38 protein-coding genes and 1 pseudogene (1 of these 39 only partly in view) are annotated in these 49,235 nt (G+C 73.7%); 15 read left to right on the top strand and 24 right to left on the bottom strand.

The window, feature by feature from the left end; all coding sequences use genetic code 11:
• Nucleotides 1-219, bottom strand: partial view of a citramalate synthase gene (gene cimA, locus ACIBTV_RS20875; protein WP_396707161.1) — the beginning only. It extends 1,362 nt beyond the left edge of the window; the window shows 219 of its 1,581 coding nt (coding positions 1-219); its start codon is at nucleotides 217-219; its stop codon lies beyond the left edge, outside the window.
• A gap of 327 nt (nucleotides 220-546) precedes the next feature.
• Here cimA and ACIBTV_RS20880 point away from each other — a divergent pair, with 327 nt between their 5' ends.
• Entirely contained in the window at nucleotides 547-1,005 is a 459-nt protein-coding gene (locus ACIBTV_RS20880) for a PRC-barrel domain-containing protein (RefSeq protein WP_396707163.1), read from the top strand.
• A gap of 51 nt (nucleotides 1,006-1,056) precedes the next feature.
• A complete protein-coding gene (locus ACIBTV_RS20885) occupies nucleotides 1,057-1,806 on the top strand; it encodes a tyrosine-protein phosphatase (RefSeq protein ID WP_396707165.1) in 750 nt (249 codons plus the stop codon).
• A gap of 74 nt (nucleotides 1,807-1,880) precedes the next feature.
• Here the strand turns inward: ACIBTV_RS20885 and ACIBTV_RS20890 are convergent, their stop codons facing one another.
• Nucleotides 1,881-2,978: a branched-chain amino acid aminotransferase gene (locus ACIBTV_RS20890; protein WP_396707167.1), complete on the bottom strand. Its 1,098-nt coding sequence runs from the start codon at nucleotides 2,976-2,978 to the stop codon at nucleotides 1,881-1,883.
• A 250-nt stretch (nucleotides 2,979-3,228) separates the two neighbouring features.
• A complete protein-coding gene (locus ACIBTV_RS20895; RefSeq protein ID WP_396707169.1) occupies nucleotides 3,229-4,260 on the bottom strand; it encodes a 3-isopropylmalate dehydrogenase in 1,032 nt (343 codons plus the stop codon).
• 219 nt (nucleotides 4,261-4,479) lie between these two features.
• Here ACIBTV_RS20895 and ACIBTV_RS20900 point away from each other — a divergent pair, with 219 nt between their 5' ends.
• Together ACIBTV_RS20900 and ACIBTV_RS20905 are read left to right on the top strand one after the other, a co-directional pair.
• On the top strand, nucleotides 4,480-5,325 hold the full coding sequence (locus tag ACIBTV_RS20900; RefSeq protein WP_396707171.1) for an FAD:protein FMN transferase: 846 nt from the start codon (nucleotides 4,480-4,482) through the stop codon (nucleotides 5,323-5,325).
• Nucleotides 5,326-5,629: 304 nt separating this feature from the next.
• Complete coding sequence (locus ACIBTV_RS20905; protein ID WP_091591199.1) at nucleotides 5,630-5,986, top strand: hypothetical protein; 357 nt, start codon at nucleotides 5,630-5,632, stop codon at nucleotides 5,984-5,986.
• Between the two features lie 81 nt (nucleotides 5,987-6,067).
• Here ACIBTV_RS20905 and serA read toward each other — a convergent pair whose 3' ends face one another.
• The 5 genes and pseudogenes from serA to ACIBTV_RS20930 form a co-directional block, all read right to left on the bottom strand.
• Nucleotides 6,068-7,666 (bottom strand): phosphoglycerate dehydrogenase, encoded by a 1,599-nt coding sequence (gene serA / locus ACIBTV_RS20910; protein ID WP_396707173.1) that lies wholly within the window; start codon nucleotides 7,664-7,666, stop codon nucleotides 6,068-6,070.
• A 335-nt stretch (nucleotides 7,667-8,001) separates the two neighbouring features.
• Complete coding sequence (ilvC, locus tag ACIBTV_RS20915; RefSeq protein WP_396707175.1) at nucleotides 8,002-9,015, bottom strand: ketol-acid reductoisomerase; 1,014 nt, start codon at nucleotides 9,013-9,015, stop codon at nucleotides 8,002-8,004.
• Between the two features lie 89 nt (nucleotides 9,016-9,104).
• The gene (ilvN, locus tag ACIBTV_RS20920; protein WP_091591207.1) at nucleotides 9,105-9,620 is read right to left on the bottom strand and encodes an acetolactate synthase small subunit; all 516 of its coding nucleotides are present in this window, start codon (nucleotides 9,618-9,620) and stop codon (nucleotides 9,105-9,107) included.
• Nucleotides 9,620-11,500 carry an acetolactate synthase large subunit gene (locus tag ACIBTV_RS20925; RefSeq protein WP_396707178.1) on the bottom strand — a complete coding sequence of 627 codons (1,881 nt, stop codon included), beginning with the start codon at nucleotides 11,498-11,500 and terminating at the stop codon, nucleotides 9,620-9,622. The genes ilvN and ACIBTV_RS20925 overlap by 1 nt, the downstream gene beginning before the upstream one ends.
• Nucleotides 11,501-11,879: 379 nt before the next feature.
• Nucleotides 11,880-14,169: pseudogene (locus tag ACIBTV_RS20930) on the bottom strand (putative bifunctional diguanylate cyclase/phosphodiesterase); the annotation flags it as partial.
• Between the two features lie 128 nt (nucleotides 14,170-14,297).
• On the opposite strand from ACIBTV_RS20930, the gene ilvD reads away from it, so the two are divergent.
• Nucleotides 14,298-16,145, top strand: a complete 1,848-nt coding sequence (gene ilvD, locus ACIBTV_RS20935) for a dihydroxy-acid dehydratase (protein ID WP_396707180.1) — start codon at nucleotides 14,298-14,300, stop codon at nucleotides 16,143-16,145.
• 74 nt (nucleotides 16,146-16,219) lie between these two features.
• Here the strand turns inward: ilvD and ACIBTV_RS20940 are convergent, their stop codons facing one another.
• Nucleotides 16,220-17,410, bottom strand: a complete 1,191-nt coding sequence (locus tag ACIBTV_RS20940; RefSeq protein ID WP_396707182.1) for an ROK family transcriptional regulator — start codon at nucleotides 17,408-17,410, stop codon at nucleotides 16,220-16,222.
• A gap of 195 nt (nucleotides 17,411-17,605) precedes the next feature.
• Between ACIBTV_RS20940 and ACIBTV_RS20945 the strand changes: the two genes are divergently transcribed.
• Genes ACIBTV_RS20945 through ACIBTV_RS20970 form a run of 6 tightly spaced genes read left to right on the top strand, consistent with a single transcriptional unit; the run spans nucleotide 17,606 to nucleotide 22,598 of the window.
• Nucleotides 17,606-18,334, top strand: a complete 729-nt coding sequence (locus ACIBTV_RS20945) for an amino acid ABC transporter ATP-binding protein (RefSeq protein ID WP_396707246.1) — start codon at nucleotides 17,606-17,608, stop codon at nucleotides 18,332-18,334.
• Nucleotides 18,335-18,351: 17 nt separating this feature from the next.
• Nucleotides 18,352-19,305 (top strand): glutamate ABC transporter substrate-binding protein, encoded by a 954-nt coding sequence (locus ACIBTV_RS20950; RefSeq protein ID WP_396707184.1) that lies wholly within the window; start codon nucleotides 18,352-18,354, stop codon nucleotides 19,303-19,305.
• 17 nt (nucleotides 19,306-19,322) lie between these two features.
• Nucleotides 19,323-19,967, top strand: a complete 645-nt coding sequence (locus tag ACIBTV_RS20955) for an amino acid ABC transporter permease (protein WP_396707186.1) — start codon at nucleotides 19,323-19,325, stop codon at nucleotides 19,965-19,967.
• Nucleotides 19,964-20,836 (top strand): amino acid ABC transporter permease, encoded by an 873-nt coding sequence (locus tag ACIBTV_RS20960; RefSeq protein ID WP_396707188.1) that lies wholly within the window; start codon nucleotides 19,964-19,966, stop codon nucleotides 20,834-20,836. Before ACIBTV_RS20955 ends, ACIBTV_RS20960 begins: the two co-directional genes overlap by 4 nt.
• Complete coding sequence (locus ACIBTV_RS20965) at nucleotides 20,833-21,855, top strand: asparaginase (RefSeq protein ID WP_396707190.1); 1,023 nt, start codon at nucleotides 20,833-20,835, stop codon at nucleotides 21,853-21,855. The genes ACIBTV_RS20960 and ACIBTV_RS20965 overlap by 4 nt, the downstream gene beginning before the upstream one ends.
• Nucleotides 21,855-22,598: a copper homeostasis protein CutC gene (locus tag ACIBTV_RS20970; RefSeq protein ID WP_396707192.1), complete on the top strand. Its 744-nt coding sequence runs from the start codon at nucleotides 21,855-21,857 to the stop codon at nucleotides 22,596-22,598. The genes ACIBTV_RS20965 and ACIBTV_RS20970 overlap by 1 nt, the downstream gene beginning before the upstream one ends.
• 45 nt (nucleotides 22,599-22,643) lie before the next feature.
• Here the strand turns inward: ACIBTV_RS20970 and ACIBTV_RS20975 are convergent, their stop codons facing one another.
• From ACIBTV_RS20975 to ACIBTV_RS20985, 3 genes are all read right to left on the bottom strand, one after another.
• A complete protein-coding gene (locus ACIBTV_RS20975) occupies nucleotides 22,644-24,320 on the bottom strand; it encodes a SulP family inorganic anion transporter (RefSeq protein ID WP_396707194.1) in 1,677 nt (558 codons plus the stop codon).
• A complete protein-coding gene (locus ACIBTV_RS20980) occupies nucleotides 24,317-24,655 on the bottom strand; it encodes an ArsR/SmtB family transcription factor (protein WP_396707196.1) in 339 nt (112 codons plus the stop codon). Before ACIBTV_RS20980 ends, ACIBTV_RS20975 begins: the two co-directional genes overlap by 4 nt.
• Nucleotides 24,656-24,763: 108 nt before the next feature.
• Complete coding sequence (locus ACIBTV_RS20985) at nucleotides 24,764-27,142, bottom strand: putative bifunctional diguanylate cyclase/phosphodiesterase (RefSeq protein ID WP_396707198.1); 2,379 nt, start codon at nucleotides 27,140-27,142, stop codon at nucleotides 24,764-24,766.
• Between the two features lie 218 nt (nucleotides 27,143-27,360).
• On the opposite strand from ACIBTV_RS20985, the gene ACIBTV_RS20990 reads away from it, so the two are divergent.
• Nucleotides 27,361-27,738 carry a PH domain-containing protein gene (locus ACIBTV_RS20990; protein ID WP_396707200.1) on the top strand — a complete coding sequence of 126 codons (378 nt, stop codon included), beginning with the start codon at nucleotides 27,361-27,363 and terminating at the stop codon, nucleotides 27,736-27,738.
• Between the two features lie 30 nt (nucleotides 27,739-27,768).
• Here ACIBTV_RS20990 and ACIBTV_RS20995 read toward each other — a convergent pair whose 3' ends face one another.
• A complete protein-coding gene (locus ACIBTV_RS20995; RefSeq protein ID WP_396707201.1) occupies nucleotides 27,769-28,695 on the bottom strand; it encodes a 2-hydroxyacid dehydrogenase in 927 nt (308 codons plus the stop codon).
• A 128-nt stretch (nucleotides 28,696-28,823) separates the two neighbouring features.
• On the opposite strand from ACIBTV_RS20995, the gene ACIBTV_RS21000 reads away from it, so the two are divergent.
• Nucleotides 28,824-29,999, top strand: coding sequence for a PQQ-dependent sugar dehydrogenase (locus tag ACIBTV_RS21000; protein ID WP_396707203.1), 1,176 nt, complete (start codon nucleotides 28,824-28,826; stop codon nucleotides 29,997-29,999).
• A gap of 91 nt (nucleotides 30,000-30,090) precedes the next feature.
• Nucleotides 30,091-31,674 carry a metallophosphoesterase gene (locus ACIBTV_RS21005; RefSeq protein ID WP_396707205.1) on the top strand — a complete coding sequence of 528 codons (1,584 nt, stop codon included), beginning with the start codon at nucleotides 30,091-30,093 and terminating at the stop codon, nucleotides 31,672-31,674.
• A 46-nt stretch (nucleotides 31,675-31,720) separates the two neighbouring features.
• Here the strand turns inward: ACIBTV_RS21005 and ACIBTV_RS21010 are convergent, their stop codons facing one another.
• The 7 genes from ACIBTV_RS21010 to ligA all read right to left on the bottom strand — a co-directional run bounded on the left by ACIBTV_RS21010 (nucleotide 31,721) and on the right by ligA (nucleotide 44,359).
• Nucleotides 31,721-34,078 (bottom strand): transketolase-like TK C-terminal-containing protein, encoded by a 2,358-nt coding sequence (locus ACIBTV_RS21010; protein WP_396707206.1) that lies wholly within the window; start codon nucleotides 34,076-34,078, stop codon nucleotides 31,721-31,723.
• Between the two features lie 155 nt (nucleotides 34,079-34,233).
• Nucleotides 34,234-35,733, bottom strand: a complete 1,500-nt coding sequence (gene gatB, locus ACIBTV_RS21015) for an Asp-tRNA(Asn)/Glu-tRNA(Gln) amidotransferase subunit GatB (protein WP_396707207.1) — start codon at nucleotides 35,731-35,733, stop codon at nucleotides 34,234-34,236.
• A gap of 114 nt (nucleotides 35,734-35,847) precedes the next feature.
• Nucleotides 35,848-36,999 (bottom strand): putative Ig domain-containing protein, encoded by a 1,152-nt coding sequence (locus ACIBTV_RS21020; protein WP_396707208.1) that lies wholly within the window; start codon nucleotides 36,997-36,999, stop codon nucleotides 35,848-35,850.
• Nucleotides 37,000-37,217: 218 nt separating this feature from the next.
• Nucleotides 37,218-38,693 carry an Asp-tRNA(Asn)/Glu-tRNA(Gln) amidotransferase subunit GatA gene (gatA, locus tag ACIBTV_RS21025; protein ID WP_396707210.1) on the bottom strand — a complete coding sequence of 492 codons (1,476 nt, stop codon included), beginning with the start codon at nucleotides 38,691-38,693 and terminating at the stop codon, nucleotides 37,218-37,220.
• A 49-nt stretch (nucleotides 38,694-38,742) separates the two neighbouring features.
• The gene (gatC, locus tag ACIBTV_RS21030) at nucleotides 38,743-39,048 is read right to left on the bottom strand and encodes an Asp-tRNA(Asn)/Glu-tRNA(Gln) amidotransferase subunit GatC (protein WP_091591245.1); all 306 of its coding nucleotides are present in this window, start codon (nucleotides 39,046-39,048) and stop codon (nucleotides 38,743-38,745) included.
• Nucleotides 39,049-39,172: 124 nt separating this feature from the next.
• Nucleotides 39,173-42,064, bottom strand: coding sequence for an EAL domain-containing protein (locus ACIBTV_RS21035; RefSeq protein WP_396707212.1), 2,892 nt, complete (start codon nucleotides 42,062-42,064; stop codon nucleotides 39,173-39,175).
• 159 nt (nucleotides 42,065-42,223) lie between these two features.
• Nucleotides 42,224-44,359 carry an NAD-dependent DNA ligase LigA gene (gene ligA / locus ACIBTV_RS21040; protein WP_396707214.1) on the bottom strand — a complete coding sequence of 712 codons (2,136 nt, stop codon included), beginning with the start codon at nucleotides 44,357-44,359 and terminating at the stop codon, nucleotides 42,224-42,226.
• A 195-nt stretch (nucleotides 44,360-44,554) separates the two neighbouring features.
• On the opposite strand from ligA, the gene ACIBTV_RS21045 reads away from it, so the two are divergent.
• Nucleotides 44,555-45,091, top strand: coding sequence for a type II toxin-antitoxin system PemK/MazF family toxin (locus tag ACIBTV_RS21045; protein WP_396707216.1), 537 nt, complete (start codon nucleotides 44,555-44,557; stop codon nucleotides 45,089-45,091).
• 120 nt (nucleotides 45,092-45,211) lie between these two features.
• On the opposite strand, the gene ACIBTV_RS21050 is transcribed toward ACIBTV_RS21045, so the two are convergent.
• The 4 genes from ACIBTV_RS21050 to mnmA form a co-directional block, all read right to left on the bottom strand.
• Entirely contained in the window at nucleotides 45,212-46,204 is a 993-nt protein-coding gene (locus tag ACIBTV_RS21050) for an ADP-ribosylglycohydrolase family protein (protein ID WP_396707217.1), read from the bottom strand.
• Between the two features lie 81 nt (nucleotides 46,205-46,285).
• Nucleotides 46,286-46,654, bottom strand: a complete 369-nt coding sequence (locus ACIBTV_RS21055) for a VOC family protein (protein WP_396707219.1) — start codon at nucleotides 46,652-46,654, stop codon at nucleotides 46,286-46,288.
• A gap of 37 nt (nucleotides 46,655-46,691) precedes the next feature.
• On the bottom strand, nucleotides 46,692-47,696 hold the full coding sequence (locus tag ACIBTV_RS21060) for a methionine synthase (RefSeq protein ID WP_396707221.1): 1,005 nt from the start codon (nucleotides 47,694-47,696) through the stop codon (nucleotides 46,692-46,694).
• A gap of 108 nt (nucleotides 47,697-47,804) precedes the next feature.
• On the bottom strand, nucleotides 47,805-48,878 hold the full coding sequence (gene mnmA / locus ACIBTV_RS21065) for a tRNA 2-thiouridine(34) synthase MnmA (RefSeq protein ID WP_396707223.1): 1,074 nt from the start codon (nucleotides 48,876-48,878) through the stop codon (nucleotides 47,805-47,807).
• Nucleotides 48,879-49,235 lie beyond the last annotated feature (357 nt).

Below are 49,235 nucleotides of genomic sequence, written 5' to 3' on the forward strand. Positions count from 1 at the left end.
GAACGCGACGAGCACCGCGTGCCGCAGGTCGAGTTCCTTGCGCGCCCGCTGGAAGAACTCCGTGTCCTTCGGCACCGCCCCCGGCCACCCGCCCTCGATGAAGCCCACCCCGAACTCGTCCAGCAGGCGCGCCACCGCCAGCTTGTCGACCACCGAGTAGGTGAGTCCTTCGCGCTGCGCGCCGTCGCGCAGCGTCGTGTCGTAGACCTGGAACCTCATGGCGTGCCTCTCTCTGCACGGACTGGGGGACGCGGGCGGGGCAGCGCCGGACGGACCACCGCGAGCAACAAAAAGACCCCCCGCGGATGCGGGAGGTCTGCGCGCTCGGCGGAGAGGAAGCCGGCGCGCTAGTTACCAATAAGCAGGGCGGTGCTGGTCACGATGATTACTCTGCCACCTCGCTCCGCTCTTTGGGAGAAACAATCCACATCCCGGGACGAGAAACCGCACTTTCCGACCGCCAGGTGTAGCGATCTCGACACCGGGTAGGACATGGGGCTGACAGGGCACCAACCCCCGATCAGTCGAGAAGAGGAGTGAAACGCCATGGAGCGGCTCGACCCTCGAACGACCCACGGGACGCCGGATCCGCTCGCGCCGGGCGGCCAGGGTGCTTTCCCGGGCGGCACGCCCGGCGGCACCTTCGACCCCTGGCGCTACCGGGACGACGCGGGCGTGGCCAGCGTCGACCTGGTGGGCTACAAGGTCGAGGCGGGTGACGGCGGCATCGGCAAGGTGGACCGGGCCAGCCACGAGGTCAACTCCAGTTACCTCGTGGTCGACACCGGTCCGTGGATCTTCGGCAAGAAGGTCATGATCCCTGCCGGCACCGTCAACCACGTCGACCACGACGAGCGGAAGGTCTACGTCGACCGGAGCAAGGACCAGATCAAGGCCGCGCCCGAGTTCGACGAGACCGCCGACACCGATCCGGCCTACCGGGACAAGCTCGGTGGCTACTACGGCGACACGTACGCGGCCATCCCGCCGGGTACCGCCAGGTGACGGTTCTCCCTGTTCGCCGGCCGGTGGGGCGTTGCCCCACCGGCCGGTACCGTGTCTGGCGTGGATGCCTCTGAAATCAACCGGCACATCCCGTTCTCCGCGACGTTCAACTTTCGCGACGTCGGTGGCTACACCGGCCACGCCGGCCGCGCCGTGCGCAGCGGCCGGCTCTACCGCTCCGACTCCCTGCACCGGCTCGACGAGACCGACCGGGCGGCGTTCACCGCCCTCGGCGTCCGCACGGTGATCGACCTGCGCCGCCCCTACGAGGTGGAGCGCGACGGCCGCGTCCCCGACTGGGACGGCCTGGCCTGGCGGCACATCCACCCTGAGCACGCCGAGTGGGACGAGACGCCGCACCAGCCCGGAACCGACCTGGCCCGCTACCTGGCCGACCGGTACGCCGACCTCGCGCAGACCGGGACCGCCGGGCTCGCCGAAGCGGTGGGGCTGATCGCCGACTCCACCAGCGCCCCGGTGGTGGTGCACTGCGTGGCGGGGAAGGACCGCACGGGCATCGTCTGCGCGCTCACGCTCGCGGTGCTCGGTGTGGCCGACGACGTGATCGCCGAGGACTACGCGCTGAGCAGCGGCGCCTCGCAGCGGTTCCACGACTGGGTCGTCGCCAGCACCCCGTCGGGTGTGGACGTGCCGCTGCCGTTCCTGGCCTCGCCGCCCGACGCGATGCGCCTCTTCCTGGCCGAGCTGAGGCTGGGGCACGGCTCGGTGGAGGGCTACCTGCGCCACGCCGGCGTCACCGACGCGCAGCTCGCCGGCCTCCGCGAGCACCTGTTGGCCTGACCGCCGGGCGCCGCCGAAAAAGCACCCGGCCCTCCCCTCCCGGGCGGGAGGAGAGGGCCGGGTGATCGGCGAACTCAGAGGACCCGCTGCACCCAGCCGTGCGGGTCGGGGGCGTTGCCCCGCTGGAGGTCGACCAGCCGCTGACGCAGCGCCATCGTGAACTGACCGGGCTCACCGCCACCGATGCGGAACTCGCCCTCCGGGTAGCGGACCTCACCGATCGGCGTGATGACCGCGGCGGTGCCGCAGGCGAAGACCTCGCGCAGCCGGCCGCTGGCCGCGTCGGCCCGCCATTCGTCGAACGTGACCGGACGCTCCTCCACCCGGTGTCCCGCCTCGACGGCCAGGGTCAGCACCGACTCGCGGGTGATGCCGGGCAGGATCGTGCCGGTCAGCGGTGGGGTCACCACGGTGCCGTCGTCGTAGACGAAGAACACGTTCATGCCGCCCAGCTCGTCGACGAAGCGGCGCTCCACCGCGTCGAGGAAGACCACCTGGTCGCAGCCGTGCTCGATCGCCTCGGCCTGCGCGGCCAGGGAGGCCGCGTAGTTGCCGCCGCACTTGGCCGCGCCGGTGCCCCCGGGCGCCGCCCGGGTGTAGTCGGGCGAGACCCAGACCTTCACCGGCGTGACCCCACCGGCGAAGTAGGCGCCGGCCGGCGAGGCGATCGCCACGTAGAGGTATTCGTTGGCCGGCCGGACCCCGAGGAAGACCTCGCTGGCGAACATGAAGGGCCGCAGGTAGAGGCTGCCGTCCGGGCCGGTGGGGATCCACTCCCGGTCGATCTCGATGAGCCGGTGCAGCGAGTCGACGAACGCGCCCTCCGGCAGCGCCGGCATCGCCATCCGCCGTGCCGAGGCGGCGAAGCGGGCCGCGTTGGCCTCCGGGCGGAACATCGTCACGCCGCCGTCGGCGGTGCGGTACGCCTTCAGCCCCTCGAAGATCTCCTGCGCGTAGTGCAGGACGGCGGCCGCCGGGTCCATCGGGATCGGGGCGCGCGCCTCGACCCGGGCGTCGTACCAGCCCTTGCCCTCCGCGTAGCGGATGGTCACCATGTGGTCGGTGAAGACCCGCCCGAATCCGGGGTTGGCCAGCAGTGCGGCCCGGTCCGCGGCGGATACCGGCGCGGGATTCGGACGGATCTCGAAGTCGAGCTTGTCACCACCGCTCATCGCGCTGACCTCCCTGCGGGACGGACGGCATGCGGGATCGCACGCCGACTTCACTGGTGCTCAAAAAACTTACCCCGAACGTTCGTTCAGCGGGTAGCGCCGCCCGGGCCGGCCGAGCACGCCGAACGGGCGGCGCCGCGGCGGGGCCGCGGTCGACCCGGGCGGCGCTCGGCGCGTACCGGAAGCCCCTCCGGTGGAGGCGGCGTGGCTCCGCCGGTCGCGGACCGTCGGGCGCGGGGACCCTCGGGCGTCAGCCGGCAGCGTAGCCGGCGAGCCGGTCGCCCACCTCGGCGGTCCGCACGGGTACGCCCGGCGCGCGGCCGGCCAGCTCGGCGGCGACCGCGTCGGTGACGCGGGCGGCGGCCTCGGCGTGCCCGAGTTGGTCGAGCAGGAGGGCGGCCGAGAGTACGGCGGCGACCGGATCGGCGACGCCCTGGCCGGCGATGTCCGGCGCCGAGCCGTGTACCGGCTCGAACATCGAGGGGTAGGCGCCCTCCGGGTTGATGCACCCGCTGGCCGCCAGACCGATGCCGCCCGTCACGGCCGCGGCGATGTCGGTGAGGATGTCACCGAAGAGGTTGTCGGTGACCACGACGTCGTAGCGCTGCGGCTGGGTGACCAGGAACATGGCGGCCGCGTCGACGTGCTGGTATTCGGTGGTCACGTCGGGGTGTTCGGCGGCGACGGCCTCGAAGGTGCGGGACCAGAGCGAGCCGGCGTGGGTCAGCACGTTGGTCTTGTGCACCAGCGTGACCTTGCGGCGCTCCCGGCGGCGCGCCCGGGCGAACGCGTCACGGATCACCCGCTCCACGCCGTGCCGGGTGTTGAGGCTCTCCTCGGTGGCGATCTCGGCCGGGGTGTCCCTGTGCAGGGAGCCACCGGCGCCGGCGTAGAGCCCCTCGGTGCCCTCCCGCACCACCACCAGGTCGACCTCGCCCGGCTTGACGCTGCCGAGCGGCCCGGCCGTCCCCGGCCAGAGCCGCGACGGGCGGAGGTTGACGTACTGGTCGAAGGCGAACCGGAGCTTGAGCAGCAGGCCGCGCTCCAGCACGCCCGGCGGCACGGTCGGGTCGCCGACGGCGCCCAGCAGGATCGCGTCGTGCCCGGCCAGCTCGGCCAGGACGGAGTCGGGCAGCACCTCTCCGGTACGGTGCCAGCGGGCCGCGCCGAGGTCGTACTCGGTGGCCTCCACGCCCGGGAGCACGGCTTCGAGGACCTTGCGGGCCTGCGCGACCACCTCGGGACCGATACCGTCCCCGGCCACCACCGCGATCCGTGCCACGCCTCTGCTCCTCTGCTCGCCGTTCGCACCACGGTACGCCGCCGTCCCGCCTCCCGGTACGGACCGTCCAGAATGTGGGAGCACCCGATGCACAGCACCCTCCCAGGTGACATTCATGGTGCGGTCATCTTCGCTGCCTAGCCTCGTGATGAGCGGGTCACGGGACCCGTGTCGGCGGCCGCGACGGGGCGACCGCCCGTCGCGAGGAGGCGATCTCCAGTGCGTATCGACGAGCAGCCGCGTACGCGATGGCCCGAGCTGTCCGGTTTCCGGCACCGCCGCCCCGACCTGCGGCTCGGTCTCCGCACCCAGCGCATCGACCGGGCCGGCGCGGCGATCGCGGACCGGATCGCCGTGCAGCACACCGTCCACGCCGGTGTCGTCGAGTACACGCTGCTGCTCAACGCGCCCGGCTGGCTGGGCCGCCGGGCCGTCGGTGAGGCGCTCCGCGACGCGGTCGCCGAGCTGCGGGCCATCGACCTGACCTACGGCCCGACCCGCCCGGAGAGCCTGGTCTCCCGGCTGCGGCGGGAGGAGATCAGCCCCGAGTCGTACCCGCCGCTGGCCGACCTGGTGGACCGCTGTGTCGCCATGCGCGCGGCCACCGACGGATGGTTCGACGCCTGGGCCGTGCCCGGCGGGTTCGACCCGGGTGGTCTGCTCGGCGGCTGGGCCGTCGAACGCGCCGCCGCCCGGCTGCGCGCCAACGGGGTCCACGACTACGCGGTGCTCGCCGGCGCCGACCTGGTGGTCCGCGGTCACGCACCGCACGGCGGCCCGTGGCGGGTGGCCGTGCACCACCCCACCGAACGCGACCGGCCGCCACTGGTGCTGGAGATGACCGAGGGCGCGGTCGGCACCTCCGGGGTGACCGGACGGCAGGGGCACGTCATCGACCCGCACACCGGGCAGCCGGCCGACCAACTGGTCGCCGCGACGGTGATCGGCCCCGACCTCGCGGTCGCCGACGCGTACGCCACCGCGCTCTACGCGGCCGGACCGACGGGCCTGGCGTGGTTCCGGGGCGGGTCGGAGTATCGGGCGCTCTTCGTCGACCGCCGCTGAGCGGGAGGGGCCGCGCGATCGGCCCCCACGTCCGCGGCAACGGCCGTGGGGGCCGGTCAGCGACGAGTGCGCGTGGCTCGCGCAATCGAGGGGTGCGGGCCGGGCGGGCCGGGCGTCGACCGCGCCACCCGAAGACGGGTCGACGGTGCTCGGCCGGTGACCGCACCGGTACGCTAGCGAATCGACGCAACTCGACGCAAGAGTCTCCACAGCGGACCGTCCCGGCTGGAGACTGCCATCTCGTCGGTTGGCCTGCGGCGGGGCAGTTTCGACATGGTGAACGTTGGATGGCACGCTGTCCGCCGTGAGTTTCGATCTGAGCGTGTGGGCTCTGGCCGACGGGGCGACACCGGACGACGTCCGCGCAGCGGTGCAGCGATGCCGTCAGGGGCAGCACCTCGACCGCCACCCGGACCCCCGGGTCGTCCGGTTCTACCGGGCGATCACGTCCGCCTACCCGGACCGGCACCCGGGCCCGAACACGCCGTGGGCGGTCGCCCCGCTGCACACGGCCAACGACCACATCGAGCTGAACCTGCATCCGACCTGCGAGGACCAGGTGCTGCTCGACATCGAGCGACTGGCCGGCGAGAACGGGCTGATGCTCTACGACGCCCAGGACGGCTCGGTCTATCCGCCGCCGGCCCGGATGCCCGGCTGATCGGCCGGCGCCCGACACACGGCCCCGGCACGACGAAGGGGCCCGGCGAGTCGCCGGGCCCCCCGTCGTGCTGCCGTCAGGTCACTCGTCGCGCAGGTCCGCGGCGCTGGCCGCGGTGGCGCCGATCGAGTCGGCGGCCGAGGTGAGCAGGTCCGCGCCGAGCGCCTGGTCGACGGTGAGCGTCATCAGCGTCTCGCCGCCGGCCTCCCGGCGGGCGACCTGCATGGCGGCGATGTTGATGCCCGCCTCGCCGAGCAGGGTGCCGACCGTGCCGACCACACCGGGCCGGTCGACGTAGCGGAGGAAGAGCAGGATGCCCTCCGCACCGATCTCCACGTCGAACCCGTCGACCTCGGTGAGCTTGATGACGTCCCGCGCGCCGCTGCTGGTCACCGTGCCGGAGACACTGACCGTGCGTCCGTCCGGAAGGGCGCCGCGGACGGTGACCAGCGTCGGCTGGTCGACCGTGTCGGCGAGCGTGGCCAGGGTGACCTCGACGCCGCGCTCGGCCGCGAGGTGCGGCGCGTTGACGTAGGTGACCTGCTCCTCGACCACCGAGCTGAACAGGCCCTTGGTGGCGGCGAGCTTGAGCACCGACACGTCGTGGCTGACGATCTCGCCCCGGACCTCGACGGTCACGCTGGCGGCGACCCCGCCGGCCACCGCGGTGAACGCCCGGCCCAGCTTCTCGGCCAGCGGCAGCAGCGGTCGGACGTCCTCGGCGACCACACCGCCGGCCTGCACGTTCACCGCGTCCGGGACGAACTCGCCCTGCAGCGCGAGCTTCACGCTCTTCGCCACGGCCAGGCCGGCCTTGTCCTGCGCCTCGTTGGTGGAGGCGCCCAGGTGCGGGGTGGCCACCACGTTGTCGAAGGCGAACAGCGGCGAGGAGGTGCACGGCTCCTTGGCGTACACGTCGACGCCGGCGCCGGCGACCCGGCCCTCGGCGATCGCGTCCGCCAGGGCCTGCTCGTCCACGAGGCCACCGCGGGCGGCGTTGACGATGCGTACGCCCGGCTTGACGACCGCCAGCTCCTTCTCGCCGATCAGGCCGACCGTCTCCGGGGTCTTCGGCAGGTGGATGGAGATGAAGTCGCTCTCCCGCAGCAGCTCCTCCAGGCCGACCAGGCGGACGCCGAGCTGAGCGGCGCGGGCGGGCTGGATGTAGGGGTCGTACGCGATGAGCCGGGTGCCGAAGGCCGCGATCCGCTGGGCGAAGAGGACGCCGATGCGGCCGAGACCCACGACGCCGACGGTCTTGCCCTGGATCTCGACGCCGGTGTACTTGGACCGCTTCCACTCCCCCGCCTTCAGCGCGGCGCTGGCGCTGGCGGTGTTGCGGGCGACGGCCAGCAGCAGCGCGACGGCCTGCTCGGCGGCGGAGACGATGTTGGAGGTGGGGGCGTTGACGACCATGACGCCCCGCGCGGTGGCGGCCGGCACCTCGACGTTGTCCAGACCCACGCCGGCGCGGGCGACCACCTTGAGCCGCGGGGCCGCGGCGATGGCCTCGGCGTCGATCTGGGTGGCACTGCGCACGATGACGGCGTCGGCCTCGGCGAGGGCGGAGAGCAGGGCTGGACGGTCGGTGCCGTCGACGTGCCGGACGTCGAAGTCGTGCGCGAGCACCTCGATGGCGGCGGGGGCGAGTTCTTCGGCGATCAGTACGACAGGATTCATCGGTCCTCGTAGCTGTAGTCGAAAGCGGTCGGCCGGGCAGTCGGACGCCGCGATGCGCCCCGCGCCGAACCGGGTCATGGCCGTCAGGTGCCGGCTACGCACCTATCGCGATCGTAGGGGGCGGGTTGCCCGACGTGTTCCGGACCGTGGGGTGAGTGCCCTCACACACCGTGTCGACTGACGGTCATCCGCCGTTCATCCGGTGACCACCGTCCCGACCGGGCGGCCCGGAACGCACGGTGGCCCGGGCCGCGCGCCGGGGAGGGCGCGGGCCCGGGCCACCGGTGGACCACCGGACGTGCCGGTGGTCGGTGCCGTGGTCGCGGACGAAGCCGTCAGGCGGTCTCGGTGATCGGGCGGTCGACCCAGCTCATCATGCCGCGCAGCTTCCGGCCGGTCTCCTCGATGGGGTGCGCCGCGCCCTCGGCCCGCCACTTGGTGAAGTTCGGCCGGCCCGCGTCGTCCTCGGCGATCCACTCGCGGGCGAACTCGCCCGACTGGACCTCGCTGAGGATCTTGCGCATCTCCTCCTTGACCCGGCCGTCGATGACGCGCGGGCCGCGGGAGAGGTCGCCGTACTCGGCGGTGTCGGAGACGCTGTAGCGCATCCGCTCGATGCCGCCCTCGTACATGAGGTCGACGATGAGCTTCAGCTCGTGCAGGCACTCGAAGTAGGCGATCTCCGGCGCGTAGCCCGCCTCGGTGAGCACCTCGAAGCCGGTCTGCACCAGCGCCGCCGCGCCGCCGCAGAGCACCGCCTGCTCGCCGAAGAGGTCGGTCTCGGTCTCCTCGGTGAAGGTGGTCCGGATCGCGCCGGCGCGGGTGCCGCCGATGCCCTTGGCGTACGACAGCGCCAGCGCGAAGGCGTTGCCGGACGCGTCCTGCTCGACCGCGACGAGCACCGGCACGCCCTTGCCGTCGACGTACTGGCGACGGACCAGGTGGCCCGGGCCCTTCGGGGCGACCATCGCGACGTCCACCTCGGCGGGCGGCGTGATGAAGCCGTAGCGGATGTTGAAACCGTGGCCGAAGAAGAGCGCCTTGCCCGGGGCCAGGTTCGGCGCGATCGCCTCGGCGTAGAGGGTGCGCTGGACGGTGTCCGGGGCCAGCACCATGATCACGTCGGCCTCGGCCGCCGCCTCGGCCGGCGTCAGCACCCGCAGGCCCTGCTCCTCGGCCTTCGGCCGGCTCTTCGAGCCGACCGGGAGGCCGATCACCACGTCGACGCCGGAGTCGCGCAGCGACAGCGCGTGCGCGTGGCCCTGGCTGCCGTAGCCGATGACCGCGACCTTCTTGGCCTGGATCAGGCCCAGGTCGGCGTCGTCGTCGTAGTACACCTCAACGCTCATGAAACTTCCCTTTCGTACGACGGCCGGGACGGCCCGTCGTGGTCTGTGCGGTTGGGTCGCCGGGGCCCGTCCGGGCCGCCGACGGTCGGTCAGGCGGCCCGCAGGGCGGGGCCGGCGGTGATCGAACGCGAGCCGCGCCCGATCGCCACCAGCCCGGACTGGACCATCTCCTTGATGCCGAAGGGTTCGAGGTCGCGCAGCAGCGCGTCCAGCTTGTCCGGCGTGCCGGTGGCCTCGATGGTCAGCGTGTCCGGCGCCACGTCGACCACCCGGGCGCGGAACAGGTTCACCGTCTCCAGCACCTGGGCGCGGGCGGACCGGTCGGCGCGGACCTTCACGAGGAGCAGCTCGCGGGCGACCGAGACCTGTGGGTCCAGCTCCACGATCTTGAGCACGTTGACCAGCTTGTTGAGCTGCTTGGTGACCTGCTCCAGCGGGGACGACTCGGCGTTGACCACGATGGTGATCCGGGAGACGTCCGGGTTCTCCGTCTCGCCGACGGCCAGGCTGTCGATGTTGAACCCGCGCCGGGAGAACAGCCCGGACACCCGGGCCAGGACGCCCGGCTTGTTCTCCACCAGCACGCTCAGCGTGTGCATCGTCATTACAGCTCATCCTCGTCGAAGGCCGGGCGGACGCCACGGGCGAACATGATCTCGTCGTTGCTGGTGCCGGCGGCGACCATCGGCCACACCATGGCGTCCTTGCCGACCACGAAGTCGATGACCACCGGCGCGTCGTTGATCTCCATGGCGGCCGCGATCGTCTTGTCAACGTCGGCGGCGTTCTCGCAGCGCAGGCCGACGCAGCCGAGCGCCTCGGCGAGCTTCACGAAGTCCGGGATGCGGTGCTTGTGGGTGCCCAGCTCGGTGTTCGAGTAGCGCTCGTTGTAGAAGAGCGTCTGCCACTGCCGGACCATCCCGAGGTTGCCGTTGTTGATCACGGCGATCTTGACCGGGATGCCCTCCAGCGCGCAGGTGGCCAGCTCCTGGTTGGTCATCTGGAAGCAGCCGTCACCGTCGACCGCCCAGACCACCGTGTCCGGCTTGCCGACCTTGGCGCCCATCGCCGCCGGCACCGCGTAGCCCATCGTGCCGAGGCCACCGGAGTTGAGCCAGGTGTACGGCTTCTCGTACGAGATGAACTGGGAGGCCCACATCTGGTGCTGGCCCACACCGGCCACGTAGATCGCGTCCGGGCCGACGATCTCACCGAGCCGCTGGATCACGTACTGCGGGGAGAGCGTGCCGTCGGCCGGCTCCTCGTAGCCCAGCGGGTAGCGCTTGCGCAGGTCGTCGAGCTGCGTCCACCAGTCACCGAGGTCGGCGGCGGGCCCGGCGGCCCGCTCCGCGGTGACCGCCGCGATCAGCTCGTCGATGACGTGCCGGGCGTCGCCGACGATCGGCACGTCCGCGTGGCGGTTCTTGCCGATCTCGGCCGGGTCGATGTCGGCGTGCACCACCGTCGCGTCGGGGGCGAACGAGTCCAGCCGGCCGGTGACCCGGTCGTCGAAGCGCGCGCCCAGCGCGACGATGAGGTCCGCCTTCTGCAGCCCGTAGACCGCGGCGACCGTCCCGTGCATGCCGGGCATGCCCAGGTGCTGCTCGTGCGAGTCGGGGAACGCCCCCAGCGCCATCAACGTGGTGACCACCGGGATGCCGGTCAGCTCGGCGAGCTGCCGCAGCCCCTCCGTGGCGCCGGCCTTCAGCACACCGCCACCGACGTAGAGCACCGGGCGGCGGGCCGTGGTCATCAGCCGGGCCGCCTCGCGGATCTGCTTGCCGTGCGGGTGCAGGGTCGGCCGGTAGCCGGGCAGGTCGAGCGTCGGCGGCCAACTGAACGTGGTCGGCGCCTGGAGGACGTCCTTGGGGATGTCGACCAGCACCGGGCCGGGCCGACCGGTGCTCGCCAGATGGAACGCCTCGGCCAGCACCTGCGGGATCTCCTCGGCGCTCTGCACCAGGAAGTTGTGCTTGGTGATCGGCAGGGTGATGCCCTGGATGTCCGCCTCCTGGAAGGCGTCCGTGCCGATCGAGGGCCGCGCCACCTGGCCGGTGATCGCCACCATGGGCACCGAGTCCATGTACGCGTCGGCGATCGGCGTGACCAGGTTGGTCGCGCCCGGCCCGGAGGTGGCGATGCACACGCCGACCCGACCGGTCGCCTGCGCGTAGCCGGTCGCCGCGTGCCCGGCGCCCTGCTCGTGCCGGACCAGGATGTGCCGCACGCTGGAGTCGTAGAGCGGGTCGTAGGCGGGCAGGATCGCCCCACCGGGAATGCCGAAGACCACGTCGACGCCGAGCGCCTCGAGGGACCGCACGAGCGAGCCGGCACCGGAGACCTCGACGGGGGCGGGGGTCCGTACGGCCGGGGCGGACGGGGTGGCGGCGGCCCGGGCGGGCTGGTCGGCGTCGAGCGCCGGCGCGGCGGCGGCGCGGGCCCGCCGGGCGGAGTGGGCGAGGGTCTCTGGCGTGGGTCTCGTCATTGCGGTTCAGGCCTTCGGCTGGAGTGTGTGCGACTGCTGGTTGCGGGTGGGACGCGAGCGAGCCCGTCCCGATCTGGTCCGACGGCAATAAAAACGGCCCTCGTGCAGATGCACGGGGCCAGCGCACTCTCGATCAGGGAGAGTGCGCTCAGGTAAGTACTCGCAGCGACCGGTTCGACGACATGGGCTCAAGCCTGACGCATCTCACGCGATGAGTCAACTGATCCCACATGTTGGTTCACGGAACTCGGCGAGTCGTCCCGCGACGCGCCCTCCGCAGCCGAGTTGACCTGCGCGGACTCGTCGTGCGAGCGGCGCTGGACGGGCACCGGGAGCGGCCCGACACTCGGCGGGAGATCCCGGAGCGGCGGGTCCGACGGCCGGCTGCCGGACACCGCCGGCCGGGGGTCGGACAGGGAGGCGCCGGAGTCGGACCCGGCGGGCCGGTTGCCGGGCGCCGCCGGCCGGGCGCCGGGCGACGTGGCCGCCTCCAGCATCGCCTCCAGGTGCTCGGCCGGCACGCCCCAGCCGAAGAGCGCGCCCTGACCGAACCGGCAGCCGGCGGCCACCACCGCGGCCAGTTCGGTGGGGGTGGTGACGCCCTCGGCGATGACCTCCAGACCGAGCTGGTGACCGAGGCGCATCACGATGTCGACCATCGGCGCGAACGCCGGACCGTCGCGGTCCACCGGCCGGACCGGCTCGTGCTCCGCGACCAGGCTGTGGTCGATCTTCAGGATGTCGATCGGCAGCCGACGCAGCTGCCCCAGCGACGAGTAGCCGGCACCGAAGTCGTCCAGCGCGATCCGTACGCCGGTCAACCGCAGGGCGGCCAGCCGGCGGATCAGCTCGTCGAGGTCGGTGGCGACGGCGTGCTCGGTGACCTCCAGCACCAGCCGCTGCGGCGGCACGTGGTGCGCGCGCAGCGCGTCGGCGACCAGCACGACGTACTCCGGGGCGTGCAGCTCGCGCGGCGAGACGTTCACCGAGACCCACACGTCGTGCCCGTCGGCGAGCCAGCGGGAGAGCTGGTAGCAGGCCTGGTGAAGCACCCACGCCCCGAGCTTCGCGATCATCCCGCACTCCTCGGCGAGCGGGATGAACTCGTCGGGGCGGACGTTGCCCAGCTCGGGGTGGCGCCAGCGGAGCAGCGCCTCGGCGCCCACCGGGCGGACCGACGGCAGCGAGGCGACCGGCTGGAAGGCCAGCCGCAGCTCGTCTCGTTCGATCGCGCCGCGCAGCTCGTGCTCCAACGTCGTGCGCCGACGCAGCAGCCGGTCGTACGCGACGTCGTACCGCTCGATCCGGTTCTTGCCCCGCTGCTTGGCGTAGCGCAGCGCCAGGTCGGCGTGGCGCAGCAGCAGCTCGACGTCGGGCTCGCCGGCCCACCCGGCCACGCCGACGCTCACCGAGAGGAAGACCGGGCCCTCCGGTCGGTCGTAGGCGCCGCCGAGCACCCCCAGCAGCCGATCGGCCACCCGGTCGGCGTCGGCCGGACGCCCGTGCAGCAGCACCGCGAACTCGTCACCGCCGAGCCGGGCCGCCACGTCGCCGGGGCGCAGGTTGCGGCGCAGCCGCTCGCCCACCTCGGCCAGCACCGCGTCGCCCACGTCGTGCCCGCGCATGTCGTTGACGTTCTTGAAGCCGTCGAGGTCGAGCCCGAGCAGCACGCAGGGGCTGCCCGCCTCGGCGCAGCGGTGCAGCGCCCGCAGCAGCCCGCGCCGGTTGGCCAGCCCGGTCAGCGGGTCGGTGTGCGCCAGCTCGCGGAAGTGGGCCTCGCGCTCGGCCAGCCGCCCCGCGTACGCCCGTACGTCGGTGAGCGTCAGGTACTGGCGGGCCCCCAGGCCGAAGCCCTCGACCGTGCCGGCCAGGATGGCGAGCACGCCGAAGCGACCGTCCTGGAGCAGGTGGTACATCGCCGAGACGGCCATGGCGAGCGTCGGCACGATCGCGTAGGCGCCGTCCCGGTTGATCACATCCGGCTCGATCGGACGCGGCCGCGCGACGCCGCGCGCCGAGAGCGCGGCGGCCAGCACCCCGGCGGCGAGCACCCCGGCGCCGGTCAGCACCATCGCCGGACCGCCCTGGCACAGCCCGGCGGCGACGCCCAGCCCGCCGACGGTCACCGCGACGATGCCGGCGCCGAGGACGGCGAGCCGTCGGCGTGGGCCGGCGGCCCGGAAGACCGCGATGGGCGCCAGCCCTCCGGCGAGCGCGGCGCTGATCGTGGCGAGCAGGATCGGCGTGCAGGCCATCGGGGTGGCGTCCCCGAGGAGCCGGGTGGGCTCGGTGAGGAGCACCCAGCCGACGAACCAGAGCGCGGCGGCCACGATCAGCCCGTCGAGCGCGAGCCGGACGGCCGCCGCGGACGTGGCGGCCACGCCGGGCAGCCGGAGCAGGCCGGCCAGGAAGATCACCCCGCTGACCGCCGTGCCGATGGAGACCAGCACCGCCCAGCCGGTGCGCTGCGCCTGGTCGTGTGACCAGTGCGGGGCGGCCTCGAGGGTCACGCCGAGCCCGGTCAGCAGCCCGACCAGGGCCACCCCGGCGGCCACCGCGAGCAGCAGCGTCGCCGGCCGGGCCGGGCCGGTGCGCCGCCGGGCGGCGAGCACCAGCAGCACGGTGGCCGAGGCGGCGACGAACCAGCTCAGCGCCGCGACGGCGGCCATGCCCGGGGGGAGGTGCACCCATCAACTGTGCCGGATGAGGGCCCGTCGCGGGGGTCCGGGTGTGCATCTGTTGGGACACGGCGCACACCGGGGGCGGGGGCGCCCGCGGCGGTGCAAGACTGGTATGCATGCCTGAGCTGCGGTCGAAGACCTCCACGCACGGTCGGACGATGGCCGGTGCCCGGGCCCTCTGGCGGGCCACCGGGATGACCGACGACGACTTCGGCAAGCCGATCGTCGCCATCGCCAACAGTTTCACCCAGTTCGTACCGGGTCACGTCCACCTCAAGGAGCTCGGCGGCCTCGTCGCGGACGCGGTGGCGGACGCCGGCGGGGTGGGGCGGGAGTTCAACACCATCGCGGTCGACGACGGCATCGCGATGGGGCACGGCGGCATGCTCTACTCGCTGCCCAGCCGCGAGCTGATCGCCGACGCCGTCGAGTACATGGTCAACGCCCACTGCGCGGACGCCCTGGTCTGCATCTCCAACTGCGACAAGATCACGCCCGGGATGCTGCTGGCCGCGCTGCGGCTCAACATCCCGACCGTCTTCGTCTCCGGCGGGCCGATGGAGGCCGGCAAGACGGTGGCGATCGAGGGCGTCGTGCACTCCAAGATCGACCTGATCGACGCCATGATCGCCTCCTCGAACGAGGCGGTCACCGACGACCAGCTCGGCGCCATCGAGCGCTCGGCCTGCCCGACCTGCGGCTCCTGCTCCGGCATGTTCACCGCGAACTCGATGAACTGCCTCACCGAGGCCATCGGCCTGGCCCTGCCCGGCAACGGGTCGACGCTGGCCACCCACGCCGCGCGCCGCTCCCTCTTCGTCGAGGCCGGCCGCACCGTCGTGGACATCGCCAAGCGGTGGTACGAGCAGGACGACGCCTCGGTGCTCCCCCGCGCCATCGCCTCCCGGCCCGCGTTCGAGAACGCGGTCGCCCTCGACGTGGCGATGGGGGGCTCCACCAACACGGTGCTGCACCTGCTCGCCGCGGCCCGCGAGGCCGAGCTGGACTTCGGTGTGGCCGACATCGACGCGATCTCCCGCCGGGTGCCCTGCCTGGCCAAGGTGGCGCCGAACTCGCCGCAGTACCACATGGAGGACGTGCACCGGGCCGGCGGCATCCCCGCCATCCTGGGCGAGCTGGACCGCGCCGGGCTGCTGCACCGGGACGTGCACGCGGTGCACGCACCCTCGCTCGACCAGTGGCTGGCCGACTGGGACGTCCGGGGCGGCAAGGCCACCCCGGAGGCGCTGGAGCTGTTCCACGCCGCGCCCGGCGGCGTCCGCACCACCGAGGCGTTCTCCACCACCAACCGCTGGTCGTCGCTGGACACCGACGCGGCCGGTGGCTGCATCCGGGACCGGGAGCACGCGTACTCGGCCGACGGCGGGCTCGCCATCCTGCACGGCAACCTCGCGCCGGACGGGTGCGTGGTGAAGACCGCCGGGGTGCCCGAGGAGTGCCTGACCTTCCGCGGCCCGGCCAAGGTCTACGAGTCGCAGGACGACGCGGTGACCGCGATCCTCGCCAAGGAGGTCGTCGCGGGCGACGTGGTCGTGATCCGGTACGAGGGCCCGAAGGGTGGGCCGGGCATGCAGGAGATGCTCTACCCGACCTCGTTCCTCAAGGGCCGAGGGTTGGGACGGGCCTGCGCGCTGCTCACCGACGGCCGGTTCTCGGGCGGCACCTCGGGCCTGTCCATCGGGCACGTCTCCCCCGAGGCCGCGTCCGGTGGCCTGATCGCGCTGGTGCGGGAGGGCGACGAGATCGTCATCGACATCCCGGGCCGCTCGATCGAGTTGAACGTGCCCGAGGACGTGCTCCAGGCCCGCCGGGTCGCCGAGGAGAAGCGGGACCGGCCGTACACCCCGGCCGACCGGCAGCGCCCGGTGTCGGCGGCGCTGCGGGCGTACGCCTCGATGGCCACCTCGGCCAGCGACGGCGCCTACCGCCGCGTCCCGGAGTGAGCCGGACGGCCTGACCGCCGGATCCTGGTGGGAAGTGCCCCCGGGGCGCTCTCCCACCAGGATCCGCGCTGGTCTCAGTCCCGGTCGACGATGCGGTCGATGACGAGTTGGGCGGCGCCCACGATGCCGACGTCGAGTCCGGCGACGACCCGCTCGATGAGCAGCGCCTGGGTGGCCAGCGGCAGGCACCGCTCGTAGAGGGTGGCCCGCATGCTGGCGAGCAGCGGCTCGCACTCGGCGAGCCGGCCGCCGATGGCGACCACCTGCGGGTTGAAGAAGTTGACCACGACCGCCAGGATCTCGCCGATCGACCGCCCGGCCCGACGGGCCAGCGCGGTGGCGTGCCGGTCGCCGTCGTCGATGAGCCGCATCACGCCGGTCAGGTCCTCGACCGGCAGGCCCTGCTCACGCAGCGCGGCGACCAGGGCGGCGCCGCTGGCCACCGCCTCCAGGCAGCCCGAGTTGCCGCAGCTGCACAGCGCCCCCGGGTCGGCCACCACCCGGCAGTGGCTGATGTCCCCCGCCGAGCCCTGGGCACCGCGGTGCAGCCGCCCGCCGGAGATCACCCCCGCGCCGATGCCGGTGCCGGCCTTGACGTAGACCGCGTGGTCCAGCTCCGGGTGGGTCGTCACGTGCTCGCCGAGCGCCATCAGGTTGGCGTCGTTGTCGACCACGACCGGGATGTCGGTCCGCTCGGCGCAGAACGCGCGCACGTCGAAGCCGTTCCACCCGGGCATCCGGGAGGGGCTGACGATCCGGCCGGTCTCGAAGTGGACCGGGCCGGGGATGCCGATGCCGATGCCGCGCAGCCCGCCGCCGACGCCCGGCCCGCCCCGCTGACCCGGCACCGGACCGGACCCGCCGGGCGCCAGGGCGGCGACCTCGTCGAGCAGGTCGCCGAGCACGGCCTCGGGGCCGTCCTCGATGCGGACCGGCCGGGACCGGACCTCGACGACCCGTCCGGAGAGGTCGAGGGTGCCGAACCGGGCATGGTGCGCGCCCAGGTCGACGGCGCCGACCAGCGCTCCCCCGGTGGGCACCGCGAGCTGGCGCGGACGCCGGCCGCCCCGGGACTTCCCGTCGCCGGTCTCCTGGAGCAGCCCTTCGCTGATCAGCGCCTCGACCCGTAGGGACACGGTGGACGGCGACAGCCCGGAGAGCCGGGCCAGGTCGGCGCGGCTGGCCGCGGCTCCGCTGGCCACCAGTCGGAGCAGCTCGCGGGGTCCACCGCGCAGGCCCTCGCGTGGGGCGTCACCGGTCGTCACCCGAGGTTCTTAACATCCGAACTTCATTCCAGCAAGCGGTTGACTTAGTTTTCCTGCTGGCATTAGATGGCGACGTTGATTCGAGGTGAACTCATCTTTATTCGAGTTTCGTAGAAAGTGAGGCGAGCCGTGGCACCGACGACGCCCGCACCCGACCTCGCGAACCGGCCCGGGCCCACCCGCCCCGACCGGCCGATGGTGGCCGTACGCGGCCTGCAGAAGTCGTTCGGACCGGTGCACGTGCTCAAGGACGTCGACCTGACGGTGTCCGCGGGTGAGGTGGTGGTGGTCATCGGGCCGTCCGGCTCCGGCAAATCGACCCTCTGCCGCTGCCTCAACCGGCTGGAGGTCGCCGACGGCGGCAGCATCGAGATCGACGGCGAGCCGCTGCCGGCCGAGGGGCGACGGCTCGCCAACCTCCGCGCCGACGTCGGCATGGTCTTCCAGTCGTTCAACCTGTTCGGCCACCGCACGGTGCTCGACAACGTCACGCTGGGCCCGACCAAGGTCCGGCGGACACCGAAGGCCGCCGCCCGCGAGCACGCGCTGGCCCTGCTCGACCGGGTCGGCATCGCCGACAAGGCCGACCGGTACCCGGCGCAACTCTCCGGCGGTCAGCAGCAGCGCGCGGCGATCGCCCGGGCGCTGGCCATGCGGCCCAAGGTGCTGCTCTTCGACGAACCCACCTCCGCGCTCGACCCGGAGATGGTCAACGAGGTCCTGGACGTCATGGTCTCCCTCGCCGCGGAGGGAATGACCATGATCGTGGTGACCCACGAGATGGGTTTCGCCCGTCGCGCCGCGGACCGAGTCGTCTTCATGGACGACGGCCGGATCGTCGAGTCCGGCACACCCGACGAGTTCTTCGCCGCGCCCCGCACCGAGCGGGCGCGCGACTTCCTTTCCAAGATCCTCCAGCACTGACCCCCGAGGAGGGTGGCATGTCGATTCTCTCCACGCACGTCACACGACGGCGCGCGCTCACCATCGCCGCCACGGCCGTGACCGTCGCCCTCGCCGCCGCCGGCTGCGGCGACGGCGGCTCCGCCCCGGCCCTGCCCGGCGGCTCCGGCGGCGAGAAGGTGGCCCAGTCGGTCTTCGACTCCGCCCCGGTGGCGTCCGACGCCGAGATCCCGGCCGGCTCCACCATGGACGCGATCCGCAAGCGCGGCTACCTGAACGTCGGCGGCTCGCTCGATGCTCCGCTGCTGTCCCAGCAGAACCCGGTCACCGGCGACATCGAGGGCTTCGACGCCGACATGGCCAAGCTGCTGGCCAAGTACATCATCGGCAAGCCCGAGGTGAAGACGACGACGATCGGCACCCAGACCCGGGAGGCCATGCTCCAGGCCAAGTCGGTCGACGCGGTGTTCCAGACCTACACGATCACCCCGCAGCGGGCCACCCAGGTCAACTTCGCCGGGCCGTACCTGACCTCCGGTCTCGCGGTCGCCGTGCGCAAGGACGAGACGGGCATCAAGGGCGTGCAGGACCTCGCCGGCAAGACCGTCATCGTCGGCGCCAACACCCCGGCGGTCACCGCGCTGCCGACCGCCGCTCCCGGCTCCAAGCAGGTCGCCTTCGCCACCGACCCGCAGGCGGTGCAGGCGCTGCTGCAGAAGCGCGGTGACGCGTACGTGCAGGACTTCACCCTGCTCGCCTCCAACGCCAAGTCGAACCCGGGCATGAAGGTGGTCGGCGAGCCGTTCACCACCGAGGCGTACGGCATCGGCCTCAACCACGAGGACGCCCAGTTCAAGGAGTTCGTCAACAACTGGCTGCGGAAGATCCAGGCCGACGGCACCTGGGCGAAGGTCTGGCAGAGCACCCTCGGTTCGGTGGTGGAGGGCGGCACGCCCACCCCGCCGGCGATCGGGTCCGTCGAAGGCTCCTGAAGGGTCACCGTCCCACCATGGATGCCCTCACCGGTCATCTCGGCGAACTCGGCCACGGGCTGGTCACGACCGTCCACCTGACGGTCGTGACCACCATCGGCGCGCTGCTGCTCGGCGTCGTCGTGGCGACGCTGCGGGTCTGCCCCGTGCCGCTGCTGCGCGGCGTCGGGATGGTCTACGTCGAGGTGCTCCAGAACCTGCCGCTGCTGGCCCTGCTCGTGCTCTTCGTCTTCGCCCTGCCCACGATCGGCATCACGTTCCCGCTGTTCACCTCGGCGGCCATCGTCCTCGCCGCCTACGAGGGGGCGTACCTGGCCGAGGCGATCCGGGCCGGGATCAACACGGTGGGCGTGGGGCAGGCCGAGGCGGCGCGCGCCATCGGGCTCACCTTCAGCCAGTCCCTGCGGTACGTGATCCTGCCGCAGGGACTGCGCGCCGTCATCCAGCCGATGGGCAACATCCTCATCGCGCTGCTGATGAACACGTCGCTCGCCGCCGCCGTCGGCGTGGTCGAGCTGACCCAGGCCGCCAACAACGTCAACCTCGTCGAGGCCCAGCCGATCGCCGTCTTCACCGGCGCCGGCCTGGCCTACATGCTGCTGGCGCTGGTGATCGGCCGGATCACGTCGATGCTCGAACGACGGTGGGCGATCGTGCGATGAACTCCGACCAGCAGATCCTCTTCGACACACCGGGTCCCCGCGCGCAGCGCCGGATCCGCATCGCGACCGTGCTCGGCGCACTCGTCCTCCTCGGCGGGCTCGCCCTGGCGGTCCACCGCTTCGCGGCGTACGGCGAACTCGCCGCCGAACGCTGGCAGCCCTTCACCACCTGGCCCATCTGGCGGTACCTGCTCGACGGCCTCGGCAACACCCTGCTCGCCGCCGCCGCGACCGCCGTGCTCAGCGCCGCGCTGGGGCTGCTGCTCGCGCTCGGCCGGCTGTCGGCGCACCGGCCGCTGCGGTGGCTGGCCGGCGCGTACGTCGAGGTGTTCCGGACCGTACCGGCGCTGCTCCTGGTGTACGTGACCCTCTTCGCGCTGCCCCGCTACGGCCTGAACCTCCCGCTGTTCTGGAAGCTCGTCGCGCCGCTCGTGGTCTCGAACTCGGCGGCCTTCGCCGAGATCTTCCGCGCCGGGATCAAGGCGCTGAGCCGGGGGCAGACGGAGGCCGGCCTCGCCATCGGGCTGCGCCGCAGCCAGGTGATGCGGCTGGTCGTGCTGCCGCAGGCCGTACGCCAGCTGACCCCGTCCCTGGTCAGTCAGCTGGTCGGGCTGCTCAAGGACACCTCGCTCGGCTTCGTGGTCAGCTACACCGAACTGCTCTACAGCGGCCAGGTGCTCGCCTCGTACACCCACCTGCTGATCCAGACGTTCCTGGTGGTGGCGCTGATCTATCTGGTGGTCAACGCCTCGCTGTCGAAGGTCGCCCGCGTGCTGCAGGCCCGCAACGGCCGGCTCGGCACCCGCGGCCGGTCGGCCGAGCCGGCGCCGACCGCACCACCGCTCACCGGAGGGGGAACCGCCCGATGACCACCGCCCCGTACGCCGAACTGGCCCGGGTGACCCGCAACGGCGTCGTGGAGAGCCGACACTTCGGCAGCGTCGTGGTGCTCGACCCGTCCGGCGCCGTCGCGCTGAGCGCAGGCGTACCCGACGAGCCGGTCCTGCCGCGCTCCACCCTCAAGCCGGTGCAGGCGCTCGCCTGCCTGACCGCCGCGGAGACCGCCGGACCGGCGTCGCCGCTGGCCGGCGTGCTCACCGGCCCGGCGCTGGCCCTCGCGGCCGGCAGCCACACCGGCGACGACCGGCACGTCGCCGTCGTACGCGACCTGCTCACCGCCGCCGGGCTGACCGATGAGGCGCTGCGGTGCCCCGTCGACTGGCCGGAGGACGAGGCGACCCGCGAACGGCTGATCCGGGCGGGCGAGCAGCGCACCCGGATCCGGATGAACTGCTCCGGCAAGCACGCCGCGATGCTGGTCGCCGCCGTGGCCCGGGGCTGGTCGACACCCGACTACCTGGACCCGGCGCACCCGCTGCAACGGGAGGCCGCCGCCGCCGTCGCCCGCCTGGCCGGCGCTCCGGTCAGCACCGTCGCCGTGGACGGCTGCGGCGCGCCGCTGTTCGGTCTGCCGCTCACCGGCCTGGCCCGTACCTTCCAGGCGCTGGTCACGGCCGCGCCGGGCAGCGCCGAGGCCCGGGTGGCCGACGCGATGCGCGCACACCCGGAACACGTCGGCGGGTGGCACGGCCACCCGAACACCGACCTCATGCGGGCACTGCCCGGGGTGCTCGCCAAGGGCGGCGCCGAGGGCGTGCTGGGGGTGGCGACCCCCGACGGGCACGCCGTCGCCGTGAAGGCGATCGACGGCAGCCCCCGGGCCACCACGGCCATCGCGCTCGCCGCCCTGGCGGCGGCCGGCGCGCCGGTCGAGGCCGCCGCGGAGCTGCGGCGCGTGCCGGTGCTCGGCGGCGGTGAGCCGGTGGGCGAGGTCGCCGCCGCCATCGATTGGACCGCGGGGCCCACCCGCAGGGAAGAGGAAAACTGATGACCACGTTCGAGATCTGCATCGACAGTGTCGAGGGCGCTCTCGCCGCCGAGGCGGCCGGAGCCGAGCGCGTGGAGCTCTGCTCCGCGCTGTTCGAGGGCGGGCTGACGCCGAGCATCGGCACCATCGAGACGGCCCTGCGCAGCGTTGACCGGATCCGGGTGCACGTCATCGTCCGGCCCCGCGCCGGTGACTTCATCTACTCCCCGACCGAGGTCGAGGCGATGGTGCGCGACGTCCGGGCGGCGGTGGCGGCCGGCGCCCACGGCATCGTGATCGGCGCGCTCACCGCCGAGGGCGACGTCGACGTCCCGACCACCCGTGCGCTCATCGAGGCGGCCGGCGGGGTCAGCATCACCTTCCACCGGGCGTTCGACATGGTCCGCGACCCGTACGCGGCGCTGGAGCAGCTCATCGAGCTGGGCGTGGACCGGGTGCTCACCTCCGGCCAGGAGGTCAGCGTGCTGGAGGGCGCGCCGCTCATCGCCGAGCTGGTCCGCCGGGCCGGGGACCGCATCATCGTCATGCCGGGCGGCGGCATCACCCCGCGCAACATCACCCGGATCATCGAGGCCACCGGTGCCGGCGAGTACCACTTCGCGGCGCTGGTCACCTCGGACGGCCCGGCCGTGCACCGCAACCCGGCGCCCCGGATGGGCGGCACGCTGCACCGCCCGGAGTACGAGCGCTCCGACACCTCCGAAAAGCTCATCGGCCAGGTCCTCGCGGCGTCCCGGGCCTGACGTTTCTCGATCTTGGTAGGAAAGGGCCCCCGGAGGGGCCGTTTCCTACCAAGATCCGCCCGAGTGGCTCAGCGCCAACTTCCGGGCGTGCGCGATCGCGCTGGGCGTGTCCGGGAAGACCAGGCCGTCGCGGCGCAGCTGCGCCGCCACCCCGAGGGCGGTCAGCACCTGGTCGTGGCCGGGGACGATGCCGGAGAGCAGCACGGTGATCCCCCGATGCTGCAACCGGACGATGGCGTCGCCCAGGACCTGCGCGCCGGTGGCGTCGATGGTGGACACCCGGGACATCCGCAGGATGACCACCCGGACGTCGGCGACATCCGAGAGCTGGAGCAGGAAGGTGTGCGCCGCCGCGAAGAACAGCGGACCGTCCAGCCGGTAGGCCACGATGTGATCGGCGAGCAGGGCGTGCTCCTCGGCGCTGTGCTCCCCGGCGTCCAGCGGCACCTGCTCCACCCGGGCGGTGCGGGCCACCGCGCGCAGGGCGATCACGATCGCCACGCCGACCCCGACCGCCACCGCGGTGACCAGGTCGAACGCCACGGTGACCGCGAAGGTGAGCACGAGCACCAACCCGTCGCCCCGGGTGGCCCGCGCCATCGCCCACAACGACCCGGCCTCGACCATGCGTACCGTGGTGGCGAGCAGGACGCCGGCGAGCGCGGCGAGCGGGATCCGGCCCACCAGCGGCGCGGCGGCGAGCACGATCGCCGCGAGCGCCACGGCGTGGGTGAGGGCGGCGAGCTTCGACCCGGCGCCGGCCCGGACGTTCACCGCCGTACGGGCGATGGCGGCGGTGGCCGGAATCCCGCCGAACAGTGGTGACGCCAGGTTCGCCAGGCCCTGGCCGAACAGTTCCCGGTCGGGGTCGTGGCGCTGGCCGACCGTCATTCCGTCGGCGACGGTGGCGCTGAGCAGGCTCTCCAGCGCGGCCAACGCCGCCACCGCCAGCGCCGACGGCAGCAGCACGCCGAGCGCGCCCAGGTCGAGGAAGCCCCACGACGGCGCGGGGAGCCCCTGCGGCAGGGCACCGATGCGGGGCAGGTCCACCGGCGCGACCTCGACGACGATCGTCACGACGGCCACCCCCAGCAGGGAGAACGGGACGCCGGGACGCCACCGGGCGCCGACCAGCATCAGCGCGGCCACGCCGAGCGCGACCGCGAGCGGCGCCGGTCGGGGATGCGCGACGAAGCGGGCCACCGCGTCGGCGGCGACCGCCCACACCCGTTCGCCGTGCGCGTCGACGACGCCGAGGGCCGCCGGAACCTGTTGCAGGGCGATCACCACGGCGATGCCCGCGGTGAAGCCCTCGATCACCGGTGCCGGCAGGTAACGGACGTACCGGCCGAGTCGGGCGATCGCGAGGACGATCAGCAGGACCCCGGCCATCGCCCCGACCATGAGCACGCCGGTCGGCCCGAACTGCTGCACCACCGGCACCAGCACCACGGTCATCGCCCCGGTGGGGCCGGACACCTGGAGGTTGGAGCCGCCGAAGACCGCCGCCACCGCGCCGGCGACCACGGCGGTGACCAGCCCCGCCTCCGCGCCCAGACCGGAGGTGACCCCGAACGCCAGGGCCAGCGGCAGGGCCACCACCGCCACGGTCAGGCCGGCGAGCAGGTCCCGGCGCGGCGCTCGGCGTACGGCCCGCCAGTCGGCGCGCGTCGGCAGCAGCCCGCCGACCCGGTCGCCGATCGCCGCGACCGCGGGACTCACCGGTCGGACCCGTCGGCCCGCAACTCGCCGAGGAGCCCGTCCCGGTCGGTCAGGACCGCGCCGAGGATCCGCCGCCCGGCGGCGAGCAGGTCGGCCACGTCCGGGGTGCTGAGCGCGTACATGACCAGGGGGCCGTCACGGTAGGAGGTGACCATCCCGGCGCGGCGCAGCACAGCGAGCTGCTGGGACAGGTTGGACGCCTCGACGTCGATCGCCGCCAGCAGGTCGCGGACCGGTTTCGGACCGTCCTGGAGCAGTTCGAGCACCCGGATCCGGACCGGATGCCCGAGTGTGCGGAACAGCTCCGCCTTCGCCTGGTACAGCGGCACCGACATGTGCGCCCACCCTCCCCACCTCGACCGTGAAGACTTTAGCACTTGCGAAAATCTTCAAGTCGGAAGATGGCACGGTCACCACGGACGCGCCGGCCCGCCGCCGCGCCGTCAGCGGGAGGCGGACGGGAACTCCTCCAGGAAGGCCTCGACCCGTTCCGCGGTCGCCGGCCGGGCCAGCGCGAAGCCCTGCCCGTAGCGGCAGCCCGCACGGTGCGCCCCCTCGACCTGCCCGGGCGACTCCAACTCCTCCGCGACCACCTCTACGCCGAGCCGGTCACCGACGTTCACCACCACGTCGAGGAGCGGGCGCGGCGCGTCCGGAGCACCGTCGACCAGGTCGGCGCCGACCTTCAGCAGGTCGATCGGGAGCCGGCGCAGCTGGGCCAGCGAGGCGTGCTCGGCACGGAAGTCGTCCAGCGCCGTGCGGACGCCGAGGGAGCGCAGCCCGGCCAGCCGGGCCACCACGGTCGGCAGCTCGGGGCCGATCCGCGGCTCCGCCACCTCCACGACCAGCCGGTCCGCCGGCACCCCGTACGCGGCGAGCACCGCCGCCGTGCGCTGCACGAAATCGGGCGTGGTCAGCTCGGTGGTGGTGACGTTGACCGCCATCCAGAGCCGGCGGCTCTCCGCGGACCACTCGGCGAGCTGCCGGCACGCCCGGTCCAGCACCCACCACTCCAGCTCGCCCACGATGTCGAGGTCCTCCGCCACCGGCAGGAACTCGTCGGGGAGCACCGTGCCGAGCACCGGGCTGCGCCAGCGCAGCAGCGCCTCGGCGCCGACCGGTGACCGGTCGGCCAGCCCGAGCACCGGCTGATAGACCAGGTCCAGCTCGCCCCGGGCGACCGCACCCGGCAGCTCCCGTTCCAGGTCGAGCCGGCGCACGAGCTGCTCCTCCAGGAACGCGTCGTACCACTCGACGCGGTCCCGGCCGAGCTGGACCGCACGTCGCCGGGCCAGATCCGCCTGGCGCAGCACGTCGTCCGGGCCGGAGCCGTCCAGCTCGGCAAGCCCGATGCTCGCCTGCACCCGGTGCGCGGTCGCGCCCAGCAGATACGGCTGGGTCAGCGTGGCAAGCAGCCGCGTGCCCAGCGCGTACGCCAGCATCGGACCGCCGGTCGTGACCACGGCGAACCCGGCGCCGTCCAGGGTGGCGAGCAGGTCGCGCGGGCCCACCACGGCCCGGGCCCGGTGCAGCACCTCGGCCAGCAGGTCGTCGTCGAGCGCGGGCGGGCCCCCGTCGCCGCTCGACGCGTGCAGGTCCACCACCAGCAGCGCCCCGCCCGGTCCCGCCTCCTCGGCCCGAACGGCGAGAACCCGCCGCAGGGCCGACCGGTCCACCAGACCGGACGTGACGGACGTCGCGCTCGGATGGGCCGACACGACCGGGGGCGGGTCGAGGTGGACGCGCTCCGGCCGCGGGTCCGCGTGCCCGCTCCCCGGCCGTGGGTCGCGGCGGTGGGCGGCGGGCCGGGTGGGCGTCGACCGATCGGCCGTGCGGAACAGCTCGCGCAGCAGGAGCGGTGGAACCGCCACCAGGGCGAGCAGGAGGGTGGTGCGGTCCGGCGGCAGACCCGAGCCGAGGTCACCGCCGGCCGCCAGCGGCAGCACCACCGCCGGCAGCACCGCCCGGGGCCACCTCGGCGCGGGACGCGCCGGGCCGCGACCGGCCACCGCCCGCGTCGCCCCGGCGGCGACCAGCAGCAACCCCACCACGAGCGGCGGTACGGCCAGCAGCCCCGGCCAGCCCACCGAAGCGGGCGGGAAGATCAACAGCAGGGTCAGCCCGGACAGGACCAGAGCCAGGCCGCCCCGACCCACGGCCGCTGCGGCCCGCGGGTGCGCCCCGGTCAACGCGGTGAGCGCGACGGCGCCGAACACGCCGAGCAGCAGCGCCGCCGTCAGCCGGGCCGGGAACAACACACCCGAACGGTGCAGCAGCAGCCAGCCGGCGAGGGCCAGGGCTGCGGCGGGACCGATCCCCTCGGCGAGCCCGCGCAACCGGGCCCGGACGGCCGGCTGCGGTCCGCCCGGAAGGCGGCGCAGCCCGGCGGCGGCGGACCCCGCGACGACGGCCGGCGCGGCGACGGCCACGGCCAGTGGCACCGGGTCGAGCAGCGGCAGGGCGGCGGCGGTCACCCCGGCGACGACCACGCTCGCGTCGAGCAGCAGGACGGCCGCGCGAGTGGACGTCCACGCCCGCCGGGCGACGCGGGTGCCGGCCGCGCCGGGCCACGTATTCTCGCCCGGCTCGTCCGACTGCGGCCCGACCGGCGTTGACGGCGCGACGGTGGGCGGCCGGACGGCGAGCCGGGAGAGACGTACGCCGGCGAGCGTGGCGGCGACGCCCACGGCGAGCGCAACCACGACCGGGGCGGAGAGCAGGCCGGTCGTGCCGGCGAGGATGAGCAGCGCGACCGCCACGAGCACGGCGGCCTCCGGCACCACCGAGCGGACGGGGGCGCGGAACGGGGCGGCGAGGGGCACGGCGGTCGCCTTCGTGAGGGGGCACGGGGGCGGTGCGGCGGTGCGGGACGCCGGACCGGTCGAGTCCGGTGCCCAATCGTCAGAAACGATCCGCCGCGGGCGCCGGTTACGCCACCACGCCCGACCCGAGCAGTGACCATCGTCACGTCGACCGCCGTCGCGACCTCGGCGGCCGCCCCGTGCGCGGCCCGCCCAGCAGGAGGTGGGATCATCGCGGGGTGAGCAAGCCCGATACCGTCCGCTTCCGGTACAACCAGGCGATCGTGGCCGCATCGATCATCGCCTTCGTCGGCGCGCTGCCGTTGGCCAACGCCGAGGTGTACCTGCTGCCGGTCCTGCTCGTTCCCTTCGCCGTCGGCGTCTGGGCCTGGCGGGCGGGCACCGACGCGGACGCGCGCGAGGTGCGCGTACGGGCGCTCTTCGGGCAGCGCCGGATCCTCTGGGACCAGGTGGTCGAGCTGACCAGTGACGGGCGGGGGCGGGCCGTGGCCCGGCTCGACGACGGGCAGGAGGTCGCCCTGACGGCGGTCCGCGCCCGCGACCTGCCCCGGCTCGTCTCGGCCACCGGCGAGACGCTGCCCGGCGCGGCCGACTGAGACAGCCGGCCGCCCCGCGACACCCGGCCGTCAGTAGCCGTCGACCACCACGTTCCGCAGCTCCTCGCCGGCGGCGAACCGCCGCACCTGCTCACCCACCAGCCGGTACGCCCGGGGCAGCAGCCCCCGCACCGAGCCGGCCACGTGCGGGGTGAGCAGTACGTTCGGCATCTCCCACAGCGGATGGTCGGCGGGCAGCGGCTCCGGGTCGGTGACGTCCAGCGCGGCGGAGATCCGCCCGGTGGCGAGTTCGGCGACCAGGTCGTCGGTGCGGGCCACCGGCCCGCGGGCGGCGTTGACCAGCAGCGCGCCGTCCCGCATCGCGCCGAGGAACGCCGCGTCGACCAGGCCCCGGGTCTGGTCGGTGAGGGGCACCAGCAGCACCACGACGTCCGCCTCGGGCAGCAGCCGCGGCAGCTCCTCGACACCGTGCACGGCCTGCTCCGGCCGGGCGGTCCGGGCGACCAGGGTGAACCGCACGTCGAAGGGCGCCAGCCGGTCCCGCACGGCGGTGCCGATCGAGCCGGCGCCGATGATCAGCACCCGCTTGCCGGTCAGCTCGTCGGTGGGCGTGGCCTCGCCGTACGCCCACTCGCGGCGGGCTTGCGCCCGGGCGAACAGGGGGAACGCGCGCAGCTGGGCGAGGATCGCGGTGACCACCCACTCGGCGGTCGACGGATCGTGCACCCCGCGGGCGTCGCAGAGGGTCACCCCGTCCGGCGTCCTGCCGACCCACGCGTCCGCGCCGGCCGAGAGCAACTGCACCACCTCGAGGTCGGGCAGCTCCCGCAGCAGGCGGGTGGCGTCCGAGCCGGACAGGAACGGCGGCACCCAGAACCGGACCCCGGCCGCGTCGGACGGGAGCTTGTCGGGGTCCTCGGCGACCTCGACGGTGACCTCGGGCGGCAGCTCACCGAGGAGCGACAGGCCGGTCTCGTGCGGAATCCATACCTTCACGCCCGCCGACGATAGCCGCCGCCCCGACGGTGCGGTCGGCCCGTCCCGAGGTGCAGGACCTGCCGTCCGGGGGACCGCGATGATCCGACCGCCCCAGACCGGCGCTCCGGCGGACTACCCTGGGCCGGGTGAGCGCCCGTCCCCCGTACCCCCGCACCCGCCGTGTCCGGGCCGCGCTGGCGGCCTCGTGCGCGGCGCTGCTCCTGGCGGCGACCGGATGCAGCTTCGGCGAACCCGAGCCCGATCCGGCGGGGGAGCCGCCGACCTTCCCGACCCCGTCCGCGTCGGCCAGCCCCGGCGGGGCCGGTCAGCAGGTGGTCGCCACCGTGCTGGCGAAGGGGCTACGGGTGCCCTGGGCGATCGGCTTCCTGCCCGACGGCGGCGCCCTGGTGACCGAGCGGGACAGCGGCCGGATCCTCAAGGTCGGCCCGGAGTCGGGGCCGGACGGGCTGCGGGTCACCGTGGCCCACACCATCACCGACGTCGCCGCCGCGGGCGAGGGCGGGCTGCTCGGGATCGCCGTCTCCCCCACCTACCAGCGGGACCGGACGCTGTTCGTCTACTACACCACCGAACGGGACAACCGGATCGTCCGACTCCAGCTCGACGGGGAGCCCACCCCGATCCTGACCGGCATCCCGAAGGCGAGTGTCCACAACGGCGGCGGTCTCGGGTTCGGCCCCGACGGGCAGCTCTACGCGAGCACCGGCGACGCCGGCGACCGGCCCGGGGCGCAGGACGTGAAGAGCCTCGGCGGCAAGATCCTGCGGATCACCCGGGACGGCAAGCCCGCACCCGGCAACCCGTTCCCCGGCTCACCCGTCTGGTCGCTGGGGCACCGCAACGTCCAGGGCTTCGCCTGGGACGCCGGCAAACGGATGTACGCGGTGGAGTTCGGCCAGAACACCTGGGACGAGATCAACGAGATCGTCAAGGGCAAGAACTACGGGTGGCCGCAGGTGGAGGGGCGCTCCGACGACAAGCGCTTCGTCAACCCCCTCACCCAGTGGGCGACCGGCGACGCGTCCTGCTCCGGCCTGGCCGCCGTCGAGCGGCTGCTGGTCACCGGTTGCCTACGCGGCAAACGGCTGTGGGTGGTGGAGCTGACCGACACCGGCACCGTGCTCGGCCAGCCCCGGGAACTGCTGACCAACAGGTACGGGCGGCTGCGGGCGGTGGCCGCCGCGCCGGACGGGTCGGTGTGGGTGACCACGTCCAACCACGACGGGCGGGGCGATCCGGTGCCGGAGGACGACCGGATCCTGCGGCTGGTCTTCGCCGACGGCGGCGCCGGGCGGAGCTGACCCGCGACGACCACCGTCGGCCCCGCCGACGCGCCAATCTCCCGCCCTCAGGTTTGCCAAGATCCTTCTACGGGCAGGTCAGAATCTCAGCATGGACGGGCAGCAGAACGAGCAGAACGGCCACGGGACCGACGCCGGCACGACACCGGTGACCGGCCGCCGCCGCCTCGGCGCCGCGTGGCGTGCCCTGACCCGACCCGACCGGCGCCGCCCGCTGCGCGTGGCGGGGACGACGCTGGCGGTCCTGGTGGTCACCCTCGCCGGAGTCCTCGTCGGAGTGCTGGCCGGTGGCCGGGTGGACACCGACATCGGGCCGTTCCAGGCGACCCTCACCCTCTCCCCCACCACCGACGGCGGGGGCACCACGGTCTCCATCCCGCCGCTGGGCGCGCTGCTGCTCGACAGCCACGACGGGCCGACCCATCTGACCGTCCGGCTGGGCGCGCTCGACCAGGGGCGTACGGAGGCGCTGATCGACGACCCGGCGAGCATCCAGCGGGCCAGCCAGTCCGCCGTCGAGGACGTCCGCGCGGGCGTGATGCGGCTCGGGCTGCGTACCGTCGCGTCCGCGGTGCTGGCCACCCTGCTGCTGGCCGCGCTGGTCTTCCGCGACATCCGCCGCACCGCCATCTCCGGCGGCCTGTCGCTGCTCGTCGTCGGCGGCAGCCTCGGGGCGGCGGCCGGCACCCTGCGCCCGCAGGCGATCGAGGAGCCACGGTACGAGGGGTTGCTGGTCAACGCGCCCGCCGTCGTCGGTGACGCGCGGCGGATCGCCGACGACTACACCCGCTACGCCGAGCAGCTCCAACGGCTGGTCGGCAACGTCAGCCAGCTCTACACGACCGTGTCGGCGTTGCCGGTGTTCGAGCCGGCCCCCGACACCACCCGGGTGCTGCACGTCTCCGACATGCACCTCAACCCGACCGGCTGGCGGCTGATCCGCACGGTCGTCGAGCAGTTCGACATCGACGTGGTGATCGACACCGGTGACATCACCGACTGGGGCAGCGAGCCGGAGGCGTCGTTCGTCGGCTCGATCGGGCTGCTGCGCCGGCCCTACGTGTACATCCGGGGCAACCACGACTCGGGCCGGACGGCGGCGGCGGTGGCCCGGCAACCCAACGCGATCGTGCTGAACAACTCCACCACCACCGTCGCCGGGCTCACCATCGCCGGCATCGGCGACCCGCGCTTCACACCCGACAAGAACACCTCCCCCGCCGGGAGCGGGCTGACCAGGCAGGTGGCCGAGCAGGTCATCGGGGTGGGCGAACAGTTGGCCACCACCGTGCGCAACTCGCCCCGGCCGGTGAACATCGCGCTGGTGCACGATCCCGCGTCGGCCGGGCCGCTCTCCGGCACCTGCCCCCTGGTACTTGCCGGGCACACCCACCAGCGGCAGGTGTCCAAACTGCCCCAGCAGCCCGGGCTGATGCCGACCCAACTGCTGGTGGAGGGCTCCACCGGCGGCGCCGGGCTGCGCGGCCTGGAGGGCGAGAAGCCGACGCCGCTGTCGATGAGCGTGCTCTACTTCGACAAGGACAAGATGCTCCAGGCGTACGACGACATCAGCGTGGGCGGCACCGGCCAGGCCCAGGTGAGCCTGGAACGGCACGTGGTGGAGAACCCGGCGGCGGGGGCGCCGGTGCCGGTCACCCCCACCCCCACCCGCTGACGGTCCGTCCGGCTACGCGCCCGGGTGGCGACGGCGGTCCCGCCGCTCATCGCAGCGAGAGCGCGGCCAGGGCGGCGTTGACGATGCTGCCGGGCAGCAGGTCGTGCAGCTCGTACAGCTCGGCGACGCTGCCGGACTGACCGAACTCGTCCACGCCGAGCGGCACCCCCGGCACGCCCAGGGCCGACCCGAGCCACGCCATCGCGTGCGACGCGGCGTCGTGCACGGTGACCACCGGGGCACGGCCGTCGAAGGCCGCGCGCAGCGCGCCCGGCACGCTCGGCACGGTCGCCGTCCGGACACCCTGCCGCAGCGTGCGCTGCCACGCCCGGTAGAGCCGGTCCAGCGAGGTGATGTCGACGACGTGCGCGGCGACGCCCTCGTCGGCGAGCTCCGCCGCCGCGGCCAGCACCTCGGGCAGCACCGCGCCGGAGGCGGCGAGCTGCACGACCGGTGCGTCGGCCAGGTGCGGGTGGGCCTGGTGGGCGTCGACCAGCCGGTACGCGCCGGCGACCACCTGCCGGCGCAGCACCGCGTCGCCGAGACGGGCCCGGGCCGCCTCGAACGGCGCCTGGTCGATCGGCCGGGTGCTGAGCCGGAAGTAGTACGCGCCGTCCTCGGCGGGGGCGGCCGTCGCGGAGGCCGGCGAACCGGCGGCGATCTGGCCGAGCGCGTCGCAGAGCAGCCAGTCCAGGGTGACCGCGTACGCGGGCTCGACGAACGTCACCCCGGGCAACTCCAGCCCGACGGAGGCGGTGATGGTCGACTGGTGGGCGCCGCCCTCGGGGGCCAGGGTGATACCCGACGGGGTGCCGGCCACCACGAACCGGGAGCCGGAGTAGGTGCCGTAGAGGAACGCGTCGAGGCCGCGCAGCACGAACGGGTCGTAGACCGTGCCGATGGGCAGCAGCGGCTGGCCGGACAGGTCCCAGGCCAGGCCGAGCTGACCCAGCAGCAGGAACAGGTTCATCTCCGAGATGCCCAGCTCGATGTGCTGGCCGGACGGGCTCTCGGTCCAGCGCAGCATCCGGTCCTCCGTCCAGGACCGCTGCGCTGTCGGGGCGAACACCCCGGTCTTGTTGATGAACCCGGCGAGGTTGGTGGAGGTCGCCACGTCCGGGGCGGTGGTCACCAGGTAGCGGCCCACCTCCGGGTCCCGGGCGAGGTCGACCAGCACCCGGCCGAAGACCTCCTGGGTCGAGACGGGCTTGTTCGCGCGTACCTTGGTGGTTTCCGGAACGGTGACCCCCAGCGCCCGCCGGCGCGGCGCGCGAGACAGCGCCTCCCGGCGTTCGCCGGCCCGGATGCCGGCCGGGGTGGCCGGGTCGAGCCGATCCCACTCGGTCTCCCGGGTCAGGCCGTGCGCGGCGCGCAGAGCGTCGACCTGCTCGCCGGTGAGCAGCTGCGAGTGGTTGCGCGGGTTGCCCGCGATCGGCAGCCCCCACCCCTTGACCGTGTACGCGAACACGACGCTGGGCCGGTCGGTGACCGCGTCGCACTGGGCGTACGCGTCGAGCAGCGCCGCGAGGTCGTGCCCGCCCAGGTCGGTGACGAGCGGACCCAGCTCGTCGTCGGGGATGTCGGCGATGAACGACCCGATGCCCTCCGGCGCGCCGTCGAGGAACTGCATGCGCAGCGCCGGCCCGGTCAGCCCGAACAGCGACTGGTACTGCTCGTTGGGCATCGCGTCGATCCAGTCGCGCAGCGCCGCGCCGCCCGGCCGGTCGTACGCCTCGGCCAGCCGACGGCCGTACTTGACCTCGACCACGTGCCAGCCGGCGGCCTCGAACTGCCCCCGCCACTGGTTGATCCGCACCCCGGGGACCACCCGGTCCAGGGACTGCCGGTTGAAGTCCACCAGCCACATCACGTCGCCGAGGCCCGTGGTGGCCGGGTCGGCGACCGCCTCCCAGATGTTGCCCTCGTCCAGCTCGGCGTCGCCGATCAGCGCGACGAAGCGGGACCGTGGGCGGGGGCCGAAGTGCGCGTCGACGTAGCGGCGGGTGGCCGCGGCGAACAGCGGGGCCGCCGCGCCCAGCCCGACGGAGCCGGTGGAGAAGTCCACCTCGTCCGGGTCCTTGGTGCGCGACGGGTACGACTGAAGGCCACCCCGGGCGCGCAGCGTCGTGAGATACGAGCGGTCCAGGTTGCCCAGCAGGTACTGGATGGCGTGGAACACCGGGGAGGCGTGCGGCTTGACCGCCACCCGGTCGGCGGCGTCCAGGTGGGCGAACCAGAGCGCGGTCATCGCGGTGACCAGCGACGCGCTGGACGCCTGGTGGCCGCCGACCTTCACGCCGTCGCCGGTCTGCCGGTCGTGGTTGGCCGCGTCCACGATGCGGGTGGCGAGCCAGAGCACCCGCCGCTGGATCTCGTCGAGGACGTCGAGGTCGTGCTGGTTCACGGTGGCTCCATCCGGGCGTCGCCGTTGACGCCCACGGGGGTGGGGGGTGATGCGGCACCGGCCCTCCCCGCCGATCGCGGGGCGCCGCGGGCGGCGCGACTCGGCACGCCGCCGCGGGCCCCGTGACCGGCACGGGTCGGGCCGGGTGGGTGGGCTCAGCCCTCGGCGCCCAGGCGCTCCAGGATCAGGGTGCGGACGGTCGCGGCGTCGGCCTGGCCACGGGTGGCCTTCATGACCGCCCCGACCAGCGCGCCGGCCGCGGCGACCTTGCCGCTGCGGACCTTGTCGGCGATGGCCGGGTTGGCGGCGATGGCCTCGTCCACGGCGGCGGTGAGCGCGCCGGTGTCCGAGACGACCTCCAGGTTGCGGTTGGTCATGATCTCGGTCGGCGAGCCCTCGCCGGCCACCACGCCCTCCAGCACGGTCCGGGCCAGCTTGTCGTTGAGCTTGCCGGCGTCGACCAGGCCCTGCAGCTCGGCGACCTGCGCCGGGGTGGCGCCGATGTCGGCCAGGTCCACGCCGGTCTCGTTGGCCCGCCGGGAGAGCTCACCGAGCCACCACTTGCGGGCGGCGGCCGGCGTGGTGCCCGCGGCCACGGTCGCCTCGATCAGCTCGACCGCGCCGGCGTTGACCACCGACTGCATGTCCAGGTCCGACAGGCCCCAGTCCTGCTGGATCCGCTTGCGGCGCAGCCGCGGCAGCTCCGGCAGGGCGGCCTTCAGCTCGGCGACCCAGGCGGTGTCCGGCGCGAGCGGCACCAGGTCCGGCTCCGGGAAGTACCGGTAGTCGGTGGCGGTCTCCTTGGACCGGCCCGGGGTGGTGTCGCCGGTGTCCTCGTGGAAGTGCCGGGTCTCCTGGGTGATGCGGCCGCCCGCGTCCAGCACGGACGCCTGGCGCAGCATCTCCGAGCGGACGGCCCGCTCCACCGAGCGCAGCGAGTTGACGTTCTTCGTCTCGGTGCGGGTGCCCCACTCCTCGCCGGGAAGGTTCAGCGACGTGTTCACGTCGCAGCGCAGCGAACCCTCCTCCATCCGGACGTCGGAGACGCCCAGGGAGCGGATCACGTCCCGCAGCTCGGTGACGTACGCGCGGGCCACCTCGGGGGCGAGCGACCCGGTGCCCGGGATCGGCTTCGTGACGATCTCGACGAGCGGGATGCCGGCGCGGTTGTAGTCGACCAGCGACTCGGTCGCGCCGTGGATGCGGCCGGTGGCGCCACCGACGTGCAGCGTCTTGCCGGTGTCCTCCTCCAGGTGCACCCGCTCGATGCCGATCCGGACGGTCTCGCCGTTCACCTCGACGTCCAGGTAGCCGTCGAAGCACAGCGGCTCGTCGTACTGGCTGATCTGGAAGTTCTTCGGCATGTCCGGGTAGAAGTAGTTCTTCCGGGCGAACCGGCACCACTGCGCGATCGAGCAGTTCAGCGCCAGCCCGATGCGGATGGTCGCCTCGATGGCCGCCTTGTTGGCGACCGGCAGCGAGCCGGGCAGACCCAGGCAGACCGGGCACACCCGGGTGTTCGGCTCGCCGCCGAAGTCGGTCGGGCAGCCGCACCACATCTTGGTTTGGGTGCCCAACTCGACGTGGGTCTCCAGGCCGATCACCGGCTCGTAGCGCGCGACGACCTCGTCGTACGCGGGCAGTGTCGTCGTCATCTGAGCTCCAGGCGCGATCCGGACAGAACCGTTCCAGCCTAATCGGCTGTTCCGGCCACCCCGCTGCCGGGCTTCGAGATCACCATGCGGTGTCGCCGCCGCGCCGACCGGGCGTCAGTCGGGTGTGGTGAAGCGCCGACGGTTGTAGGCCAGCACGAGCAGGATGCCACCGATGGAGAAGGCCAGGACGCCCATCAGCAGCAGGACGAGGGGCGAAGCCGGCCCGGTGATCGGCAGCCACGCGCCACTCGCCTTCGAGGTCGTGGGCGCCGGCTGGGGCGCCGCGGAGCCGCTCTCCGACGGTGTGGCCCCCGGATCGCTCGATGTCGGCGTGGCCGTCGGGCCGGTCGGGGTGGACCCGGGGCCGGTCGGCGTCGCCGTGGGGGTGCTCGAAACCACCGCGGCGACGACCAGCGACACCTCCCTCGTGGCACTGGTGCTGCGACCCTTCGCCTGGACGGTGAAGGTGAACGTGCCGACGCTGCCGGGGGTGCCGCTGAGCCGGCCCTCCTCGTCGAGGGTGAGACCGCCCGGCAGGGCCCCGCCGGCCAGGGAGAACGCGATGTTCGAGTCACCGTCGGCGGTGAACCGGAAGGAGTAGGGCCGGCCCACCGTGGCGGCGGGCGGGTCGCCGGAGGTGAAGGCGGCCGCGGCTACGGCGACGACGATGGTGGCCTCCTGCTCGTCGAAGAGGCCGTTCTTGTCGGTCATCCGCAGCGTGAACGGGTACGTGCCCGGCGTGGTCGGCGCGCCCCCGAGCGACGTCCCCACCACCAGCATCCCCGGCGGCAGACTGCCTGACACCACCGACAGCTTGTACGGCCCGACGCCGCCGGTCGCCTCGACGGTGTGGATCGCGTACACCTGCCCGATGTACATGGGTGACCGGGGTTTGCCCGAGGTGATGGCGACCTTCTGGTGGCGCACCTCGATCGTCGCCGGCTGCTCGCCGAAGAGGCCGTTCTGGTCCGTCATCCGCAGCGTGAACGGGTACGTGCCCGGCGTGGTCGGCGCACCCCCGAGCGACGTCCCCACCACCAGCATCCCCGGCGGCAGACTGCCCGACACCACCGACAGCTTGTACGGCCCGACGCCGCCGGTCGCCTCGACGGTGTGGATCGCGTACACCTGCCCGATGTACATGAGCGACCGGGGTTTGGCCGAGGTGATGGTGACGGTCTCGGTGGCGGCGACGCTCGGTTGCGCGGTGCCCAGCAGCGACGCGACGACCATCATCAGGGCCGTGACCGGGCGAAGTGTCCCCATCGCACATCCAGGTCTCGATCGGATCCGCTCGCGTCCGCCAGCGGGCCACAGTCCAGTCGGTCCAGCAGCCTCGGAGCCTATTCGACCAGTGCCAGTGACCGGGAACAATCCACTGATCGGTGACCATCGGCGCGCCGCGACGACAGCCGCGCCCGGCGCGGTCGTGGTGACCGCACCGGGCGCGGGACGATACGGGGCTCAGGCGGTGGCCCCGCCGCTCACAACGTCGGCGGGGTGAACGTGCCGACCGCGCTCTCCAGCGCGGCGGCGACCCGGTACATCCGGTCGTCGGCCATCGTCGGGGCCATCACCTGCAGACCCACCGGCAGCCCCTCCGACAGGCCGCACGGCACCGAGATGCCGGGACCGCCGTACAGATTCGTCGGGATGGTGAACAGGTCGGCCAGGTACATCTGGTACGGGTCGGAGGTGCGCGCCCCGATCGGGAACGCCACGAACGGGGTGGTCGGCGAGATCAGCGCGTCCACCTGCTCGAACGCCGCGGTGAAGTCCCGGGTGATGAGCGTACGGACCTTCTGCGCCTGTCCGTAGTAGGCGTCGTAGTAGCCCGACGACAGCGCGTACGTCCCGATCATGATGCGCCGCTTGACCTCGGGGCCGAAGCCGGCCTCGCGGGTCAGCGACATGACCTCCTCCAGGGACCGGTTGCCGTCGTCGCCGACCCGCAGGCCGAACCGGACACCGTCGAACCGGGCCAGGTTGGAGGAACACTCGCTCGGGGCGATCAGGTAGTACGCCGGCAGCGCGTACGTGAAGTGCGGGCAGGACACCTCGACGATCTCGGCGCCCAGCTTGGTGAGCGTGTCGACGGCCTCGCGGAACGCCGCCATGACCCCCGGCTCGGCGCCCTCGCCGACGAACTCACTGACGACACCGAGCTTCACCCCGGTCAGGTCGCCGGTCGCGCCGAGCTTCGCCGCCGCCACCACGTCCGGCACCGGCTGCGGGATCGACGTCGAGTCACGCGGGTCGTGCCCGGCGATGGCCTGGTGCAGCAGCGCGGCGTCGAGCACCGTACGCGCGCACGGGCCGGGCGTGTCCAGCGACGACGAGAACGCCACCAGGCCGTAGCGGGAAGTGCCGCCGTAGGTCGGCTTCGCGCCCACGGTGCCGGTGACCGCGCCGGGCTGGCGGATCGAGCCGCCGGTGTCCGAGCCGATCGCCAGCGGCGCCTCGTACGCGGCCAGGGCCGCCGAGCTGCCGCCGCCCGAGCCGCCGGGGATCCGGCTGAGGTCCCACGGGTTGCGGGTCGGGCCGTACGCCGAGTATTCGGTGGAGGAGCCCATCGCGAACTCGTCCATGTTCGTCTTGCCGAGCATCACCGTGCCGGCGGCACGCAGCCGCTCGACGATGGTGGCGTCGTACGGCGGCCGCCAGCCCTCCAGGATCTTCGAGCCGACGGTGGTCGGCACGCCCTTGGTGGCGAGCACGTCCTTCACCGCGACCGGCACGCCCGCGAGGGGGCCGAGCGGCTCGCCGGCCGCCCGACGCTCGTCCACCGCGCGGGCCGCCGCCAGCGCGCCCTCGCCGTCGACGTGCAGGAACGCGTGCACCTGCTCGTCGACCGCGGCGATCCGGTCGAGGTGGGCCTGGGTGACCTCGACGGCGGAGGTCTCCCCGCCGGCCACCAGCCCGGCGATCTCCGCCGCGGTCATTCTGGTCAGGTCGCTCATGCCGTCGCCTCGCTTCGCTCCCACGCCCTGCGCCTGGTGATTCGGTCGCTCATGACGCCAGGTCCTCGTTCAGGATCCGCGGTACGCGGAACCGCTGCTCCTCGGCGTCCGGCGCGCCGGACAACGCCTCCTCGGGGGTCAGACACGGCGTCTCGACGTCCTCGCGGAGGACGTTCGTCAGCGGCACCGAGTGCGAGGTCGGCGGGATGTCCGCGGCGGCGACCTTGCCGACCTGGGCGACCGCCTGGAGGATCACGTCGAGCTGGCCGGCGAACGTGTCCAGCTCCTCCTCGGTGACGGCGAGCCGCGACAGGCGCGCGAGGTGCGCGACCTCCTCGCGGGAGATGGCGGCCATCCGGTGCCCCCTTCGTGACGGTCTGTGTCCGGCCGGTGTGCCGACCGCGCGGCAGTTACGGAGTGACGCGCGGTGACCGGAGCGAGTCTATTGTTCCGCGCCGGCGTCGCGTCTCCGACTCCCCCTATGGCCGGCGCCGGGTGCCCGGGTCGGGGCCGCCGGTGGGACGCACCGGGCGGTAGCGCGCCAGCCAGGTGGCCAACTGCTCGGCCGGCATGGGGCGGGCGTAGAACCAACCCTGCGCGGCGTCGCAGCCGGCGGCGTGCAGCATCCGCCAGGTCCGCTCGTCCTCCACACCCTCCGCGACGACCCGTAGACCGAGGGCCTTGGCCAGCTCGATCGTCGACCGGACGATCGCCGCGTCGTCGGCGTCGTCGGCCATTCCGAGGACGAAGCTGCGGTCCACCTTGACCTCGGACAGCGGCAGCCGGCGCAGATGTTGCAGAGACGAGTAGCCGGTGCCGAAGTCGTCCAACGCGATGGCCACGCCGATGCGGTGCAGCCGGGAGATGGTCGCCAGCACCCGCCGGGGGTCCGCCATCAGGGCCCCCTCGGTGATCTCCAGTTGCAGCCGCTCCGGCGGTACGCCGTACCGGGCCAGCCGGTCCGCGATCTGCTCGGCGATCTCGCCGGTGTGCAGGTCCCGGACGCTCACGTTGAGCGCGGCCCGCAGCCCGATGCCGGCGGCCGACCACTTGGCCAACTGCTCCACCACGTCGTCCACCACCCGCCGGGTGAGCAGCCGCATCACCGCGCTCTGCTCGGCTACCCGGATCAGCTCCTCCGGGTCGACCATGCCGCGCCGCGGGTGCCGCCAGCGCAGCAGAGCCTCCACACCGACCACCTCGCCGGTGGCGATGGCGATCTGCGGTTGGTAGTACATGGTGATCTCGCCCGCGTCGGCGGCCGGGTCGGCGTCGGACTCCCAGTCGGCACGCCGGCCCCGCGGCCGCTCGGCGCCCGGGCGGCCGGACGGGCGCTCCGGATCCGCCCGCCGGGTGCGAGCCGGTCGGGCCAGCTCCTCCCGGCTGTCGGGCCCGCCCGCACCGCTGCCGAGTCTCGCCACACCGCTGCCGGGCCATCCCGCACCACCGCCGGGCCTCGCCACACCGCTGCCGGGCCGTGCCGCACCGCCGTCAGGCCGTGCCGCACCGCCGTCGGGTTCGCCGGCACCGCCGTCCGGGGCGACGACCGGGTTCGCCGCCGGGCGACGGCCGTTGGCGGGCTTCCGGTCGATGACCGAGCCCCGGTCGACGAACGCGGCGGGACGGCCGGTGCGTCCACGGATCGGGTCGGCGCCGGTCACGATCCGGCTGATCAGCTCGTCCTCCGGCACCACCGCCGGGCGACCGGCTCGGCGGCGCAGTCGCCACCGGCCCGCCCGGCCACCCTCGTCGGCGACGAGGGCCCGCGCCGAATCGTCGGCGTCGTCCACGCCGACGGCATCGGTGGCGGTGGCGAGCGCGGCGTCGGCGACGCCGAGCGCGGCATCGTCGGCGGTGGTGGCGGCGGCGAGCGCGGCGGCGTCAGCGGTGGCGGCGTCAGCGGCGGTAGCGGCGTCGGCGGTGGCGAGGGCGGCGCCGTCGCCGCCCCGCGCGCCGGCGACGACCGGGCTCCCGCCGTCCCCGCCCGGTCCCGTCGACCCGATCACGGAGGTGACCCCGCCGACGCCCGCACCGGTGACGCTGTCGGCGTCGTACTCGTGCGTGGGGCCGGACTCGAGTACGCGGCGCAGGTCGGCCAGCAGGCCGAGGCGCTCGGCCGAGTTGTGGTCGGACTCGGCGGCGTACACCGCCACGGTGTCGTTGCGGTGCTTCGCGTCGTACATGGCCACGTCGGCGTGCCGCATCAGCGTGGCGAAGTCCTCGCCGTGCTCGGGGAAGAGCGCGATGCCGATCGAGCCGCCCACGTCCAGCGGCAGGCCGTCCAGCGGCACCGGCTCGGCGAGCGCCCGCACCACCCGGTCGGCCAACTCGCGGGCCTCGGCGACGTCGACGAGTCCCGTCATCACGATGGCGAACTCGTCACCGCCCAGCCGGGCCACCATGTCCCGGCCGGCGACCACGGCGGTCAGCCGCTGGCTGACCTCGACCAGCAGCCGGTCGCCCACGGCGTGCCCGAGGGCGTCGTTGACGTTCTTGAACCGATCCAGGTCGATCAGGAGCAGCGCCAGGTGCCCGTCGGGCTCACCGCGCGCCGACCGCTCGGCGTGCAGGTGGACCTGCTCGGCGACCTCACCCAACAGCGCCTTGCGGTTGGGCAGGCCGGTGAGCGGGTCGAGCGACGCCAGCTGCTGCTGCTCCACGGTCAGCCGGGCCATCCGGTAGACGGCGAACAGCGGCACCAGCACCAGCGGGATCAGCGCCGCGCTGGTGCGGGCCGCGGCGACCAGCACCGGCGCGAGCAGCAGCAGCGACCCTGTGGAGAGCAGCTCGAACGCCAGCCCCTCGCGGAAGCTCGGCCACCACCGCTCCCCGAACCGGAGCCGCACGGCCGTGCTGACCAGGCAGTAGTTGACGAGGAACCAGGCCGCGGTCGCCCCGCCCAACGCCACCACATCGGACCCGTGCAGCTCGCCGCCGGCGAAGACGGGCCCCGGGCCGAACCGGATGACCGCGTACGCCGAGGCCAGCGCGCACGCGTACTGGCCGACGTTGAACGCGGTGCGCCACGCGGCGTGGCGCAGGCGCCAGCCGGACACGACCACGGCGACCGCCTGCACCGCCACCGCCGGGCCCAGCCCCCAGCCGAGCAGGATGGCGAAGGTGAAGCAGGTGGACGGAAAGACCGCCGACGACTGCCGGCGACCGGGCGGAACGAACGGCCGGGCGTCACAGACGACGGCGAGCGCCGCCATCGTCCAGAACGCGACCGGCAGCTCGGCCAGCTGATCCGGCAACGTCGCCAGTGGACCGGCCGAGAACGCCAGGGCCAGTGCCAGGACGGCGGCGATGAAGGCGGCGAACGGCGCCACCCGCCCCGCCGGGACGACGTTGCGCGGGTCGGCGACCTCCATCACACCTCCCGGACAACGGTCGACGTGCCCGTTCACACGCCGTGCACCAATGAAACGCCCTCGGTGCCGGGTTCCCCGGTATGACAGTCACGAATCGGTCGTAGTCGTAATTAACTTGGTATACGCGGTCAGCCGTGCCTCGCGCCAGGGCCGGGACGGTCAGCCCTCGACCCGGGCCACCTCGCGGGCCGCCTCCGGGCCCTCGTCGAGCAGCAGCCGGAAGCCGTCCTCGTCGAGGACCGGAACCTTCAGGGATGCCGCCTTGTCGGCCTTGGAGCCCGGGTTGTCGCCGACCACCACGAAACTGGTCTTCTTGGAGACCGAGCCGCTCACCTTGCCGCCCCGGCTCTGCACGGCCTCGGCGGCCTGGTCGCGGGAGAACCCGGCCAGCGTGCCGGTGACCACCACGGTGAGCCCCTCCAGCGGACGCGGCCCCTCGTCGACCGCCTCCTCCGCCATGCGTACGCCCGCCTCGGCCCACTTGCGCACGACCTCGCGGTGCCAGTCGACCGCGAACCACTCCCGGATGCTGGCGGCGATGGTCGGGCCGACCCCGTCGACCGAGGACAGCTCCTCCTCGCCGGCCTTGTCGATCGCCTCCACGGACCGGAAGTGCCGGGCGAGCGCCTGCGCGGCGGTCGGGCCGACGTGCCGGATGGATAGCGCGACCAGCACGCGCCACAGGTCGCGTTCCTTCGCGACGGCCAGGTTGTCGAGCAGCTTGGTCGCGTTGCTGCCCAGGCTGCCGTCCTTGTTGACGAAGAACGGGGACGCGCGCAGCTGATCCGCGTCGAGCAGGAAGAGGTCGCCCTCGTCCTGGATGACCTCCGCGTCGAGCAGCGCCGCGGCACCCTTGTAGCCGAGCACCTCGATGTCGAAGGCACCGCGACCGGCCAGGTGGAACACCCGCTCCCGCAGCTGCGCCGGGCAGCTGCGCGTGTTGGGGCAGCGGATGTCGATGTCGCCCTCCTTGGCGGGGGCGAGCGGGGTGCCGCAGGCGGGGCAGTTCGTCGGCATCACGAACGGCCGGGCGTCGGCGGGGCGCAGGTCGACGACCGGGCCGAGCACCTCGGGGATCACGTCGCCGGCCTTGCGGACCACCACCGTGTCGCCGATCAGCACTCCCTTGCGTTCGACCTCGCGGGCGTTGTGCAGGGTGGCCAGCGCGACGGTGGAGCCGGCCACCCGGACCGGTTCGAGGACCGCGAACGGGGTGACCCGCCCGGTGCGGCCGACATTGACGTCGATGTCGAGCAGCTTGGTGGTCACCTCCTCCGGCGGGTATTTGAAGGCGATGGCCCAGCGGGGGGCGCGGCTGGTCGAGCCGAGCCGGCCCTGGATCGAGACCGGGTCGACCTTGACCACCACGCCGTCGATCTCGTGCTCGACGTCGTGCCGGTGCTCCGCGTAGTAGGCGATGTAGCCGGCGACGCCGGCCAGGTCGGGCACGACGCGCCAGCGGTCGCTGGTGGGCAGGCCCCACGCCTTCAACGCGGCGTAGGACTCGGACTGCGCCGCGGGCTGGAAGCCCCGCCGGGCGCCGATGCCGTGCACCACGAGGCGCAGCGGCCGCGACGCGGTGATCCGCGGGTCCTTCTGGCGGAGGCTGCCGGCGGCCGCGTTGCGCGGATTGGCGAACGGTGCCTTGCCCTGCTCGACCAGGCCGGCGTTGAGGTCGGCGAAGGCGGCCACCGGGAAGTAGATCTCGCCCCGGACCTCCAGGAACTCGGGCACCTCGGGAAACTCGGCGGACGGGGTGAGCCGGGCCGGCACGTCCCGGATGCTGCGCACGTTGGCCGTCACGTCCTCGCCGGTGCGACCGTCGCCACGGGTGGCCGCGCGGACCAGCCGGCCGCCCTCGTAGGTGAGATTGATGGCCAGCCCGTCCACCTTCAGCTCGCACAGGTAGGGCACCGGCCCGCCCGCGTCACGCTCGACCCGCTCGGCCCACGCGGCCAACTCCTCGTCGGCGAAGGCGTTGTCGAGCGAGAGCATCCGCTCGGCGTGGGTGACCGGGGTGAAGTCGGTGGAGAAGGTGCCGCCGACCCGCTGCGTCGGTGAGTCGGGGGTGCGCAGGGCGGGAAACTGCTCCTCCAGCGCCTCCAGCTCACGCAACTGCCGATCGAACTCGGCGTCGGAGATGGTGGGCGAGTCGAGCACGTAGTAGCGGTATTGGTGCTCGGTCAGCTCACCACTCAGCGTGGCGTGCCGCTCCCGCGCCTCCGGGGTCGGCTCGCCGCCCGCCGCCGCCTCCTGCGCCGCGCTGACCTGCTGGCCGATCTGCTCCTCGGACACGCCGCCACCTTCGGACACGCTCTGACCTCCCCTGATCACGCTACTCCGGCACGGTATCGGGCCGGTGAGACAATCCGCCGTCCACCCGCCGTGCCGTGCCCGGCGAACGCCTTGCTGACGTGCGACGATCGGGGACGCGTCGACGCGGGCATCGACGAGCACATCCGCCGGACACGGGCGAGAGGCGGGACAGAGATGCCGGAATGGGCGGTCTGGGCGGTGGCGATCGTGCTCGCCGTGGCGGCCGGTTGGCTCTGGCAGGAGCGACGGCAGCGCGCCGGCCGGCGAGACCGACCCGCGGATCGACCGACCGGCCGGGGGCCGGGCCGCACCGACGACGGGAGCGCCGGACGGGGGCCGGGCCGCGCCGCCACGGCGCCCCGGCCGCGGGCCGCCGACGACGTTCCCGCCGGGCTGCCGCAGCCAGGCGAGATCTGGTGGGCCGACGTCCCGTACGCCGACGGCAGCGGCTCGAAGGTCCGCCCCTGCCTGGTGCTGCGCGCCGGCGGGCGGGGCGCCGACGTCCTGAAGATCACCAGTCAGGACAAGAGCGGCCGCGACGACCACGTGCCGATCCCGACCCGGGACTGGGATCCGGGCGCCGAGCACGACAGCTACCTCGACCTCAGCGAGCCGATCCGGGTGGCCCGGACGGCCTTCCAGGACCGGGCGGGCGAGTGCGACCCCGCCCTGTGGCGCCGCCTACGCGCCCTCCCCCACCTCCCCACCTGACCCCGACCGGCACCACCCCCGCCTCCCGCCCCGGCCTGCCCGGCCCCGCCGCCCCCGCCGCCCCGCGGCAATAACTTCATGATCAACCGGGTCGGGTGGTCGGTGGGTGGGTGGGGGTGGTCAGGTGGAGAGGGCGGTTAGTTGGTCGGCGTACTCGATCTGGCTGGCCCAGGTGGTGGGCCAGGCGGACATGCCGGCGGCGGCACCGACGAACGCGCCGGCCAGCGCGGCGATCGAATCCGAGTCGCCGGCCGTGGTGGCGCCCCGGGCCAACGCGCCGACCGGGTCGTCCGCGTGGCGCACCGCGCAGTACAGGGCGGTGGCCAGCGCCTCCTCGGCCACCCAGCCCTCGCCGGTCAACCGGCACGGGTCGCCACCGTCGTCGGGACCTGCCAGGGCGTCGGTCAGCCGGGCGAGCGCGCCGAGGCACTCGTCCCAGCCGGCCGCCATGAACTCGGCCGGGTCGGCTGCGCCGGAGCGCCGCCACAGCTCACCCAGCCACTCGGCCCGATAGGTCCGGCGCTGCTCCCGCGCCCGCTCCGCGAGCAGCGCGGGCACGTCGGCGAGGGCGGCACCGTCGCGGAGCAGCCGCACCGCGTACGCGGTCAGCTCGCTGGCCGCCAACCCGGTCGGGTGACCGTGAGTCAGGCCGGCCTGGAGCTGCGCGAGCCCGGCCAGGGTGTCCAGGTCGACGTCGACCAGCCCGATCGGGGTGACCCGCATGTTGGCCCCGCAGCCCTTCGAGCCGGCGACGGTGGCCTCCTGCCACGGCAGCCCTCGGCTCAGCTCGGCGCAGGCTCGCAGGCAGGTCACGCCGGGAGCCCGGTTGTTGTCCGGGCTGGCCGCCCAGGCCAGGAACCGCCGCCGCAGCGCCGGCTCGACCGCCTCGGGGGTGAGCGCCGGCGCGTCGCGCAGCGCCCAGCCCACCGCGAGGGCCATCTGGGTGTCGTCGGTGACCAGCGCCGGATCACCGACGAGGTCACGGGGACCACCCGGGCCGTGGCGGCGAACGATCTCGGCGACGGGCAGGAACTCGGTCTCCTTGCCGAGCGCGTCACCGTAGGCGAGGCCGAACAGGGACCCGGCAGCGCGATGGAGCGTGGCGTCGGTCATCCGATGATCATGCCGGTCCGCCGCAACGCGCGCCAGGCGCCAACCGCCCACCCCGGCCGGCCGCGGACGGCTCGACGCCCGTCAGTCCCAGCAGAGGCAGAACGGGTGACCGGCCGGGTCGGCGTAGACCCGGAAGCCCTCACCCTCGCCGGGCAGCCGCCGGGCGCCGAGCGCGAGCGCCGCCTTCTCGGCGACCTCGATGTCGTCCACGGTCACGTCGAGGTGGACCTGCTGGGGGCGCTCCGGATCCGGCCAGGCCGGTGCCCGCAGGCCGAGCGCCCGCTGGAACGCGACGCGCGGCTGGTGACCGGGGGGACCGCCGAGGACGACCCACTCGTCGCCGTCGGAGTTCTCCTCGATCAGGTCGAGACCGAGCAACTCCGCGTAGAACGCGGCCAGGGCCCGGGGATCGGGGCAGTCGATCACGGTGGAGCGCAGCTGTCCAATCATGGCCGTCATGCTGCCCCGGGGGTACGACGGGAAAACCTCAGCCCTCGGCGAGCCGTCGACCGGCGTCGCGGCAGGCGGTGAGGACGGCCCGGGCGTACTCGGGGGTCGCGCGGGCGAGCCCGCAGGCCGGGGTGACCACGACCTGCTCGGCGAGGCGTGCGCGCGGGAAGCTGAGGCGGTCCCAGAGCCCGCGTACGCGATCGGCCACCTGGGCCGACGTCGGCGCGCGACCGGCCGACGACGGCTGGGTCGGCGCGGCGCCGGCCAGCAGCCCGAGCCCGGCGTCGATGGCCTCGCCGAGCGGGTCCAGGTCGGTGACCAGCGACAGGTCCAGGGCGACGCCGACGGCGCCGGTGGAGCGGATCAGCGCGATGGGCACGTCCGGGGCGCAGCAGTGGACGACGGTGGGCACGCCGACGCCCGTGATGAGGTCACGCAGCAGCGACGCGACGACCCCGGACTCCGCGGCGGGGTAGGTGCCGAGGCCGCTCTCGGTGGGCACCCGGCCGGCCAGCACCGCCGGCAGGGAGGGCTCGTCGAGTTGCAGCAGCACCGACGCGCGCGGCAGCCGACGGGCGACGGCCGCGACGTGCTCCCGCAGCCCCTCGGTCAGGGAGCCGGCGAGGTCGCGTACGGCGCCCGGGTCGCGCAGCAGCCGGCCGCCGATCGGCCGTTCCACGCTCGCCGCCAGGGTGAACGGCCCGCCGGCCTGCACCTTGACCGGGCCGGCGTACTCCTCGGCCTGCTCGGCGAGCTGGTCGAGGTCGCGTTCCATCAGGTCGCGCGCCCGGCGCAGCTCCCGGCCGGGGCGGGGGGCGATCCGCCAGCGGGCCGCGTACAGCTCGACGGGCATCTCGACCAGCAGCCCGGCGGTACGACCGATCAGGTCCGCGCCGGGGCCACGCGCCGGCAGCTCCGGGAGGTGGGGCAGTGCGGGGAGTTCACCGAGGACGATCCGCTGCGCCTCGGCGATGTCGGTGCCGGGCAGCGATCCGATGCCGGTCGCCGCGCCCGCCGGCCACGGCCACGCCTGATCTGTCACGGCCGAAGGGTATCCGGTGCGCGGCGGGCGTAGGCCCGCCGCCCGAATCCCCGGGACGGCCCGCCCGGCGCCCGGCGCGCGATGCCCGGCGCCCCGGGCCGGCTCGCCTCAGGAGGCGATGGTCGCCGAGCCGAGGACGATGTCACCGGCGGGGTCGGGGCGGTAGGCCACCACGGCCTGGCCGGCGGCGACGCCGCGGACCGGGCGGCGCAGGTCGGCGTGGAGCGTGTCGCCGTCGAGGGCGACGGTCGCGGGCACGACGTCGCCGTGCGCCCGCAGCTGGACCTCGCACTCGATCGGCCCGTCCGGGCGCGGCCCGCCGGTCCAGACGGGACGCTCGCCGCGCACCTGGGACACCTCCAGCGCCTCGGCCGGGCCGACGGTCACCGTGTTGGTCTTGGGCGTGATGGAGAGCACGTACCGGGGGCGGCCGTCCGGCGCCGGTCGGTCCAGGTGCAGGCCGCGCCGCTGGCCGACGGTGTACGCGTACGCGCCGGCGTGGCTGCCGACCACCGCGCCGGTGGCCGCGTCGACCACGTCGCCGGGCGTCTCGCCCAGCCGCTGGGCGAGGAAGCCGCGGGTGTCGCCGTCGGCGATGAAGCAGATGTCGTGGGAGTCCGGCTTGTCGGCGACGGCCAGCCCTCGCCGGGCGGCCTCCGCGCGGACGTCCGCCTTAGTGGAGTCGCCGAGCGGGAAGACGGACCGGTCGAGCTGCTCACGGGTGAGTACCGCGAGCACGTACGACTGGTCCTTGGCGAGGTCGACGCTGCGGCGCAGCAGGCCGTCCGCGCCGAGCCGGGCGTGGTGGCCGGTGACCACCGCGTCGAACCCGAGGGCCACGGCCCGGTCGAGCACCGCCGCGAACTTGATCTTCTCGTTGCAGCGCAGGCACGGGTTCGGCGTACGTCCCGCCGCGTACTCGGCGACGAAGTCGTCCACCACGTCGGCGTGGAACCGGTCGGCCATGTCCCACACGTAGAAGGGGATGCCGATCACGTCCGCGGCCCGGCGGGCGTCGCGGGAGTCCTCCAGGGTGCAGCAGCCGCGCGCCCCGGTGCGGTAGGTCTGCGGGTTGCGCGCCAACGCCAGGTGGACGCCGGTCACGTCGTACCCGGCCTCGACGGCACGCGCCGCCGCGACCGCGGAGTCGACCCCGCCGGACATCGCCGCCAACACCCTCACCAGCCCGCTCCCTTCACCCCGTCAACCCTAACCGCCCCACCGTCGCCCCCACCCCGCCCGCCCCGCGCCCCTGCCCGCACGCCACCCCGGCCGTGCCCACGCCGGGCGATCATGCAGTTGTGGTGGGTGACAGAAGGCGCGAAACATCAGGAATCCGGCACCACAACTGCATGATCGTCGGGGGCCACGCGGGGGAGGGGGCGGGTGGGTCGGCGGGTGGGTCAGCGGGTGGGTCGGCGGGTGGGTCAGCGGGGGGGGTCAGCGGGGGGTGTCCCTATGGGTTTCGTCAAGCGGGGACGGGGCTGGTGGGGCGGGGTTGGTAGGGGATCTTGTCGCGGAGCATGGCGAACAGGACGT

The sequence above is a fragment of the Micromonospora sp. NPDC049366 genome (assembly GCF_044466625.1).
Taxonomy (GTDB): Bacteria; Actinomycetota; Actinomycetes; order Mycobacteriales; family Micromonosporaceae; genus Micromonospora.

Coding starts and splice junctions, on each gene's coding strand:
- ACIBTV_RS20880 (WP_396707163.1), top strand. CDS start 547: ATGGAGCGGCTCGACCCTCGAACGACCCACGGGACGCCGGATCCGCTC.
- ACIBTV_RS20890 (WP_396707167.1), bottom strand. CDS start 2,978: ATGAGCGGTGGTGACAAGCTCGACTTCGAGATCCGTCCGAATCCCGCG.
- serA (WP_396707173.1), bottom strand. CDS start 7,666: ATGAATCCTGTCGTACTGATCGCCGAAGAACTCGCCCCCGCCGCCATC.
- ilvC (WP_396707175.1), bottom strand. CDS start 9,015: ATGAGCGTTGAGGTGTACTACGACGACGACGCCGACCTGGGCCTGATC.
- ilvN (WP_091591207.1), bottom strand. CDS start 9,620: ATGACGATGCACACGCTGAGCGTGCTGGTGGAGAACAAGCCGGGCGTC.
- ACIBTV_RS20925 (WP_396707178.1), bottom strand. CDS start 11,500: ATGACGAGACCCACGCCAGAGACCCTCGCCCACTCCGCCCGGCGGGCC.
- ilvD (WP_396707180.1), top strand. CDS start 14,298: ATGCCTGAGCTGCGGTCGAAGACCTCCACGCACGGTCGGACGATGGCC.
- ACIBTV_RS20945 (WP_396707246.1), top strand. CDS start 17,606: ATGGTGGCCGTACGCGGCCTGCAGAAGTCGTTCGGACCGGTGCACGTG.
- ACIBTV_RS20950 (WP_396707184.1), top strand. CDS start 18,352: ATGTCGATTCTCTCCACGCACGTCACACGACGGCGCGCGCTCACCATC.
- ACIBTV_RS20955 (WP_396707186.1), top strand. CDS start 19,323: ATGGATGCCCTCACCGGTCATCTCGGCGAACTCGGCCACGGGCTGGTC.
- ACIBTV_RS20960 (WP_396707188.1), top strand. CDS start 19,964: ATGAACTCCGACCAGCAGATCCTCTTCGACACACCGGGTCCCCGCGCG.
- ACIBTV_RS20965 (WP_396707190.1), top strand. CDS start 20,833: ATGACCACCGCCCCGTACGCCGAACTGGCCCGGGTGACCCGCAACGGC.
- ACIBTV_RS20970 (WP_396707192.1), top strand. CDS start 21,855: ATGACCACGTTCGAGATCTGCATCGACAGTGTCGAGGGCGCTCTCGCC.
- ACIBTV_RS20980 (WP_396707196.1), bottom strand. CDS start 24,655: ATGTCGGTGCCGCTGTACCAGGCGAAGGCGGAGCTGTTCCGCACACTC.
- ACIBTV_RS21005 (WP_396707205.1), top strand. CDS start 30,091: ATGGACGGGCAGCAGAACGAGCAGAACGGCCACGGGACCGACGCCGGC.
- gatB (WP_396707207.1), bottom strand. CDS start 35,733: ATGACGACGACACTGCCCGCGTACGACGAGGTCGTCGCGCGCTACGAG.
- ACIBTV_RS21020 (WP_396707208.1), bottom strand. CDS start 36,999: ATGGGGACACTTCGCCCGGTCACGGCCCTGATGATGGTCGTCGCGTCG.
- gatA (WP_396707210.1), bottom strand. CDS start 38,693: ATGAGCGACCTGACCAGAATGACCGCGGCGGAGATCGCCGGGCTGGTG.
- gatC (WP_091591245.1), bottom strand. CDS start 39,048: ATGGCCGCCATCTCCCGCGAGGAGGTCGCGCACCTCGCGCGCCTGTCG.
- ACIBTV_RS21035 (WP_396707212.1), bottom strand. CDS start 42,064: ATGGAGGTCGCCGACCCGCGCAACGTCGTCCCGGCGGGGCGGGTGGCG.
- ACIBTV_RS21045 (WP_396707216.1), top strand. CDS start 44,555: ATGCCGGAATGGGCGGTCTGGGCGGTGGCGATCGTGCTCGCCGTGGCG.
- ACIBTV_RS21050 (WP_396707217.1), bottom strand. CDS start 46,204: ATGACCGACGCCACGCTCCATCGCGCTGCCGGGTCCCTGTTCGGCCTC.
- ACIBTV_RS21055 (WP_396707219.1), bottom strand. CDS start 46,654: ATGATTGGACAGCTGCGCTCCACCGTGATCGACTGCCCCGATCCCCGG.